The sequence below is a fragment of the Myxococcus sp. CA023 genome, assembly GCF_010998615.1.
In the GTDB taxonomy this organism is placed as follows: domain Bacteria; phylum Myxococcota; class Myxococcia; order Myxococcales; family Myxococcaceae; genus Myxococcus.
The window spans coordinates 1-55,480 of sequence record NZ_JAAEAH010000052.1 but is presented as its reverse complement, the minus strand read 5'-3'; the positions used below and the strand labels follow the sequence as shown (position 1 = coordinate 55,480).

The 55,480-nt window shown below is 69.0% G+C and carries 56 protein-coding genes (1 of these 56 cut by a window edge); 32 read left to right on the top strand and 24 right to left on the bottom strand.

The genetic code is table 11. The features are described 5' to 3' along the window. The 8 genes from F8M74_RS22720 to F8M74_RS22690 form a co-directional block, all read left to right on the top strand. On the top strand, nt 1–1,226 hold the 3' portion of the coding sequence (locus F8M74_RS22720; RefSeq protein WP_216619638.1) for an NAD(P)/FAD-dependent oxidoreductase. 154 nt of this gene lie to the left of the window's left edge; 1,226 of the gene's 1,380 nt are visible here — the last part of the coding sequence; its start codon lies off the left edge, out of view; its stop codon occupies nt 1,224–1,226. 170 nt (nt 1,227–1,396) lie between these two features. Next, nucleotides 1,397–2,383, top strand: coding sequence for a siderophore ABC transporter substrate-binding protein (locus tag F8M74_RS22715; protein WP_141254696.1), 987 nt, complete (start codon nt 1,397–1,399; stop codon nt 2,381–2,383). Between the two features lie 12 nt (nt 2,384–2,395). Next, nucleotides 2,396–3,358, top strand: a complete 963-nt coding sequence (locus F8M74_RS22710; protein ID WP_141254697.1) for an ABC transporter permease — start codon at nt 2,396–2,398, stop codon at nt 3,356–3,358. Continuing rightward, complete coding sequence (locus F8M74_RS22705; RefSeq protein ID WP_141254698.1) at nt 3,348–4,316, top strand: iron chelate uptake ABC transporter family permease subunit; 969 nt, start codon at nt 3,348–3,350, stop codon at nt 4,314–4,316. The genes F8M74_RS22710 and F8M74_RS22705 overlap by 11 nt, the downstream gene beginning before the upstream one ends. Beyond that, a complete protein-coding gene (locus tag F8M74_RS22700; RefSeq protein ID WP_141254699.1) occupies nt 4,313–5,071 on the top strand; it encodes an ABC transporter ATP-binding protein in 759 nt (252 codons plus the stop codon). The genes F8M74_RS22705 and F8M74_RS22700 overlap by 4 nt, the downstream gene beginning before the upstream one ends. Beyond that, a complete protein-coding gene (locus F8M74_RS38665) occupies nt 5,071–5,301 on the top strand; it encodes a cittilin family RiPP precursor (protein WP_368669192.1) in 231 nt (76 codons plus the stop codon). The genes F8M74_RS22700 and F8M74_RS38665 overlap by 1 nt, the downstream gene beginning before the upstream one ends. A gap of 67 nt (nt 5,302–5,368) precedes the next feature. Further along, nucleotides 5,369–5,659 carry a cytochrome P450 gene (locus F8M74_RS22695; protein ID WP_228560209.1) on the top strand — a complete coding sequence of 97 codons (291 nt, stop codon included), beginning with the start codon at nt 5,369–5,371 and terminating at the stop codon, nt 5,657–5,659. After that, nucleotides 5,659–5,838 carry a hypothetical protein gene (locus tag F8M74_RS22690; RefSeq protein ID WP_141254700.1) on the top strand — a complete coding sequence of 60 codons (180 nt, stop codon included), beginning with the start codon at nt 5,659–5,661 and terminating at the stop codon, nt 5,836–5,838. The genes F8M74_RS22695 and F8M74_RS22690 overlap by 1 nt, the downstream gene beginning before the upstream one ends. A 102-nt stretch (nt 5,839–5,940) precedes the next feature. On the opposite strand, the gene F8M74_RS22680 is transcribed toward F8M74_RS22690, so the two are convergent. Further along, a complete protein-coding gene (locus tag F8M74_RS22680; protein ID WP_141254701.1) occupies nt 5,941–7,176 on the bottom strand; it encodes an RNA polymerase sigma factor in 1,236 nt (411 codons plus the stop codon). A gap of 18 nt (nt 7,177–7,194) precedes the next feature. Further along, on the bottom strand, nt 7,195–7,557 hold the full coding sequence (locus F8M74_RS22675; protein WP_163884540.1) for a YciI family protein: 363 nt from the start codon (nt 7,555–7,557) through the stop codon (nt 7,195–7,197). Nucleotides 7,558–7,903: 346 nt separating this feature from the next. Between F8M74_RS22675 and F8M74_RS22670 the strand changes: the two genes are divergently transcribed. From F8M74_RS22670 to F8M74_RS22660, 3 genes are all read left to right on the top strand, one after another. Beyond that, complete coding sequence (locus F8M74_RS22670; protein WP_216619640.1) at nt 7,904–8,713, top strand: M57 family metalloprotease; 810 nt, start codon at nt 7,904–7,906, stop codon at nt 8,711–8,713. Nucleotides 8,714–8,953: 240 nt separating this feature from the next. Next, nucleotides 8,954–9,925, top strand: coding sequence for an aldo/keto reductase (locus F8M74_RS22665; RefSeq protein WP_141254704.1), 972 nt, complete (start codon nt 8,954–8,956; stop codon nt 9,923–9,925). Between the two features lie 144 nt (nt 9,926–10,069). Next, a complete protein-coding gene (locus tag F8M74_RS22660) occupies nt 10,070–10,450 on the top strand; it encodes a hypothetical protein (RefSeq protein WP_141254705.1) in 381 nt (126 codons plus the stop codon). Nucleotides 10,451–10,519: 69 nt separating this feature from the next. Here the strand turns inward: F8M74_RS22660 and F8M74_RS22655 are convergent, their stop codons facing one another. From F8M74_RS22655 to F8M74_RS22640, 4 genes are all read right to left on the bottom strand, one after another. Then, nucleotides 10,520–11,065: an SRPBCC family protein gene (locus tag F8M74_RS22655; protein WP_228560211.1), complete on the bottom strand. Its 546-nt coding sequence runs from the start codon at nt 11,063–11,065 to the stop codon at nt 10,520–10,522. Between the two features lie 42 nt (nt 11,066–11,107). After that, nucleotides 11,108–11,596: an SRPBCC family protein gene (locus F8M74_RS22650; RefSeq protein ID WP_141254707.1), complete on the bottom strand. Its 489-nt coding sequence runs from the start codon at nt 11,594–11,596 to the stop codon at nt 11,108–11,110. A 110-nt stretch (nt 11,597–11,706) separates the two neighbouring features. Further along, nucleotides 11,707–12,027, bottom strand: coding sequence for a transcriptional regulator (locus tag F8M74_RS22645; protein ID WP_011550804.1), 321 nt, complete (start codon nt 12,025–12,027; stop codon nt 11,707–11,709). After that, nucleotides 12,024–12,581 (bottom strand): hypothetical protein, encoded by a 558-nt coding sequence (locus F8M74_RS22640; RefSeq protein ID WP_228560213.1) that lies wholly within the window; start codon nt 12,579–12,581, stop codon nt 12,024–12,026. The genes F8M74_RS22645 and F8M74_RS22640 overlap by 4 nt, the downstream gene beginning before the upstream one ends. A gap of 266 nt (nt 12,582–12,847) precedes the next feature. Between F8M74_RS22640 and F8M74_RS22635 the strand changes: the two genes are divergently transcribed. The 3 genes from F8M74_RS22635 (at nt 12,848) to F8M74_RS22625 (ending at nt 14,336) form a co-directional block, all read left to right on the top strand. After that, a complete protein-coding gene (locus F8M74_RS22635) occupies nt 12,848–13,051 on the top strand; it encodes a cold-shock protein (protein WP_002635980.1) in 204 nt (67 codons plus the stop codon). Nucleotides 13,052–13,144: 93 nt separating this feature from the next. Beyond that, nucleotides 13,145–13,711 (top strand): DUF99 family protein, encoded by a 567-nt coding sequence (locus F8M74_RS22630; protein WP_141254708.1) that lies wholly within the window; start codon nt 13,145–13,147, stop codon nt 13,709–13,711. A gap of 199 nt (nt 13,712–13,910) precedes the next feature. Then, nucleotides 13,911–14,336, top strand: a complete 426-nt coding sequence (locus F8M74_RS22625; RefSeq protein ID WP_171410076.1) for a hypothetical protein — start codon at nt 13,911–13,913, stop codon at nt 14,334–14,336. A 54-nt stretch (nt 14,337–14,390) separates the two neighbouring features. On the opposite strand, the gene F8M74_RS22620 is transcribed toward F8M74_RS22625, so the two are convergent. Next, nucleotides 14,391–14,948 (bottom strand): DUF2378 family protein, encoded by a 558-nt coding sequence (locus F8M74_RS22620; protein WP_141254710.1) that lies wholly within the window; start codon nt 14,946–14,948, stop codon nt 14,391–14,393. Nucleotides 14,949–15,003: 55 nt separating this feature from the next. Between F8M74_RS22620 and F8M74_RS22615 the strand changes: the two genes are divergently transcribed. Next, entirely contained in the window at nt 15,004–15,756 is a 753-nt protein-coding gene (locus tag F8M74_RS22615; RefSeq protein WP_141254711.1) for a hypothetical protein, read from the top strand. 22 nt (nt 15,757–15,778) lie between these two features. Here F8M74_RS22615 and F8M74_RS22610 read toward each other — a convergent pair whose 3' ends face one another. From F8M74_RS22610 to F8M74_RS22595, 4 genes are all read right to left on the bottom strand, one after another. Further along, nucleotides 15,779–18,898 carry an efflux RND transporter permease subunit gene (locus tag F8M74_RS22610; RefSeq protein ID WP_141254712.1) on the bottom strand — a complete coding sequence of 1,040 codons (3,120 nt, stop codon included), beginning with the start codon at nt 18,896–18,898 and terminating at the stop codon, nt 15,779–15,781. Nucleotides 18,899–18,910: 12 nt separating this feature from the next. Then, nucleotides 18,911–20,020 (bottom strand): efflux RND transporter periplasmic adaptor subunit, encoded by a 1,110-nt coding sequence (locus F8M74_RS22605; RefSeq protein WP_141254713.1) that lies wholly within the window; start codon nt 20,018–20,020, stop codon nt 18,911–18,913. Then, nucleotides 20,017–20,748, bottom strand: a complete 732-nt coding sequence (locus F8M74_RS22600; protein WP_171440367.1) for a TetR/AcrR family transcriptional regulator — start codon at nt 20,746–20,748, stop codon at nt 20,017–20,019. Before F8M74_RS22600 ends, F8M74_RS22605 begins: the two co-directional genes overlap by 4 nt. A 98-nt stretch (nt 20,749–20,846) precedes the next feature. Beyond that, nucleotides 20,847–21,524 carry a DUF2293 domain-containing protein gene (locus F8M74_RS22595; RefSeq protein WP_140860415.1) on the bottom strand — a complete coding sequence of 226 codons (678 nt, stop codon included), beginning with the start codon at nt 21,522–21,524 and terminating at the stop codon, nt 20,847–20,849. Between the two features lie 119 nt (nt 21,525–21,643). Between F8M74_RS22595 and rnz the strand changes: the two genes are divergently transcribed. After that, a complete protein-coding gene (gene rnz / locus F8M74_RS22590) occupies nt 21,644–22,567 on the top strand; it encodes a ribonuclease Z (protein ID WP_141254715.1) in 924 nt (307 codons plus the stop codon). 2 nt (nt 22,568–22,569) lie between these two features. Here the strand turns inward: rnz and F8M74_RS22585 are convergent, their stop codons facing one another. Then, nucleotides 22,570–23,094, bottom strand: a complete 525-nt coding sequence (locus tag F8M74_RS22585) for a hypothetical protein (RefSeq protein ID WP_141254716.1) — start codon at nt 23,092–23,094, stop codon at nt 22,570–22,572. Between the two features lie 201 nt (nt 23,095–23,295). On the opposite strand from F8M74_RS22585, the gene F8M74_RS22580 reads away from it, so the two are divergent. The 4 genes from F8M74_RS22580 to F8M74_RS22565 all read left to right on the top strand — a co-directional run bounded on the left by F8M74_RS22580 (nt 23,296) and on the right by F8M74_RS22565 (nt 27,448). Beyond that, the gene (locus F8M74_RS22580) at nt 23,296–24,069 is read left to right on the top strand and encodes a rhomboid family intramembrane serine protease (RefSeq protein WP_141254717.1); all 774 of its coding nucleotides are present in this window, start codon (nt 23,296–23,298) and stop codon (nt 24,067–24,069) included. A 100-nt stretch (nt 24,070–24,169) separates the two neighbouring features. Next, nucleotides 24,170–24,868, top strand: a complete 699-nt coding sequence (locus F8M74_RS22575) for a hypothetical protein (RefSeq protein WP_228560215.1) — start codon at nt 24,170–24,172, stop codon at nt 24,866–24,868. 123 nt (nt 24,869–24,991) lie between these two features. Then, a complete protein-coding gene (locus F8M74_RS22570; RefSeq protein WP_228560217.1) occupies nt 24,992–26,713 on the top strand; it encodes an amidohydrolase in 1,722 nt (573 codons plus the stop codon). 165 nt (nt 26,714–26,878) lie between these two features. Continuing rightward, nucleotides 26,879–27,448: a hypothetical protein gene (locus tag F8M74_RS22565; protein WP_141254720.1), complete on the top strand. Its 570-nt coding sequence runs from the start codon at nt 26,879–26,881 to the stop codon at nt 27,446–27,448. A gap of 39 nt (nt 27,449–27,487) precedes the next feature. On the opposite strand, the gene F8M74_RS22560 is transcribed toward F8M74_RS22565, so the two are convergent. Further along, nucleotides 27,488–29,497: a hypothetical protein gene (locus tag F8M74_RS22560; protein WP_163884538.1), complete on the bottom strand. Its 2,010-nt coding sequence runs from the start codon at nt 29,495–29,497 to the stop codon at nt 27,488–27,490. Between the two features lie 72 nt (nt 29,498–29,569). Between F8M74_RS22560 and F8M74_RS22555 the strand changes: the two genes are divergently transcribed. Then, nucleotides 29,570–30,820, top strand: coding sequence for a DUF6068 family protein (locus F8M74_RS22555; RefSeq protein WP_163884536.1), 1,251 nt, complete (start codon nt 29,570–29,572; stop codon nt 30,818–30,820). A gap of 11 nt (nt 30,821–30,831) precedes the next feature. On the opposite strand, the gene F8M74_RS22550 is transcribed toward F8M74_RS22555, so the two are convergent. From F8M74_RS22550 to F8M74_RS22535, 4 genes are all read right to left on the bottom strand, one after another. Then, nucleotides 30,832–32,670 carry a hypothetical protein gene (locus F8M74_RS22550; RefSeq protein WP_141254723.1) on the bottom strand — a complete coding sequence of 613 codons (1,839 nt, stop codon included), beginning with the start codon at nt 32,668–32,670 and terminating at the stop codon, nt 30,832–30,834. 51 nt (nt 32,671–32,721) lie between these two features. Next, entirely contained in the window at nt 32,722–33,159 is a 438-nt protein-coding gene (locus F8M74_RS22545; protein ID WP_141254724.1) for an organic hydroperoxide resistance protein, read from the bottom strand. 17 nt (nt 33,160–33,176) lie between these two features. Next, complete coding sequence (locus F8M74_RS22540; RefSeq protein ID WP_141254725.1) at nt 33,177–33,632, bottom strand: MarR family winged helix-turn-helix transcriptional regulator; 456 nt, start codon at nt 33,630–33,632, stop codon at nt 33,177–33,179. Nucleotides 33,633–33,739: 107 nt separating this feature from the next. Beyond that, entirely contained in the window at nt 33,740–35,368 is a 1,629-nt protein-coding gene (locus F8M74_RS22535) for a S8 family serine peptidase (protein WP_141254726.1), read from the bottom strand. A 163-nt stretch (nt 35,369–35,531) separates the two neighbouring features. Here F8M74_RS22535 and F8M74_RS22530 point away from each other — a divergent pair, with 163 nt between their 5' ends. Beyond that, nucleotides 35,532–36,317, top strand: a complete 786-nt coding sequence (locus F8M74_RS22530) for a HipA family kinase (protein ID WP_141254727.1) — start codon at nt 35,532–35,534, stop codon at nt 36,315–36,317. Then, nucleotides 36,295–36,711, top strand: a complete 417-nt coding sequence (locus tag F8M74_RS22525) for a DUF3037 domain-containing protein (protein WP_141254728.1) — start codon at nt 36,295–36,297, stop codon at nt 36,709–36,711. The genes F8M74_RS22530 and F8M74_RS22525 overlap by 23 nt, the downstream gene beginning before the upstream one ends. Here the strand turns inward: F8M74_RS22525 and F8M74_RS22520 are convergent. After that, a complete protein-coding gene (locus F8M74_RS22520) occupies nt 36,686–37,243 on the bottom strand; it encodes a hypothetical protein (protein ID WP_141254729.1) in 558 nt (185 codons plus the stop codon). The two genes, F8M74_RS22525 and F8M74_RS22520, sit on opposite strands and share 26 nt — an antisense overlap. Before the next feature lie 56 nt (nt 37,244–37,299). Continuing rightward, a complete protein-coding gene (locus F8M74_RS22515) occupies nt 37,300–37,833 on the bottom strand; it encodes a hypothetical protein (protein WP_228560219.1) in 534 nt (177 codons plus the stop codon). Nucleotides 37,834–38,146: 313 nt separating this feature from the next. Between F8M74_RS22515 and F8M74_RS22510 the strand changes: the two genes are divergently transcribed. After that, nucleotides 38,147–39,139: an endonuclease/exonuclease/phosphatase family protein gene (locus F8M74_RS22510; RefSeq protein WP_141254731.1), complete on the top strand. Its 993-nt coding sequence runs from the start codon at nt 38,147–38,149 to the stop codon at nt 39,137–39,139. A 10-nt stretch (nt 39,140–39,149) separates the two neighbouring features. Here F8M74_RS22510 and F8M74_RS22505 read toward each other — a convergent pair whose 3' ends face one another. Then, entirely contained in the window at nt 39,150–39,941 is a 792-nt protein-coding gene (locus F8M74_RS22505; RefSeq protein WP_141254732.1) for a J domain-containing protein, read from the bottom strand. A gap of 187 nt (nt 39,942–40,128) precedes the next feature. Between F8M74_RS22505 and F8M74_RS22500 the strand changes: the two genes are divergently transcribed. The 3 genes from F8M74_RS22500 to F8M74_RS22490 all read left to right on the top strand — a co-directional run bounded on the left by F8M74_RS22500 (nt 40,129) and on the right by F8M74_RS22490 (nt 44,836). Beyond that, a complete protein-coding gene (locus F8M74_RS22500; protein WP_171410077.1) occupies nt 40,129–42,771 on the top strand; it encodes a M1 family aminopeptidase in 2,643 nt (880 codons plus the stop codon). Nucleotides 42,772–42,918: 147 nt separating this feature from the next. After that, nucleotides 42,919–44,514 carry an ATP-binding protein gene (locus F8M74_RS22495; RefSeq protein WP_141254734.1) on the top strand — a complete coding sequence of 532 codons (1,596 nt, stop codon included), beginning with the start codon at nt 42,919–42,921 and terminating at the stop codon, nt 44,512–44,514. 154 nt (nt 44,515–44,668) lie between these two features. Further along, nucleotides 44,669–44,836, top strand: coding sequence for a hypothetical protein (locus F8M74_RS22490; RefSeq protein ID WP_162295036.1), 168 nt, complete (start codon nt 44,669–44,671; stop codon nt 44,834–44,836). 14 nt (nt 44,837–44,850) lie between these two features. On the opposite strand, the gene F8M74_RS22485 is transcribed toward F8M74_RS22490, so the two are convergent. Continuing rightward, entirely contained in the window at nt 44,851–45,396 is a 546-nt protein-coding gene (locus tag F8M74_RS22485; protein WP_216619641.1) for a TspO/MBR family protein, read from the bottom strand. A 126-nt stretch (nt 45,397–45,522) separates the two neighbouring features. Here F8M74_RS22485 and F8M74_RS22480 point away from each other — a divergent pair, with 126 nt between their 5' ends. The 4 genes from F8M74_RS22480 (at nt 45,523) to F8M74_RS22465 (ending at nt 50,266) form a co-directional block, all read left to right on the top strand. Continuing rightward, nucleotides 45,523–46,077: a DUF924 family protein gene (locus tag F8M74_RS22480; protein ID WP_141254736.1), complete on the top strand. Its 555-nt coding sequence runs from the start codon at nt 45,523–45,525 to the stop codon at nt 46,075–46,077. Nucleotides 46,078–46,323: 246 nt separating this feature from the next. Continuing rightward, nucleotides 46,324–48,678: a CHASE2 domain-containing protein gene (locus F8M74_RS22475; RefSeq protein WP_141254737.1), complete on the top strand. Its 2,355-nt coding sequence runs from the start codon at nt 46,324–46,326 to the stop codon at nt 48,676–48,678. Between the two features lie 26 nt (nt 48,679–48,704). After that, complete coding sequence (locus F8M74_RS22470; RefSeq protein ID WP_171410078.1) at nt 48,705–49,283, top strand: SH3 domain-containing protein; 579 nt, start codon at nt 48,705–48,707, stop codon at nt 49,281–49,283. After that, complete coding sequence (locus F8M74_RS22465; protein ID WP_141254739.1) at nt 49,280–50,266, top strand: M48 family metalloprotease; 987 nt, start codon at nt 49,280–49,282, stop codon at nt 50,264–50,266. The genes F8M74_RS22470 and F8M74_RS22465 overlap by 4 nt, the downstream gene beginning before the upstream one ends. Before the next feature lie 10 nt (nt 50,267–50,276). Here the strand turns inward: F8M74_RS22465 and F8M74_RS22460 are convergent, their stop codons facing one another. The 3 genes from F8M74_RS22460 to F8M74_RS22450 are packed head-to-tail and all read right to left on the bottom strand — an operon-like array spanning nt 50,277 to nt 54,542. Beyond that, nucleotides 50,277–51,491 (bottom strand): extensin-like protein, encoded by a 1,215-nt coding sequence (locus tag F8M74_RS22460; protein WP_141254740.1) that lies wholly within the window; start codon nt 51,489–51,491, stop codon nt 50,277–50,279. Between the two features lie 5 nt (nt 51,492–51,496). Further along, nucleotides 51,497–52,456, bottom strand: coding sequence for a ParA family protein (locus tag F8M74_RS22455; protein WP_011550766.1), 960 nt, complete (start codon nt 52,454–52,456; stop codon nt 51,497–51,499). A gap of 40 nt (nt 52,457–52,496) precedes the next feature. Continuing rightward, a complete protein-coding gene (locus F8M74_RS22450) occupies nt 52,497–54,542 on the bottom strand; it encodes a HEAT repeat domain-containing protein (RefSeq protein ID WP_228560221.1) in 2,046 nt (681 codons plus the stop codon). A gap of 421 nt (nt 54,543–54,963) precedes the next feature. On the opposite strand from F8M74_RS22450, the gene F8M74_RS22445 reads away from it, so the two are divergent. Beyond that, nucleotides 54,964–55,323 carry a helix-turn-helix transcriptional regulator gene (locus F8M74_RS22445; protein WP_026114223.1) on the top strand — a complete coding sequence of 120 codons (360 nt, stop codon included), beginning with the start codon at nt 54,964–54,966 and terminating at the stop codon, nt 55,321–55,323. Nucleotides 55,324–55,480 lie beyond the last annotated feature (157 nt).

Genomic DNA, 55,480 nt, shown 5'->3' with positions numbered 1-55,480 from the left:
GTCACCGCCTCCTGGAGCGCTTCTTCCCCGGCCTCCTTCAAGACCTCCAGGACCAGGGGGCCGCGCTCATCGATTCGAGCCGGGACGTCGCGTGGCACCACTTCGGCGTCTGGAAGTCGCGCGACCCCCAGGGCCTTCCCCTGCTGGTGTGCACGCGTCCCTTCCTGGAATGGCACGTGCTGCGCCGGGTGCTGGCGCTGCCCAACGTCGAATTTCACGGCGGCGTCTCGGTCGAAGGGCTGCTCACGGACGCCTCCCACCAGCGCGTCACCGGCGTGCGATTGAAGAAGGCCGGCGTGGAGGAACCGCTGGAGGCCGCGCTGGTGGTGGATGCCACGGGCCGGGGCTCGCGTGCGCCCCAGTGGCTGGAGGCCCTGGGCCATGCACGTCCCGAAGAGGAACAGGTGCGGGTGGACCTCGCGTACACCACCCGCCTCTACGAACCTCCCGCGCACCGCCAAGAGGACTGGAAGGTGCTCATGCAGTACCCGTGTCCGCCGGTGAACTGGCGCGCCGGCTTCATCTCCCGCGTGGAGCAGGACCGCTGGATTGTCACCCTCAATGGGTACTTCGGTGAGCACGCGCCCGCGGACGACGAAGGCTTCCTCGCGTTCGCCCGCTCACTGCCCCAGCCGGACCTGTATGCCTGCCTGCGGGAAGCCCGGCCATTGGGACCGCTCACGCTGCACAAGGTGAAGGAGAGTCGCTGGCGGCACTATGAACGCCTCGCGCGCTTCCCGGAGAACTGGGTCATCGTCGGTGACGCCGTGTGTGCCTTCAACCCCGTCTTCGGCCAGGGCATGTCGGTGGCGGCCCAGGGCGCTGCGCTGCTTCACGCCTGCATCGAAGAGCAGGCCAGGCGCTTCCCCACGACGCTCGACGGACTCACCCAGCGCTTCCGCAAGCGCCTGTCCGACACCATCCGCCTGCCCTGGTTCATGGGCACGAACATCGACCTGCAGTACCCGCAGGCCGTCGGCCAGCGGAAGCCCGGCGTGGGGGTGCTGCACTGGTACATCCGGCGGATGATGGAGCGCAGTTCCCAGGACGCCGCCGTGCACCGACAGTTCAACCGCCTCCTGCATCTCCAGGCGGGGCTGGGCGCCGTCCTCCAGCCTTCGGTGGCCCTGCCGGTGCTCGCGGATGGCGCCCGCGCGCTCTTCATGCCCCTGCATGCGCGGGCGAACACAGACATCCGCCCGGCCCGGCCCACCTCATCTCCATGACGGACCGGCGCGCGAATGCACGCGGCCGCCGAGCCGTTCCGCGAAGAAGTCGAGCAACTCCAACCTCCTCGCCCCTCAGAAGAAACACCCAGGCTTTGACGGTGCGGACGTAAGCATCTATGATGCGCAACTGATTCGCAGAATCAAAATCACCCTTTCCAGCGACCACCGTGAGTCCATCCAACAGGCGTTCCCTTCCGCTCTTCGCCCTGCTTTCCGTCGTCGTCGTGCTGGCCGTCCTGTGGGTGGGCGTGAGGTTCCAGCGCCCGGACGCCGCCGCGTCCACCCCCGCCGAGGAGGCTGTCGCGCCGGAGGGCCGGACGGTGACGCACGGACAAGGCACCACCGTCGTCCCGTTGAAGCCGCGGCGGGTGGTGGTGTTCGACCTGGTGGCGCTGGACATCCTCCAGGCCCTGGAGGTGGACGTCCACGGCGTGGCGGGAGACATGTTCCCCCAGCACCTGACCCAGTTCCGTGACGCGAAGTACCCGCGCATGGGCACCCTGTTCGAGCCTGACTACGAGGCACTCCAGGCCGCGAAGCCGGACCTCATCATCACCGGGGGCCGCTCCAGCGCGAAGTATTCGAACCTCTCCCGCATCGCGCCCACCATCGACGTGCCGATGAGCGGCAAGGACTACGTCGCCTCGGTGATTGCCAACACGGAGATGCTGGCCAGCGTCTTCGGCAAGGAGGAGAAGGCGCGCGGCCTGATTGAGGACCTGCGCAAGTCGGTGGCGGACCTCCAGCAGGTGACGGCGACCCGCGGCAAGGGCCTGGTCGTGCTCGTCACCGGAGGGCGCATGAGTGCCTATGGCCCGGGCTCGCGCTTTGGCGTCATTCATGGTGACTTCGGCGTGCCCGAGGCCGCCGAGGGTCTGCGCACCTCGCTGCACGGCGAGTCCATCAGCGCGGAGTTCATCCGGGAGAAGAACCCCGACTGGCTGTTCGTCATCGACCGAGACGCCGCCACCGGTCAGAAGGAAGGCAATGCCCGGCAGGTGCTGGACAACGAATTGGTGCGGCAGACGACGGCCTGGCAGAAGAACCAGGTCGTCTACCTGGACCCCGGCGTCACCTACCTGACCGGCGGCGGCATCCAGTCCGTCAAGCAGCTGCGCGACCAGGTCGCGAGCGCCTACGCGCAGGCCCAGTAGTCCATCCCCACCGTGAAGCGCGCATTCGCCGCCGCCGCCGTCCTCGTCACGTTGGCGGTGGTCAGCCTCCTGATTGGCGCCAGTGATGTGTCCTGGCGCGCCCTCTTCGCTCCCGAGCCGGATGAGCGCGCCCTCCAGGTGCTGGTCATCAGCCGGCTGCCGCGCATGTTTGCCGTCATGCTGGCGGGCACGTCCCTGGGCGTCGCGGGCCTCATCATGCAGATGATTGCCCGCAACCGCTTCGTGGAGCCCACGACGGCGGGCACCGCGGAGTCCGCCAGCCTGGGCCTGCTGACCGCCACCCTGCTGGCGCCTGGCCTTCCGGTGCTCGGGAAGATGATGGTGGCCACCGTCTTCGCCCTCGCGGGGACGGCGCTTTTCCTGCTGGTGCTGCGGCGCATTCCCCTGCGCTCGGCCCTCATCGTCCCGGTGGTGGGCCTGATTCTGGGCGGCATCATCGATTCGGCGACGACCTTCTTCGCCTACCGGTACGACCTGCTTCAGACGGTCAACGCGTGGACCACGGGTGACTTCTCCACCGTGCTTCGCGGCCGCTACGAGCTGCTGTGGGTGACGCTGGGCCTCACCTGCGCCGCCTACACCGCCGCGGACCGCTTCACCGTCGCCGGCATGGGCGAGACGTTCACCACCAACCTGGGGCTGAACTACCCGCGCATCGTCGCGCTGGGGCTGGTCATCGTCGCCCTGGTCACCGCGATGGTGGTCGTCACGGTGGGCATGATTCCGTTCCTGGGCCTGATTGTCCCCAACCTGGTCAGCATGGTCATGGGCGACAACGCGCGCAGGTCCATTCCCTGGGTCGCGGTGAGCGGCGCGGCCTTCGTGCTGCTCTGCGACATCGTGGGCCGCGTGGTGCGCCACCCGTATGAGATTCCCGGAGGCACCATCGCCGGCGTCATCGGCAGCGTGCTCTTCCTGTACCTCCTGCTGAAGCGAGGCGCCCGTGTCGGCTAGCGCCCCGCCCGTCAGCCCCCTGCGACCCCTGCTCGTGCTGGGCTGCGTGGCCGTGGCCTTCATGGCCCTGTTCATGCTCGTCGACGTGAGCGGCCCGTGGGACTTCGTGCTGCCCTTCCGCGGGAAGAAGGTCGCCACCGCGTTGCTGGTGGGCTACGCCGTCGCCGTCTCCACGGTGCTCTTCCAGACGGTGACGGGCAACCGCGTGCTGACGCCCGCCATCATGGGGTTCGACTACCTGTACGTGCTCATCCAGACGTGCCTGGTGTTCTTCCTGGGCTCCACCACCGTGGCGGGGCTGGACCCCCGGTTCCTGTTCGGCGCGGAGGTCATCATCATGGTGGCCTTCTCCGCCATGCTGCACGGCTGGCTCTTCGGCATGGCCCGGGGCAACGTCCACCTGCTGCTGCTCACCGGCGTGGTGATGGGCGTGCTGTTCCGGAGCCTGTCGTCGTTCATCCAGCGCGTCATCGAACCCAACGAGTTCATCTTCCTGCAGGACCGCTTCTTCGCCAGCTTCAACGACCCGGAGCACGACCTGCTGCTGCTCTCCGTGGTGCTGACGCTGGGGGTCTCCGTGCTGGGCCTGCGGCTGCTGCGCGCCTGTGACGTCCTGGTACTGGGCCGGGAGGCCGCCATCAACCTGGGCGTGGACTACCAGCGGACAGTGTCATGGGTGCTGGCGTTGGTGGCCATCCTGGTCGCCGTTTCCACCGCGCTGGTGGGGCCCGTGACGTTCCTGGGGTTGCTGGTGGCCAACATCGCCTACGCGGTGATGCGGACGTACAAGCACGCGTTCGTCCTCCCCGCCGCCGCGCTCATCGCCGCCATCGCCCTGGTCGCCGGGCAGTTCATCCTGGAGCGCGTCTTCCGCCTGGACACCAATCCACGGGTCATCATCGAGTTCGTCGGTGGGGCGGTGTTCATCGCGATGCTCATGAGAAAGGCCACGAGATGATCGAGGCGAAGAACGTCAGCAAGCGCTACGGCGAAACGCTGGTGGTGGACGGCGTCACCCTGAGCCTGCCCGTGGGCGGAATCACCTCCATCATCGGTCCCAACGGCGCGGGCAAGTCGACCCTGCTGTCCATGATGAGCCGGGTGATGCCCATGTCGTCGGGCAACGTGCTGGTGGACGGGCTGGACGTCACCACCACGCCCGGGGACATGCTCGCGAAGCGGCTGGCCATCCTCCGGCAGGACAACCACATCACCGCCCGGCTGACGGTGCGTGAGCTGGTGACCTTCGGCCGCTATCCGCACACCAAGGGCCGCCCCACCGTGCAGGACCGCGAACACGTGGAGCGAGCCATCGAGCACATGGGGCTGAGCGCGCTCGCCGACCGCTTCCTGGATGAGATGTCCGGCGGCCAGCGTCAGCGCGCCTTCGTGGCCATGGTGCTCTGCCAGGACACGGACCACGTGCTGCTGGACGAGCCGCTCAACGGCCTGGACCTGAAACACGCGGTGTCCATGATGAAGCGGCTCCGGCACGCCGCGGACACGCTGGGCAAGAGCTTCGTGCTGGTGCTGCACGACATCAACTTCGCCTCCTGCTACTCCGACCACATCGTCGCCATGCGCGACGGCAAGGTCGCGTTCCAGGGCCGCCCGGAGGACATCATGCGCCCTGACGTCCTGCGCGCCATCTACGAGCTGGACATCTCCGTGCAACAGATTGAAGGCGACTGGATTGCCACCCACTACCGGTGATGGCGCGGCGCACCAACCTGGGAAGCAAGGGGTTTCCACTAATCACAGACAACTGTGCCGCTTTCTCGGGCTGTGCCACATTTCACCGCGCTGGCCATGACGTCAGCAGACAGCAAGACGCCACCACCTCAAACCAGGAGTTCGCCATGAAGAAGGCCCTGTACTCTTTGGCTGTGCTGATGCGGTTTGCTCGCGCGGACAAGCTCTCCGCCCCGTATATCTATTACTAGTCAAAAGCCGTCAGGCATTGTGCCCTGACGGTTGGGTCTCAAGAGCTGGTCAACGCGGGTGGAGCGCATGGTTCGCCTGCGCCAGCGGCAGTTCCCCCTCCAGGACCCTTTCATGCCACAGGTGCGCCTTCCGCCGGGGCCCCAGGGCCACTTCATTGCTGGCAACCTGGTGGAGTTCTCCGAGGACCCGCTGGGGTTCCTCACCCGCTGCGCCAGGGAGTACGGCGACGTGGTGCGCCTGGGAAAGCGCAACTTCCTCCTCAATCACCCGGACCTGATTGAACGCGTCCTCGTCAACGGCGACGGCAACTTCGTGAAGCTCGCCGGAGTGGGCCAAGGCAAGCGTCACAAGGGCTGATGGAGACGGTGCTCATCACCGCGTGCGTGGCACGGCGGTTCCGCCTGGAGCTGGCACCGGGCTGCGTGGTGCGGCCCCGGCCGGCGCTCGCGCTCCAGCCGCTCGGGGTCCGGCTGATTCCGCGGCATCGCGCTCACGGAACACAGGAAGGCGAGGTGCGGCATGCGACGGGGGCATGACGGGGCAGCGGTCCGGCGCGAGTTCTTCCGCTCGGCATACCTGCTGGGCGTGCCCTGAAGCTGGCCACGGTCGATACCACCGCGAAGCCAGCGCGGGCCCCTTCACTCCGCCAGCAACTCGCGTAGACGCGCTTCCAGGAAACGCCGCTCGGGCGCGGTGCGGACCATTGCCAGTGCCCGCCGGTAGGCACTCACGGCCTCGTCCTTGCGCCCCAGACGCCGGAGCAGGTCCGCGCGCGCGGCCGGCAGCAGGTGGTAGTCCGCCAGCCGTCCGGAGGCCTCCAGGTCATCCACCAGGGCCAAGCCGTGCTCGGGGCCGCGGGCCATCGCCACGGCGGCGGCATGGTTGAGCGCCACCACGGGCCCCGGCGTCAGCACCACCAGCCGCGCATACAGCGCGGCAATCTGCGCCCAGTCGGTGTCCTCGGCGCGCGGAGCCTGGGCATGCAGCGCCGCGATGGCCGCCTGCACCGTGTACGGCCCCCGAGCGCCCATGGCGAGCGCGGCTCCCAGCTCCGCCAGTCCTTCGTCCCGCTGCGCGCCATCCCAGAGCGAGCGGTCCTGCCGGTCCAGCAGCACCAGCCCACCATCCGCCGCCACGCGTGCCCGGCGGCGGGAGTGGTGAAGCAGCATCAACGCCCGCAGGGACGCCACCTCCGCGTCGCCTGGGAGCAGCGAGCGCGCCAGCCGGGCCAGGCGCAGGGCCTCTTCGCAAAGGTCCACTCGCAGCAACGCCGGCCCGTCCGTGGCCGCGTAGCCCTCCGAGAAGACGAGGTAGAGCGTGTGCAACACGCCCTCGGTGCGCTCCGCCAGCGCCTCGGGCTCCGGGATGATGTAGGGGATGCGCGCGGTGCGTATCTTCCGCTGCGCGCGCACCAGCCGCTGGGCCAGCGTGGCGGGCGACACGAGGAAGGCGCGGGCGATCTGCTCCGTCGTCAACCCACACAGGCAACGAAGCGCGAGCGCCACCTGGGCCTCGGGTGACAAGGCGGGGTGACAGCAGGTGAAGAGCAGCCGCAGCGAGTCGTCCGGCAACGTCTGCCATCCGGCGTCGTCCACGGATGGCGCCACCGCCTCCAACTCGCCCACGCGCGCCTCCAGGCGAGCGGACCGCCGCATGCGGTCCACCGCCTTGTTGCGCGCGACACGCATCAGCCAACCGGCCGGCTCGCGAGGCACACCCTCGCGCGGCCACTGATTCAAGGCAGCGGCGAAGGCGTCCTGCACCACCTCCTCCGCCGCGCTGAAGTCGCCGTCCAGCACGCGGATGAGCGTGGCCACGATGCGCCCGTAATCCTCACGGTGCGCCCGTTCGAGAATGGAGGGGGTGTCCATCATGCCGCGCGGGGCCCGGCGTCAGTCCTGGGGCATGGCGAATTCCCGCACCGGCCGCACCTCGATGGAGCCGCTGCGCGCGCTGGGAATGCGAGACGCGATGCCAATCGCCTCGTCGAGGTCCCTGGCCTCCACGAGAAAGAAGCCGCCCAGTTGCTCCCGCGTCTCCGCGAATGGGCCGTCGGTCGTCAGTCGCTTGCCGTCGCGGATGCGCACCGTGGTGGCCGCCGCCGTGGGCTCCAGTTCCTCGCCCGAGATGAAGTGCCCGCTCTGCCGGATGGCCTCCTCGAAGGTGCCGTACTCCCCCATCACGCGCTGGACGTCCGCCTCCGACAGCGCCTCGGCGGCCTTCTCGTTCTCGTAAATCATCAGCAGGTACTTCATGGGTCCGTGCCTCACGGGTGAGCAGGAGAAGAGCCTCCCTGCTTCCGTGGTCGAACGGAACCCCCGTGAATCGACCGCCTTTTCACGGGGGATTTCTTTTCGATGACCCGCCGCAGTTCGCCGAGGGGACCAGGCCCCGGTGCCCGCCGTCGATGTGGGCCGAGCTGGTGTCCCGCCAATTGTCGAGCTCACACATCCCTGAGTCAGAGCAGACTCTCTCAACGCCGGTGAAACTCGAGCCCCGGTTCAGAATTCGCGTGGACCTGTGTGTCCGATTTTTCGGTGCCGGGGTCTTCTTTTCGCTTTTTGTTTCAATTCCGAGAATTCGCTCCGAGGGTGGTCCACCATGGTCAAGTTTCGCTCCGTTGCTCTTCTGGCAGGCATCTCCATCCTGAGTTCCGCGTGCGGCGCCCCTGAGTCCGAGTCGCAGGACGCGCAGCAGCTCACCTTCGAGGAGTTCCGCGCCGGCGCGTATCAGGAGCCCGAGTCCGGTGGTTTCGTCGTCGACGGTGACATCTTCCTGCCGACGGAGTCGGAGCTGCGCGAGTTCTACGAGCAGTCCGTCAGCGGCATTGGCACCCAGCGGGACGCGCTGGCCGTGTATTACAGCGGTGGACGCGACATCAAATGGAGCGCCAGCCAGGCGCTCAACCTCACGTACTGCGTGAGCACCAAGTTCGGGAGCAACTACACGCGCGTGGTCAACGCGATGAAGAGCGCCGCGGCGGAATGGGAGGCGGCTGCCAACGTCAAGTTCGTCCACGTCAGCGCTGAAGACTCGAAGTGCACCAACCGCAACAACAACGTCGTGTTCGACGTGAACCAGACCAACACGTCGCAGTACCTGGCGCGCGCCTTCTTCCCCAACAGCGCCCGCCGCAGCGCCAACGTCCTCATCTCGACCACGTCCTTCCAGAACATCTCGCCCTGGACGCTGGAGGGCGTGATTCGCCACGAGCTGGGTCACGTGCTGGGCTTCCGCCACGAGCACACCCGCCTCACCAGCACCGGCTGCTACGAGGACAACGCCTGGCGCGCGCTGACGCCGTATGACGCCAGCTCCGTCATGCACTACCCGCAGTGCAGCGGCACCCAGACAGGTGACCTGGTGCTGACCAGCTCCGACCGCAGCGGCGCCCGCGCGCTGTACCCGTAAGCCCTACGGTCGTCCGCCGGCCCCAAGGGCCACCGCCTTCATGGCGGTGGCCCTTTTTCGTTTCACCAACGCCGCCTCGACACGCGCCCGGGTTGGCTGTCCGACACCTGGCGTGGGCGTCACCGCAAACCCCTGGCCCCATGCGCCGCGGATGCCCTGAATGCACGGCACCCGCGGGACGGTGAACGGCCGGGCCGTCCTCGGTGGAGGGAGCCTGCCTCCGGCCATCGAGGAGTCACCATGAAGTACACGCAATTGGGCCGCTCGGGGCTCTCCGTCAGCCGGCTGTGCCTGGGCACCATGAACTTCGGTTGGACGGCCGAGGAGCCGGAGTCCCACGCCATCATGGATTCCGCGCTCGACCACGGCATCAACTTCTTCGACACCGCCAACGTCTACGGCTTCGGGGAGAACAAGGGCCGCACCGAGGAGGTCATCGGCAACTGGTTCGCCAAGGGCGGCCGGCGGCGCGAGCGCACCGTGCTCGCGACCAAGCTCTACGCGCCCATGGGTGACTGGCCCAACGAGGGCAAGCTGTCCGCGCTCAACATCCGCCGCGCGCTGGATGCCAGCTTGAAGCGGCTGCGCACGGACTACGTCGACCTCTATCAGTTCCACCACATCGACCGCGCCACGCCCTGGGAGGAGATCTGGCAGGCCATGGAGGTGGCCGTGGCGCAGGGAAAGGTGCTCTACGTCGGCAGCAGCAACTTCGCGGGCTGGCACATCGCCCAGGCCCAGGCCGTGGCGGCACGGCGCAACTTCACCGGACTGGTCAGCGAACAGTCGCTCTATAACCTGATGGCCCGCACCGTGGAGCTGGAGGTGCTGCCCTCCGCGCAGTTCCATGGCGTGGGCATCCTCCCCTGGTCTCCCCTCCAGGGCGGACTGCTGGGCGGCGTGCTCCGCAAGGAGCGCGAAGGCAAGCGCCGTCTGGAAGGACGCGCCAAGGAATCCCTCCAGAAGCACCGCGACCGCATCGAGCGCTATGAGGCACTCGCCGACGAGCTCGGGCATGAGCCCGGAGACGTCGCGCTGGCGTGGCTGCTGCACCAGCCCGCTGTCACCGCGCCCATCATCGGACCGCGAACGTCCGCCCAGCTCGATGCCGCCGTCCACGCGGCCGGTGTCACACTTGATGCGAAAACACTGTCACGCCTGGATGACATCTTCCCGGGCCACAAGCCCGCCCCGGAGGACTACGCCTGGTGACGCACCGGGCGAGACATAAAAGGCTACAAATCCCTCTCAAACGGTCGGAAAAGACACCCAACCAGCACGGAGCGTCACTATTGACGACAGGAAATTCCTCTCATATTCCCTGTCGCGGTGTCCCCCAACAGAAGAGAGGTTCTCATGAAGTCGATGTCTGGAATCTTCGTCATGGCGCTGGTGATGCTGACCTCCTGCGGGCCCGTGCCCACCGAGGAGCAGCCTCAGGGAGGTAACGACGTCACCGCCGAGGACCACTTCCGCACGCAGGAGGCCGCGCTGACCGGTGACTGTTTCGTGCAGATCGAGTGCCAGGGCGGGGATATCAAGGAGTGCAGTGGCACGGGCTTCGCCTGTTCGGCCAATAGTGCCAACGGCGGCACCGTGACGTGCAACGGCAACTCCCAGACCTGCAGGCCCATCATCCTGGAGCCCACCTGCAGCTGCCGGGCGGATGGCTGCTGCAATCAGCTGTGCGCCATCAACGACCCGGATTGCAGCTTCGTCCCCGAAGGGCCGAAGTAGACACTGACCTCCGGGTGCGGTCCTCCAAGGGCCGCCCCCGGATGCACCGCGGGAGCGCCGGCAACCGCATTACTCAAAGCCCGGGCGCGAGACGTACTCGGCGTGGGCGCGCTCATAGGCTTCCCAGAAGTCCGGCGAGCGCTGTCCATTCAGCCGGTCGACCAGGAGGTCGAGGTGCGTATGCCAGCCGCCCGCCACGCTGCGCAGGGCGTCCCGGCCGTTGAGACGCACGTGGGTGATGGTCAACAGGACACCATCCTCGCGCTCGGACAGCTCGAAGCGGACCTCTGACGGGTCCCCGCGGTTCTCCGCCCATGTATAGGCAAACAGGTGCGGCGGCTCGCACGCCGTCACGCGCCCCACATTGACGTGGCCCTGTTCCATGTCCGCATGGCGCGGCGGTGGGGCGCCGCCTTCCTCTGACAGCTCGGAGTGGCGGAACAGCAGCTCCACCTTGCCACCGACCTTCGTCTCCGTGGGGCCGCTCGCGAGCCACAGCCGGCGCTTCTCCGGATCGGTGAGATAGGCCCAGACGCGCTCGATGGGGCCGGGCAGCAAGCGCTCGATACGGACGGTGTCGGAGGACAACAGGCGGGCGTGCGAGTCTCGTTTCATGGCGCCTTCGGTCATGCGTGGGGGGTGGGGGGAACCGCGGCGTCAGACGAGGTGCCGCGCGTCCTCGGGGACATGGTCCGGAACGAGCGCGAGCGCGATGCCGTGCTCCAGCCAGGCCTTGGCCCCGGCGAGGAGCAGGTTGAAGCCCCCGGTGCTGTCCAGCGCTCGCGCCACGACGGCCTTGTCGTCACCCCGGAAGCCGGACTCGACGACGCGGACAAATGTGCGGTCCGGCGACAGCGCCGTGAAGGTCCACTCGACGAAGGTCATCGCACCCGGGTCACCCCACTCGATGCGCAGGCGGGCGCCGGGCTCGAAGTCCAACACGTTCACGGTGACCGACACGCCGTAGGTGTCCCAGAACCACTGCGCCGTGCCGCCGGGCTGGAGCCGCGCGCTGCCCCGGCTGAACCAGAACTTCGTGGTGATTGCGGGGTCCACGAAGGCCGCGAAGACGTCCGCCACGGGACGGCGAATCATCATCATCGCCGTGGCAACCGGCGCACCCTTGTCATTCCCTGTCGACGCCATGACGCACTCCCGATATTCATCCAATTGGTTTAATATTCCTGCAATCACCGCTCGATTGTCAACCGAATGGTGAAATCTCCACCGCGCCCGGGACGGCGCCCCAGGCGCTTTCAACCGATGACGCGGAAGGCCGGCGGATCAATGCGCGTGGCACGGCACTGAGGACAGGCACCGGGCCGCGTGAAGCGCCTGCGGTCCTTGAAGGTGAAGCCACACGCCAGGCACGAGGCGGGCAACACCTCCAGGCGGGCGCCCTGGACCTTGAGGGATTTCTCCAGGTGCTCCAGGTGTCCGGCCACGTCCTTCTCGGAGATGCCCACCAGGGCGGAGAGGTCCTTCGCGGTGAGGCCGCTCTCCGGGGCGGACGTCAGCGCCGCCTCCAGCGCGCCGCGCACGGTGCTGCCGCGCGCTGGAGGAACAGGGGCACTCACGCGCCAATCGCCCCCGGGTCCGTCGCCAGCTCGCCGCCCAGGTGCATGCCCGTCTGGCACCGGTAGTCCGTCACCAGCGACGCGAGCACGGTCGTCACGCCCACCGCCACGTGGATGGCCGCGGCCAGCGGGCTGCGCTTCGCATAGCCCAGCACGAAGGGCGAGAGGATGGACGCGGCGCCAAAGGCATAGTCGGCGATTTCATGCGCTTCGATGGGGATGAGCTTGGTCAAGCTGATGCGGTAATCCGTCAACAATGACACACCGAGGATGGTGGACCCCAGGGCAATGCCCGCGGACTTCGCCACGGCATCTCCGGACAACACCCCCGCCACCACCGAGGCCGTCCCGCCCTTGTAGTCCATGAGCGAGTGCAGGTCCTGCGGCACCCACCGGCGCAACGGCAGCCGTCCCAGGAGCGGACGGGAGATGATGCCAGCGGCGGCGCTCCGGTCCATGGCGCGGCGCACACCCCGCCGGAAGCGCCCTTCCGGAGGCACCGGGGGCGGGACGAGTCTGGGGGTGGACGGGCTCAGGGTCCGCGGTTCAGCCATGTGGCGCTCCTTCCAGTCTTGCCGTCGTGAAGTCGCCGCTACGGTAGGCACGCGGCCCGTGACGCACGGCGATGCGCCCCTCGCCTGCCCGGGCACCGAGGGTAGGAAGCCTGTCCACCCGCGAATTCCTGGCTGCTGGGCAGCCAGGGGGGCTTCCACTCGGTGGCCCGCCCCGGGCAGACTATGGCTCGCAGCACGGCCCTTCAGTTTCTGAGAGGGCGATATCCGCGGCACCCCAGCCGCTTTGGAACGAAAGAACGCGATTCATGGCAACCGGTACCGTCAAGTGGTTCAACGATGCGAAGGGTTTTGGGTTCATCGTGCAGGACGGCGGCGGTGAGGACGTGTTCGTCCATCACAGCGCCATCAACATGGATGGCTTCCGCACCCTGCAGGAAGGCCAGAAGGTGGAGTTCGAAGTAGGCCGGGGCCCCAAGGGTCTGCAGGCGCAGAACGTTCGCGCGGCCTGAACGGCGGTCCGGCGAAGCCATGAAAGCCCGGTCTCGCGGATGGCGAGTCCGGGCTTTCTCTTTGCGGGCGCTCCCTGAGAGGCTGCGCGGCCCATGCGCCTGCCCCGCTTCCCGCGTGTCATCGGCTTCGACGACGGCCCCTTCGCGCGCCGCCCCGGCGCCGCCGTGCCCCTGGCGGGCGTGGTGTGTGGAGGCACGCGCTTCGAAGGGCTCGTCTGGGGACGGGTGCGCCGCGACGGCTGGAACGCCACGCGAGAGGTGTGCCGGCTGTTGGAAGGCGGGAAGTTCCTCCCGCAGCTCCACCTGGTGCTGCTGGATGGCATTGCGTTCGGCGGCTTCAACGTCGTGGACCTGCCCCTGCTGGCCAGCCGGCTGAAGCGGCCGTGCGTGGCGGTGATGCGGCGGCCACCGGACCTGGGCGCGGTGGAGCGCGCGCTGCGGCGTCTGCCTCGCGCGGACGCGCGCTGGGCGAAGCTGAAGCGCGCGGGTCCCATCCACCAATTGGGAGGCTTCACCTTCCAGGTACAGGGCGCGGAGCCCGCCTGGGTGGCCGAGGCGCTGGCGCGCGTGACGGACCGCGGCCTCGTCCCCGAGGCCCTGCGGCTGGCGCACCTCATCGGCTCCGCTGTCGTCACCGGCCAGAGCAGTCAGCGCGCCTGAGCCTTTCCCAGACGGGTTTCACCTCCTGGCGAGGATTGCGCCACCACCACATGTGGGTGCCAGCACGCGGAAACTTCCACCGGCGCCAGACAACCCAGACACGCTTGCACACCCTTCCAGCCATGAACCTGCCCTGGAGGGCTGCATGGAACCCCGTTTGTCTTCATGTTAATCTTTGCCTCGCGAGGAGGGCGCACGCATGTTCGAAGTCACCAATGACAAGAATCGCCGTACCGTCACCGTGCGGTTGAGTGGGTTCGTCAGGCCGAACGAGATGCGGGACTTCGCGAGCCGGTATCGTCACGAAACAGACGCCTACGGAGGAGGACGACACCTGGTGCTCGCGGACATGCGTGGGCTCAGGACCCTGGAGCCGGAGTCCGCCAGCCTCTTCGGAGAGGTGGTGGCCTACGGCCGGCAGATGGGCTGCGTCATGTGCGCGCACGTCTCGGATTCCACCATCGCCCGGCTGCAGACAGCGCGGGTGGCCTCGGCGGCCGCGGCGGACAACGACATCACGGTGGACTGCGTGTCGCTGGAGGAAGCGCACTCGCAGCTCGCCAAGGCGCGCTCGCGCTACTTCCTGGGCGCGGCGGAAGGCGAGCTAGAGCACGCGGCGCGCTGAGACAGACCTCCAGGCTGGAGCACGACGGCTCCAGCCCATGGAATCCCAGCAGGCTCAGTCCTCGTGGCCGTTGCGCCACGTGAGCCGGTAGGTGACGCCTTCGTCGGTGAAGGCGCGCACCTGCACCTCGGCATGCGGCGCTCCCACGGCGCGCAGGCCCGCGCGCAGCGCGCCTTGCGTGAAGTAGCGGATGGCCCCGGCCTCGTTCATCCACAGGTCCACTTCGGTGGGGGACACGTCGTCCAGGCGTGTCTCCGTGTAGTTGTTCCCGGAGCGGAACATCTGCCGGGCCCGGCTCACGCACCGGCGGGGGCCCAGGAGCTGAATCACACCGAAGGCCGCGCGGCCCAGCACCGTCTCCCGGTAGCCGTCCACCATGCGCTCCCCCAGCAGCGCGTAGCCCACGTCGTCGGGCACGTCCGGGTGCAGCTCGCGCGCGGCCACGCGCACGGCGGAGCACCATGTTTCAAAGGAGTAGGCGGGCTGCAGCTTGCGCTCCAGGTCCACTCCCACCTCCCGCAGCCGCTCGCGGAGCACGGGGGTGACGCGGGCACCCAGTCCTCGCACGAAGAGACCCTCCAAGGTGTGCTCGAAGACGAGCTTCTCCGGCATGTTCAGCAGTGTACCCTTCCTCCGCTAGGATGTACGGCGAGGGGGTAGGAATTCCATGGGTCTGCAACGAGAGCTCGCCATCCTGGCCATGAAAGCCACGCCGCTGCCGGGGAAGAAGAACTTCCTGGCGGAGGCCGGTATCGCCACACCGGTGCCCGCCATCCGCGGGTCGATTGGCGCGGTGGCGCATGAACCCTTCATGGCCTTCGACACCAAGCGGCTGATGGACCTGCTGGTGGCCTTCACCATCGGAGACTTCCCGGAGCGGGCCGGTTGCTCCAACTACTTCAACCCGCACAGCCCCTGGTACAACGTCTTCTACGGCGCCTACGGCATCCGCTCGTACAAGCGGGATGGCAGCCCGTGGGGATTCACCCGCGACGGCCGCCCGGACCTGGACGAGATGCTGGAGATTCCGCGGCTCGACTACAACTTCCTCACGGCCGGGGAGCTGGGCTGCCCCGCGTCGAAGATGTGCTTCGAGGTGCTGGACGTGCGCCAGGGCCGTGAAGGCCCGTGGCACATGGCGGAGGTGAGCTGCATCATCCCCAGCGGACTGCACCGGGTGCAGGACGCGCAGGCGCCGGACTTCACGTACTACGCCGTGTTCGGCGTGCCAGAGGAGGACTACCTCGTGGGCGGCCGGGAGAGCTACGAGCCGGTCCGCATGCGCGGGCGCATGTACTTCCGCCCGGTGGCCGAACGCCTCACGCTCGTCTGGGGCGGACTCTGCCCGGACACGTCCGACGGCCAGCGGCTGATGGGCGCCATCGTGGATGCGATGGCGCCGCTGTACGCGGGGGGATGAACGCCCCCCGAGCCCGTGGACCTCAGGCCGCCTGACCGGGCTTGGGCTCCACCTGGTGCGGCGGCGCGGCGGCGGCATCGTCGCGCGGACGGCGGCGCTTGAAGCCCAGGCGCTCCATGCCGGCGAACACCACCGGCACCACCAGCAGCGTGAGGAAGGTGGAGGTGATGACGCCACCAATCACGGAGATGGCCATGGGTGCGCGGAACTCCGAACCCGTGCCCGTGCCCACCGCCGTGGGCACCATGGCGATGGCCATGGCCGCGCTCGTCATCAGGATGGGCCGCAGCCGGCGCGGGCCCGCCTTGAGCAGCGCTTCGTCCACCGTGTCGCCTTCCCGCAGGTTCTGAAGCGCGCCGTCGATGAGCAGAATGGCGTTCTTCGTCACCAGGCCCATCAGCAGGATGATGCCAATCATGGCGCCCATGGACAGGTGGAAGCCCGTGACCACCAGTCCCAGCAGCGCGCCCACCAGGGCCAGCGGCAGCGACACCATAATGGTGAGCGGGTGCTTGTAGGACTCGAACTGGCTGGCGAGCACCATGTAGATGAAGACGAAGGCCAGACCGAACGCCGCGCCGAAGGCGTCGTTCTGCTCGTCCAGGTTCTTCATCTGCCCGTCGTAGATGAGCGCATAGCCCGGTGGCAGCGGCTGGGCCGCCACGCGCGCCTTCAGCTCCCGGGCGATGTCGCCCAGCGCCGCGCCCGGGCCCAACTGCGAGTACACGGCGATTTGCCGCTCGCGGTTCTCATGCTCGATGAGGCTGGGGCCGTTCTTCATCTCCACCCGGGCCACGTCCGTCAGCGGGCGCAGGCCGCTGGGCGTGTACACCTCCAGTTGGCGCACGCGCTCCGGCGTGGCGCGGTCCTTCTCCGACAGGCGCACGCGGATGTCCGTCTCGGTGATGCCCTCGCGAAGCTTCGCCACCACGTCACCGCCAATGGCCAGCCGCAGCTGCGTGGCCAGCGCGCCCGCGTGCAGGTCCACGTCGCTGGCGCGCGCGCGGTCGATGAGCACCTGCATCTCCGGCTTGGGCGGGTTGGACTCCACGCGCACGTCCGCGGTGCCCGGCAGCTCGCGGAGGATGCCCGCGACGCGCTCGGCCTCCTCGTTGACGCGGTCCAGGTCCGGCCCGGTGATGCGCACCATGATGGGGTAGTAGTCGCCCATGCCCTCCAGGATGGGCGGGTCGCTCAGGTTCACCCGCGTGCCCACCAGCCCAGGCTCCAGCAGCGCGCGCGCATCCTCCTTCAGCACCTGGATGCCCTTGGTGCGCGCGTCCTTGCCCACCGTCAGCACGCGCATGCGGGACTTGTTCACATCGCCGTCCTTGCCGACGATGGAGTAGACGTCCGTCACCTCCGGGAGCTGGCGCAGCAGCACCTCCGCATCGGCGGTGCGGGCCTCCGTCTCCCGGATGCTGGCCGAGTCCGGCAGCGTCAGGTCCACGAAGAACTGCGAGCGGTCCTCCGCGGGCATGAACTCCATGCCCAGACGGCTGGCGCCTCCGAAGGACACCACCAGCAGCACCAGCGTGAGGCCCACCGTCGTCCACTTGTGCGCCAGCACCCAGCGGAGGATGGACTCGTAGACGCGCTCGGTCCCGTCCAGGAAGCGGCGCAGCGCCGCGGCCACCGCGTTCTCCTGGCGGACCTCGCCCGGCACGCGCCGCTTCGCCAGCCGCGCCGACATCATCGGGTCCAGCGTGAAGGAGATGAACAGGGAAATCAGCACCGCCACGGAGATGGTGATGCCGAACTGCCGGAAGAACTGGCCGACGATGCCAGGCATGAAGGCTACCGGCACGAACACCGCCACCAGCGACAGCGTGGTGGCAAGCACCGCCAGGCCCACGTCCTTCGTGCCGTTGGACGCGGCGCTCTCCGGGTCTTCCCCCTTCTCCAGCCGGTGGGTAATCGCCTCGCGAACCACCACCGCGTCGTCGATGAGCAGACCGATGGCCAGCGACAGGCCCAGCAGCGTCATCTGGTTGAGCGTGTAGTCCAGCACGTACATCACGAAGAAGGTGCCCAGCACGGAGGTGGGCAACGCCAGCGCCGAGATGAAGGTGCCGCGCACGTCCAGCAGGAAGATGAGGATGATGAGCACCGCCATCGCGCCACCGAAGATGAGCGCCACCCAGACCTCGTGCGCGTTCTCCTGGATGATGTCCGACTGGTTGATGAGCAGCGTGGCCTGGAAGCCATGCCCCACCACCGAGCCCATCTGCGCCATCACCTGCCGCACCGCCTCGCTCACCGCGACGGTGTTGGAGCCCGGCTGCTTGACGATTTCCAGGATGACGGCGTCCTGCCCGTTGAGGCGCGCCAGGGTGCGCCGCTCCGCCACGCCGTCCGTCACGCTGGCGATTTCGCCCAGCCGCACCTGCGCGCCCGTCGCGCTGCGCGCCACCGGCAGGTCGCGGATTTCATCCACGTTCTGGAACTGCCCCAGCGAGCGCACCGTCATCTCGGAGGCGCCCAGTTGGAGCCGGCCCGCGGGCAGGTCCAGGTTCTCCGACGCCACGCGCTGGGCGATGCCCAGCGGGGACACACCCGCCGCGCGCGCCTTGTCCAAATCGATGTCGATTTGCACCTCGCGCGTGTCTCCCCCCGTGACGCGCACCTCGGCGGCGCCTTCCAACTGCGCGAGCGCGGGCTTCACGCGGTCGTCGATGAGCCGGCGCAGCTCCTGCGAGGGCAGCTCCGCGGAGACGGCGTAGGTGAGGATGGGCGTGGCCCCCAGGTCCACGCGGCCGATGACGGGCGCGTCCGCGTCCTGGGGCAGGCGACTGACGATGCCGGCGACCTTGTCGCGCACGTCCTGCACCGCGCGGTCCAGCGGGGCGGTCATCTTGAACTGCACCACCACGATGCCCACGTTCTCCCGGCTGTAGGAGTGAATCTTGTCCACGCCGCTGATGCCAGCGACGGCGTCCTCCAGGGGCTTGATGACCTGCGTTTCGATTTCGCCCGGACCCGCGCCTTTGTAGACGGTGTTGATGACCACCACCGGGAAGGACACGTCCGGATAGAGGTCGGTGCCCAGGCGGCCCAGGCCCATGAGGCCGAGCACGACGAGGCACAGCGACAACATCGCGGTGAAGACGGGCCTGCGGATGGAGACGTCGCTGAGCAGCATGGGGAGGGCTCCCTACTTCACGGAGACGCGGGCGCCCTGCGACAGGCCCGGAGTGGGGTGGTCAACGACGGAATCGAGCGGCGAGGACGCCAGCACCACCACCTCGCCCTGCTCGCGCCGCTCCAACACCCGCACGTCCACGCGGCGCACCTGACCGGACGCCACCACCCAGACATGGTCCCCGTTGAGGGCCGATAACGCGCTGCCTGGCAGCACCTGGGCGTCCTGCACCTGCCCCAGTGAGAGGACCGCCCGCGCCAGCGTGTGCGCCACGAAGCGGCCATCCGCGTTGGGGACGGCCAGCTCCACCGGAATGCGGCGCGTGGCGGGGTCCGCGGAGGGAAGGATGGTGCGCACCACCGCCTCGTCCGAGGACACGCGCGCGCCCACCGACTCCACGCGCACCTTGGCGCCGGGCTCCAGCTGCGAGCGCAGGGCCTCCGACACCGTCGTCTTCAAGAGCAGCGTGTCCAGGCGCTCCAGGTTGAACAGCGGAGTGCCCGGCGCCACCGTCGCGCCCGTCTGCTCCGGTGCGTCGATGATGGTGCCGTCGAAGGGCGCCCGCAGCTCGTGCCGGCGGCGGGACGCGCGCGCCTGGGCCAGCTGCGCCTTGGCGGCCATCCACTGCGCCTGCGCCTGCGCGGCATTGGCGCTAGCGGTGCGGTGGGCCACCTCGCTCACCCCACCCTGCTGCTGGAGCTTCTCGTTGCGGGCGGCCACGTCGGCGGCCATGGTGGAGGCTGCCTCCGCGGCGGCCACCGCGGCCTCGGCCTGGGCCACCTGCGCGTCGGCGATCTCCGGGTCCAGCTGCGCCAGCACGTCGCCCTTCTTCACCCCCTGCCCCTTCTTCACCCGGACGACCGACAGGCGGCCTCCCACCTCGAAGCCCACCATCAATCCCTGCGCGGGAAACAGCGTCCCCGTCACCGACTCGCTCGGCGCGGCCCGCACCGTCCGCGCGGAGACGACCTTCACCGTGGGCACCACCTCCTGCGCTGGGCCCTTGGCGGGCGGCGACGACGAGGCATCCGCCTTCTGGCATGCGGTCAGCGACAGCACGGCGGTGGCCATGCCCGCCGCGGCGAACACGCGGACAGCGGACGGCTTCAGGTTGGGTTTCACGAGCGTTTCCTCGGGGTCTTTCGGGGTTTCTCGGCGGCGGCTCGGGGCCGGCGCGCAACACGCTTGGACGGGGCGGGCGACGCCGGACGGGTGCCCTCCTGGCACAGCCGCTGGAGCGTGTTCGCCCACGCGTTCAGGTCCGGCTTCTCATCCAGCCGCGCCATCTGCGTGGAGAGCAGCAGGAAGGACCCGACGATGATGGAGGCGAAGATTCGCGCGTCCAACTCCGGATCCATGGCGCCAGCCTCCTGCAGCCGCCGGAAGTCGTGGGAGATGCGCTCCACCTGGGCATCCGTCACACGCCACAGCAGGGATTCGAACTCCGTGCCCTGGCTGCCGCTGGTGAGGACCAGGGACACGTCCCGGAACTCCCACACCCAATCCAGGGCCTCCAGGTCGTGCTCTTTCTCCAGTTGGAGGAACCGCAGATAACGCTCGCTGCGCTCGATGCGGTCCTGCGCTCCCGGGATGCCGTGCGTCTGGAAGAAGCCCTCCATACGCGCCATGCGACGCCCGTTCATCTCCATCAGCCCGGACTCGAACGCGCCCACCACCTCCCCGAACAGTGCCTCCTTGGACGGAAAGTGCAGGTAGAAGGCGCCCTTGGACAGCCCGCACGCGGCGGTGATGTCCTCGATGCGCGCCCCCTTCAGCCCCCGGCGAGCGAACTCCCGCCGGGCCGCGGACACCAGCGCACTCCGAGCGTGAGGGTCGGCGGGACGGGCCATGCTGGCCGGATTCCTAACCCGCTGGTCATTAACCACGCAAGGTTTCTGAACACCGGGTCAGTAATCCAAGGACTGCGACTGTGGGTGCGTTCCGCCGCTCAGGTCCGCGTCAGCGCGGTGCACAGCGGGCACGCGGAGGGCCCGTGGGGGACATCGCGGCGGTGCAGGTCCAGCACGGCGCGGGAAATGTCCGCCAGTTCCCGGCGCACCTCCCGCCGGGCGCCCTTCACCCGGGCGATGCGCATGTCGTCGTAGCTCGTGGTTTGATGTCGCATCCACGCGATGACGGCGGCCTCGGCGCGGCGCTCCAGGGGGATGCGCTCCGTGCGGGCCACGGTGCCGCTGCCCACGGGGGTGGCATGGGTGGCGACGAGCACCGCCATGCGCTTGGCGTGCGGCAGCCACGCCGGGGAGAAGGCGAGGAAGCGCAGCACGGCGTTGGCGAAGTCGACCTCGTAGGCCTCCTGCTCGCGGGCGCGGCGCTCGCGTCCGGCTGCCAGCTTCTTCTCGTAGGCGGGGGTGGCGCGCTCGGCCTCGAGGGCGGCGCGGGCGTGGAGGATGTGCGCTTCCGGCGCCCACACGCCCCGGGAGAAGAGCTTGCGGCCCACCTTCTCCGCCACGGTCCAGGAGGGTCCCGCCGCCTTCACGCGGCGGGTGAGTCCGGCGTCACCGGGGGGAAGCAGGGCCCAGCCGTCCGGCACGGTGAGCACGCGGCCATCCGGCGCGCGCACGCGGCGAGGGTCCGAAGTCGGCGCGAAGGTCAGGGATTCAGGCATGGTGAAGTCCGAGGTCGGGGGCGGCCACATAGCATGGGTGCCTCCAACCCTGGTAAATGGCCCCCTCGCGTCGGCGTTTGCCTGGCGCGGGAGGTCCTCAACGCGTGGGAAGTGCCGGCATGTCCCTCCTCAGGCTCACGTTCCTCGGTACATCCGCCGCGCAGCCCACACTGCACCGGAACCTGTCCGGACTCGCGGTGAAGGCGCACTCGGACCTGCTGCTCTTCGACTGCGGTGAGGGCAGCCAGCGGCAGATGGTGCGCTACGGCACCGGCTTCACCGTGGACGCGGTGTTCTTCACGCATTTCCACGCGGACCACTACCTGGGCATCATCGGCTTCCTGCGCACGCTGGGCATGACGGGGCGCTCCGAGCCCATCCACCTGTACGGCCCGCCCTCCGCGAAGCGCCTGCTCCACCAGGCCGTCCACCTGGGCGTGGAGTCCATGTCCTTCCCAGTGGAGATTCACGAACTGAAGGACGGTGACGTGGTGCCACGCAAGGGCTACGCGGTCCACGCGGTGGGCGTGGACCACCGCATCAACGCCCTGGGCTACGCGCTGGTGGAGGACGACCGGCCCGGGCGCTTCAACCTGGACGTGGCGCGCTCACTGGGCGTGCCGGAGGGCCCCAGCTTCGGAAAGCTCCAGCGGGGCGAGCCGGTGACGCTGGAGGACGGGCGGACGGTGAAGCCGGAGGACGTGCTCGGCGCGCCACGCCCCGGGCGCCGGCTGGTCATCTCCGGGGACACGCGCCCGTGCCCGTCGCTGGTGAAGGCCGCGAAGGACGCGGACCTGCTGGTCCACGAGTCCACCTTCTCCGACGACGAACAGGAGCGGGCCGTGGAGACCCGGCACTCCACCGCGCGGGAAGCGGCGCGGGTGGCGCGAGAGGCGGGAGCACGGCGGCTGGTGCTCACCCACCTCTCCAGCCGGCACGACACCGACCCCTCGAAACTGCTCACGCAGGCGCGCGAGGAGTACCAGGGGCCGGTGGAGGTGGCCTTCGACGGGTTCACCGTCGAATTGCCCCTCCGGGACTGAGGCTACTGAATCTTCTCGGACTCGGCGCGCAGGGCCGACGCGGACTCGGCGTCCACGCGCTGGACCAGCTCCCACTCCAGCGCCTCGTCCCGGGTGATGTTGCCGCCGTCGGCGCGTACGGCGGGCTCGGAGACGTCAGGCGCGCGGCCGGAGGTGTTGGCGGCGCCCGCGGACTGCGTGACGAGCTGCCGGGTGAACTCCACCGAGGACTGGCCCGGGCCCTTCTCGATGCCGCGCACCAGGTAGCGCACCTGGGTGGTGCCCAGCGACGACGGGGCGCCCTGCATCAGCCACTCGGTGGTGGCCTCGAAGCCGCCCTGGCCCGTCTTGAAGGAGTAGCCCTTCTCCTTCAGCAGGGCGAGCGCCTGCGGATACACCTCCGCCACGGGCTTGCGGTAGACGTGGTTGCGCGCCTTCTCCAGCAGGAAGGCTTCGCGGCGGCGGCCGGCGCAACCAGTGGTGGTGAAGGACAGCGCGGCGACCACGAGGAGCGCGGCGGCGCCGCGCGACAGCATCGACAGGTTCATTTCTCAGGACTCCACGGGAGTGTGAGGCGGCTCAACATCCCTCAACCTTCTTCCCGCAGCCAAGTCCCCCCGGGAATGGTTTCCCTGGGCAAGCATCCCACCCGCTCCGTCCGTATGGGTCCCCATGCGTCCAGCGCCGCACATCCAGGCCCCCTCCGCCGCCCCGCCCGGCCAGGGGGACGCACATGATGGGGCCCCCACATGATTCCCATCAGCGACGACAACCCTACCCTCCGCACTCCCGTCGTAACGTACCTGCTGCTCGGCACCATCGGCTTCGTCTGGGTCTTCATCCAGGGCGCCGGCCTGGACGCCTACCGGCTGGCGGCCAGCGTCTGCAACCTGGGCATGGTGCCCGGCGAGCTGACGGGCAAGGCGGCGCTGGGCCTCCTCGTCCCCCTGGGAGATGGGCTGGCGTGCGTGGTGGACAACGAGCCCATCAACCTCCTCACCCCCATCACCTCCATGTTCCTGCACGGCGGCTGGGGACACCTGCTGGGCAACTGCCTCTTCTTCTGGGTCTTCGGCAACAACGTCGAGGACAGCATGGGCCGCCTGCGCTTCGTGGTGTTCTACCTGCTGTGCGGACTGGCCGCGGCGGCGGCGCACCTGCTGGTGGACCCAGGCTCGCCAGTGCCCACGGTGGGCGCGTCCGGCGCCATCTCCGGCGTCATGGGCGCATACCTGCTGCTCTATCCACGGGTGCGGGTGAACATGCTGTTCATCATCGTCATCTTCATCCGCGTCTTCCCCGTGCCCGCGTGGGCGGTGTTGCTGTGGTGGTTCGGCGTGCAGCTCTTCAGCGGCCTGCCCCAGCTCAACACGGTGAGCACGGACGCCTCCGGCGGCGTCGCCTTCTGGGCACACATCGGTGGCTTCGTGGCGGGCATGGCGCTCATCAAGCTGTTCCAGAACCCGCGCTACACGAACCAGCGCACGTCGATCCGCCACCGGCTCCATCCCAACCATCCGTGAGGAGTCCTGACTTTTTCCGCGCCCGCGAATTGCCAGACTTCATCGAGCACTGCGTATCCAGGTTGTTGGGGCCAGACACCTGAAGGAAGCGCAGATGCGGATGAGCAAGACGAAGCGACAGACGCTTGGACTGACGATGGGCGCGGTGCTTGCGCTCACGGCCTGTGGGACGGAGAGCATGGAGCCAGCGCAGCCGCCCGTGGAGACGGACGCGGTGGAGACCGTGGACGCGCAGGCAGCGGACGCGAAGCCGGTGGACATCATCGCCATGGAGAAGCAACTGCGGGAGGCCAGCCTGGCGCCGCCGGCGCAGTGCAATGACCCTTCCTGTGAGGGCGGCGGTGGTGGCGGTGAGCCCGACCCCGACTGGCCCTACTACACGCTGTTCTGGCGGGCGAACCTGCTGTCCCTGAAGTGCATCACCACGTCGGACATCGACGGCAACGACGAGGCCTGGCTGGAGGCGGAAGTCACCGGTGACAATCAGTCCGAGGTCATCTGGAACGACGATTACATGACGCCGAACAAGCGGGTGGAGTGGAGCCCCCTGAATTCCTATCCGCCGCCGCTGCAGTTCACGACGCAAACGGTGGGCGCGGGCGGCAAGCTGGTGGCGCTCTGGGACAAGAGCATGCACATCTTCGATGTGCAGGAGCAGATTGGCTGGACCACGCTGCGTGGCCAGACGGGCACCTTCACCGCGATTCTCGAAGGCCACGGTGGCAAGTACGAGCTGACCTACCAGGTCGCATCCACGGGCTGCTCGCCGCGCACGCAGCCGTGCCCCACCAACCTGTAGTCCTGTAACGACGTCAACGCGCCTGTTGGGGGACGCCAATGCTTGGCCTCCCCTTCCAGGTGCGCCAGAGTGTCGCGCCGGACGCGCCAGGAATTGGCGCGGGCTTCCAGACAGGTGCCAGACATGACGCTACGACGACTCGGTGGTGGACTCCTCGGGGCGGTACTCCTTCTGACAAGCCTTTCGGGCTGCACCCGGCGCGTGCCGCCCGTGGATGACAACCCGGCCCCCGTGCCGGAGCCCACCGCCACCACGACGGTGTACGTGGCCCAGCGCATCCGGACGCTGGACCCGGCGAAGCCCCAGGTGCAGGCGTTCGCGGTGAAGGACGGCAAGGTGCTGGCCACCGGCACCAAGGATGAGGTGCTCGCCGCCGCCGGCAAGGACGCGCGCGTGGTGGACCTGGGCAGCGCCACGGTGGTGCCGGGGCTCACCGACGCGCACGGGCACCTGGCCGGCCTGGGCCGCGGCCTGGTGACGGTGGACCTGCAGGGCGTGGACTCCAAGGCGGAGGCCCTGGAGCGGCTCGCATTGGCGCCCTCCTCCGCGTTCCAGGGCGAGTGGCTGCTGGGCCGCGGCTGGGACCAGAACGACTGGCCGGAGAAGACCTTCCCGTCGCGCGCCGACCTGGACAAGCGCTTTCCCCTGCGTCCGGTGGCGCTGAGCCGCGTGGACGGCCACGCGCTGTGGGTCAACGGCGAGGCGCTGCGCCGCGCGGGCATCACCCGTGACACGAAGGACCCGGCGGGCGGGCGCATCCTCCGGGGTGAGGGCGGAGAGCCCACCGGCATCCTGGTGGACAACGCCATGGAGCTGGTGGAGGCCGTGCTGCCGCCCGCCACGGACGCGCAGCACGCGGCGCAGTTGACCGCGGCGCTCCAGCGCGGCGCTCAGGTGGGCCTCACCGGTGTCCACGACGCGGGCATGGACTTGCGCACCTTCCGCCTGCTCCAGCGCTGGGACAAGGAAGGCAAGCTGCCGCTGCGCGTCTACGCCATGGCGGATGGACAGACGGGCGACCGTGAGACGTACCTGAAGGACGGCCCCTATGAGGGGCGCATGCTCACGATGCGCGCGGTGAAGCTCACCCTGGATGGCGCGCTGGGCAGCCGGGGCGCGGCGCTGCACCAGGACTACAGCGACGAACCCGGCCACCGCGGCCTGCTGCTGCTGTCCCCCGAGGAGTACGAAGCGCGCGTGCGCGCCTTCATGGCGCGAGGCTTCCAGGTGTGCACGCATGCGATTGGAGACCGGGCCAACACGGTGGTGCTGGACGTGCTCGCGCGCGCGGCCGAGGCCACCGGCACGCTCCAGTCCGGCCGGCACCGCGTGGAGCACGCACAAATCATGCGCCCCGAGGATATCGAACGGCTGGGCCGCAGCGGCTTCATCGCAAGCGTGCAGCCCACGCACGCCACCAGCGACATGCCGTGGGCGGAGGCCCGTGTGGGAGCGGAGCGCATCCGCGGGGCCTACGCGTGGCAGCGGCTGAAGGCGTCCGGCGCGGTGCTGGCGTTGGGCAGCGACTTCCCCGTGGAGCGGCCCAACGTGCTGGCGGGCCTGTACGCGGCGCGCACGCGTCAGGACGTCCGGGGCCTGCCGGAAGGCGGCTGGTACGGGGAGCAGCGGCTGAGCGGGCAGGAGGCGCTGGAGGGCTTCACCGTGGGCGCGGCGCACGCGTCCTTCGCCGAAGCCCGGCGCGGCCGGCTCCAGCCCGGCATGGACGCGGACTTCGTGGCTCTGTCGGTGGACCCGGTGGACGGGCCCATCACCGCGCTGCCCGGCGCCGAGGTGCGGCTGACGGTGGTGGCCGGCGTGGAGGTCTACCGCGCCTTCCAGCGCTGAGCGCTCAGGACAGGCGGGGAATCCAGGGCGCAACGTGGCTGTCGCGGGGAATTGGCGTGCACCGCTATTTCCGCCGTGTCGTGGAGTGCTCTAGCATACGGCTTTGCCGCAACCCTCCTGTGAGCCAAGGCCGGCTCACAGGTTCGAGCGGGGGGTATCGCAAGCGTGACAGCCTCATTGTCCGGAGTGAACTACAAGGGCTTCACCGTCCAGAACCTGCTGGCCTACGTGCACGAGCGCTTCGGCGAGGACACCGCGCGTACGGCCGTGGAGTCGCTGCTTCCCGAGCTGCAACCCCACGCGGACCCGCGCACGACGCTGGCGGTGGGCTGGGTGCCGGTGGAGACATACTTCGGCATCATCCAGCACGTGGTGGACCGGCACTTCGACGGGAAGCCGGAGGGGGCCCACACGGTGGGCTACGAAGTCACCCTGCGAGACATCCACTCCATCTTCAAGATGGTGCTGCGCTTCACCACGCCCAACATGGTGCTGGGGATGGCGCGGCGCATGTGGCGCTCCTACTGCGACCAGGGGGAGCTGCTGCACCAGGAGGAGAACGGCACGGGCATGCTGCTGCTGCGCCAGTTCACCTACCAGACGCCGGTGGCCCTCCATGAGATGGCGGGGGGCTTCAAGGCGTACCTGGAATGCTCCAGCGCCAAGAATCCGCGCGTGGAAATCATCGCGCCGGACAAGGACGGGACGCTGCGCTGGCGCATCGTCTCCGGGTAGCAAAGGCTGCCCGGTGCGGTCCGGGCAGCCCACCGCGGGTTACAGGTCCGCCGTGTAGCTGAGCGCCTGGATGCGGCGGTTGAGCGCTTTCTGCGCCTCCTGCCGCTGCTTCGCCAGCTTCTCCAACTCGCTGGCAATGGCCTCCAGGCGGTCCTCCTGCTCGTTGAGCTTGGACACGAAGCGGTCCGCCAGCTCACGCTGCGACGCCCCGCTCTTCAGCGACTCGATGTTGGAGCGGATGCGCTCCTGGTCCCGGAAGAGCTGATTGCGCTCCTCCTGCAGACGCTGCTCGTCCTTTGCCAGCGCATCCACCTGCTCGCGCTGCGCGACGACCTCCTTCAACGCACCCGCCATCTTCTCGTCAACGAAGCGCTGCGACACGAAGTAGGAGACCTGGTCCAGCCCCATGCTGGAGATGAGGTACTGGCGCTGCCCCCGTGTGCGCTCGGTGACGGTGAGCGAGTCCTGCGCCCCCGCGGCCAGCTCCCGCTTGAAGCGCCAGAAGCCGTCCGTCGTCTCCGCGGGCTCCGGAGCATCCTTGGCCAGCTCCCAGCCCGCGCGCGGGTGCTCCACGAACAGCACCTGCGCCCGCTGCCCCTTGTTGCGCGACAGGTACGTCGTGCGCCGCACGTGGAAGTACTCCGCCACCAGCATCCCGGAGTTCACCGCCACGCGGAACACCGGCCCGTCCTCCGTGCGGTCCTCAATCGACACCACGCAGCCCAGCTCCACCGCGTAGGGCACGAAGCGCCGGTCATTCGGCTTCATCGTGTCGAGCATCGCCTCGCCCACGTAGCGCTCGTCCTCCGACACCGTCACCGGGCCGCCTTCCAGCGTGAGCCCCGTGGTGTTCTTCAGCTCGATGCACGCCATGGGGTTCTTCTCACGCGTGGCCCGGTTGTAGAGGAGCACCCGCTTGCCCTCGAAGGGCTTGTGCAGGATGGGCACCAGCGCGCTCTGGTTGCGGTGCACCGTCACGGGACGGTCCACGCCGTACTCGAAGAGGTCCCCCACCTCCTTCGTGAGGGTCGTCACCGCGGCGCTCGTCTCCATGGCCTCGCGCCGGCTCGGGCCTCCACGGCCAGGGCCGCCCACCGACATGGCCTTCTCCGCCCGGGAACGGCGCGGCGCGGCCATGGGGGCCGCGGCGGGCATGGCGGACATCATCGGCTCGGCAATCTCCTGCTCCATCATCATGTCCGCGGCGCTGCCGAAGCTCTCCTCCGGAATCACCGGCGCGGCGGCGGCCTCCGTCATCACCTCCACCACCGGCCGCTTCATGTAGCGGGGGTTGTACAGGTCATGCACGAAGGACACCGGCAGCCCGGCGATGAGCGACAGCTTCACGTCCACCCAGTCCTCGTCCCCGGTGTTGTCCACCAGCGCCCAGCCCTGGAGCAGCGGCGGCTCACCTTCATCCAGGAGGATGCGGTAGCTCGTCTTCCACACCGGTGACTCCACCACGTAGCTGACGAACATCTCGCGCTCGCCCTGGCCCGAGGTGAGGATGGCCATCCGCTTGGAGTCCTTCTTGTACGAGGACAACACCGTGGCCAGGTAGAACTCCAAATCCTTGCGCACCGCCTCGTCCAGGAACTCCAGCTCCGACACGTCCAGGATGTCGAAGGTCCGCAGCGAGGCGCCCACCAGCAGCGACAGGAACGGGCGCATCAGGCTCGTCTCGCCAGCCGCCACCGCCAGCGAGTCCAGGCCAATGATGGAGCCCTCCACCTGCGCGCCGCCCACGCGCACCCGAACGCGCGCGCCCTTGATCTGCCCCAGCAGCGCCGTGAGGCTGCCGTCCTCCGGAATGCGGATGGTCGCCTCCGCCAGGAGCTGCTCCAGTGGCTTCGTGGAGTCGTAGCTCACCGCCGACACCGAGCCACCCGACAAGTCGAGCACCGTCAGCGACTTCAGCACGTCGTTCATGTCACGCGCCTTGAAGTCCAGGTGGAGCGTGTCGTTGCCACTCACCTTTCCCCGGCGCTCGAAGTAGCCAACGCCATGCTTGTAAAGGACGACACGACGAATGCGCAGGTTCGTGGTCATGGGACGCGGAACTCCAGAAAGTTGAGGGCGGGCCAGCACCCCGGTGTATCAAGGTCGGACAGGGGTGACGCAATGCCCCTCACCGCCGAGGTTGCCCGAATGCGAAAGCCTGTCGCCTCCTCCCTGCCCCGCTCCGCGATGCTGTGCGCGGCTCTGGCCCTTGGCACGAGCTGCAAGAGCGTGGAGCCCCACACCATGCCCTCCAACGGAACCACCGCGCCGTCGGAAGTTTCCACCCAGGAGCCCGTGACGGAGACGGCGACCGAGACGGAGACGCCAACGCGGCGCGGCAATTCGCCCTGGCTGCGGGCTCGCGTGGGCGACCGCGTGGCGTACTCCTTCTCCGCCAACCGCAAGGCCATGGGTCGGCAGCAGCCCGGCACCGTACCCGAGGCCGCGGTGGCCGGCGTGGTGACGCTGGAGGTCGTCGCCGTGGAGCTGCCCTGGGTCTGGGTGACGCTCTACTTCACCGAGGATGGCGGCGCGCCGTCGCGACAGCCGATGCTGGCGCGGCCGCTGGTGGTGCCCATGCGAGCGGATGAGTCGCGTGTGCTGGAGGCCCCCCGCGAGGGCAAGCAGAGCACCGAGCAGCTCACCGCCGCGGGCCGCCAGTGGGAGGCGAAGCGTTACCTCAATGACAAGCGGGCGTTCGACGGCCCCCTGGAGAACCGCCTCTACGCGGCGACGCCGGGTCCGCTGTACCTCACCAATGGCCTGCTCGACGCGAGCATCACGCTGTCGGGATTCGGCATGGGCGGCGGCTCACAGCTCACCCTGGTGGAGGCGCGCCAGGGACAGGAGGGTGGCACCGGCCTGCCTCCGACGCTCGCCCGTCCTTGGGGCCCAGGCACCTGGTTCGACGTGCGGATGGAGACGGAAGGCACCACGTCCACGCAACGCACCTGCCAGGCCGCGGAGCGAGGCTTCATCCTGCGTCAGCAGGTGACACCGCCCACGACAGGCTCGGCGTGCCCGGACTTCGCCCAGGCGGAAGCCGTGCCCCTGGAGGAGGCAGTGCTAGCGCGCATCTGGGAATCCCTGGACGCACGCCAGTGGCCACCGCCCCCTGAAGGCATCGCACCGGCGAAGCGCGAGACGGTGACGGTGGGCTCGCACCGCGTTCCGGCGCTCCAGTTCGAGACCGCGCAGCCCCAGGCGAACAACGTCCGCGTCCAGGTCTACGCCGCCGACCCCTGGGAGGAGGCACTCTCCGGGCTGGCCCACGAAGCCCGCTTCCAGCCGCTGATTGACCGCATCACACCCAGCGGTGGAGGCACGCAGCTCACGGACTGGGGCGTGTGGGTGCCGGGCGTCACACCGTAGGCGCCTGGTGTCTAGGCTCGCGCGCGCTCGTCGAACAGGATGCGCAAGCCGTCCACGAGCGCGTTCGTTCCGTACGGTTCGCCGAGCGTGTCGAGCGCGTCCCGGAGCGCACCGAACAGCGCACGTGCGTGCTCCGGATTTCTTTCGCTCCGGTCGATGACATGGCCCACCCGGTCAATCTGATGCTTCCAGGTGGCCAGCACGCCTTCGTATGACGCGGGGACAGGAACGGCGCTCTCCAGCAGGAGGCCGACCAGCGCGACGACGTCGGTGAAGTCGTATCGCCGAGCCGCCGCATCATAGAAATCCTCGAGGTGGACGGTGTCGTGCGCGAACCAGAAGCTCACGAAGTCAGCGGCCGTCTGCTTCGCGTGCTCCAGGTCGACCTCGACCAACGGGTGCAGCGCCGTGTCGACGTCGGTGATGAGCGAGTCCTTGATGCTCACCCGCTGCAAGGCCTTGCTGTCGAAGGCGCGCGTCGGAAGTCCGCGCAAGAAGGTGCCCTTGAACTCCAATACCTCCAGCTTCGGCAGACGCGTGAGGACTTCGGGGAAGTCCCGAAGCACCTTCACCTTGCTCCACCCTCCGAACGAGGCGCGGAGATACGAGTAGGGGTTGTTGATGAGGTTGATGGTGCGCAGCTCGGTGCAGCGCGCCAGGGAGTCCGGAAGCCGCCAAAGGCAGTTGGCCTCCAGGTCGAGGTGGACGAGCTTCTCGAGGTTACCAATCGAGTCCGGCAGCTCCTGCAAGCCGTTGCCGCGTAGTCGAAGCTCTCGCAGCTCAGTGAGCTGCCCCAGCTCCTCGGGAAGCTTGCGCAGCTTGTTCCCCGTCAGGTCGAGCTTCTCCAGCCGGCGAAAGTGAAACAACTCCGCGGGCAGGGTGCCGAGATTCTTGTGGGTCAGCGCCAGACTCTTGAGCTTGTCGGGCGCCTCCAGCTTCTTGGCCATCTGCTTACGGAACTCCGCGCGGACGCTCACTGGCGCATCGAGCAGGATGGGCTTGCGCTCCGCCAGACGCTTGCGCGCGAGCGAAAGGTCCACCTGGCCTTCGGCCTTCTTGAGGACACCGGAGACGAAGACGCCCTTGGCATCGTGCGGGTCGCTCGCGTCTTCCACGCCATCTGTCACCGGGAAGATGCTCGCGCCCCATCCGAGGTAGCGCAACGCGTTCGTCTTTCCGGCGACGGTCACCGCGTGCTCGGTGGCCACAATGCGAGCATCGAGGTCGCCACCCACGTCGAGGTGACCGTGGTTGTAGACACCGACGAGTTCGCCCGTGCGAACGCTCCCATTGACTCGAAGCTGAGAGCCGCCGACACCCACTCCGCTGGCAACGAGCGCACCTTCCACCTGGAGAAAGGGCCCTGTGTCGTCCTCGAAGTTGAGCAGACAGCCCTCGACGGTGAGCGTTCCCCGCACCAGGAGCCCCACGTAAGGCGGTGACTCCTTCTCGGGTGCGAGAAGGCCGAACCCGTCATCGAGGATGAGGTCGTGCGGAATGACGAGGTCACCGTCATGCACGAGGACGCGAGCGGTGTCGTTCTCGCCGTTCCCAGCGACCTTCAGCTCGGCATGCAGCTCCGAGAAAGGAACCGCACGGAGCCCCAACCCGGCGGAGAAGAACCCCTTCTCCACTTTCGCGCGGAGGCTCTTGTCGCAGAAGGCGAGCGCCTCGGCTTCGGTCTCAAACGCCTTCTCGGTCTGCTTCGGCTTCCCACCGAGCGGACCTTCGCGCAGCGTCACGACCGCGCCGCTGCGCTCGAAGGACCAGCTTCGTTCCGTTCCCTTTTCCCGGGCAATGAGCGTGAGAGACGCACGAGGCGCGGGAGCGGGCAGTGACGTGTTCGACATCGCGGCACGGTATCAACTCCCGCGCGTCCCCCGTGAACACATCCCGTGCGGCTACCCGGCGACGGAGACCTTCACGTCGATGTTGCCGCGCGTGGCCTTCGAGTACGGGCACACCTCGTGAGCCGCCGCCATCAGCTTCTGAGCCTCGTCGTTGGGGACTCCCGGCAGGATTCCCTGGAGTTCCACCGCGAGCCCGAAGCCTCCGTCCGGCGTCTTGCCGATAGTGACGGTGGCGCGCACGCCCGCATCGTTGCTCAGGTTCTTCCCCTGCATGCGCGCCACCAGCCGCAGCGCGCTCTCGAAGCAGGCGGAGTAGCCCGCCGCGAAGAGCTGCTCCGGGTTGGTGACGGTGCCGCCCGCGCCCCCCAGCTCCTTGGGCATGGCCAGGGGCAGGTCCAGGACGCCGTCCTCCGACTTCACGCGGCCGTTGCGGCCACCGTGGGTGGTGGCGGAGGTGCTGTACAGCGGGCTGATAGCGACGGGAGCCATGGTGTTCTCCTTGAGCGTTACTTCGCGGAATCAACGTGGGACTGCGAAAGCACTTCGAAAAGACGTTGGACGTCGCGGCGCAAGCGGGTCGCTTCCTCCAGCGTCAGCCCCAACTTGCAGGCCATCGCTTCGGGGATGGACGTGGCCTTGCGGCGCAGGGCCCGCCCTTCGGACGTCAGGTAGATGCGCACCGAGCGCGCGTCCTCCGCGCTCCGCTCCCGCCGGACCAGTCCCTGAGACTCCATCCGCTTGAGCAGCGGCGTGAGCGTCCCCGAGTCCAGGTACAGCCGCTCCCCCATCCCCTTCACCGTCTCCCCGTCCGTCTCCCACAGCACCAGCAACACCAGGTACTGCGGGTACGTCAGGCCCAGCCGCGACAGCAGCGGCGCATACGCCTGCGTCATCGCCCGAGCCGCCGCGTAGAGCGGGAAGCAGATCTGCCGGTCCAGGCTGAGCGGATCATCCTTCGACATGGGAAATAAATAGTGCGCAATTCAATTTTTCACAACCAATTCGGACACGAAAAAGCTCCCGGCACCTGAGCACCGGGAGCTCTTCGCTGCGTCATCTCAGGACCGGCTCAGCGCCCGGCGACCGTGGTGTCGTCCTCGAGCGTGGCCTTGGCGGCGGCGACGGCGGCCGCGATGTCCAGCTTGCCGCTGGTGCTCACCTTGCCCTTGAGGTCGGAGTCCACCTCGACCGTCTGGACCAGCAGGTCACGCACCTGCGCGGCCGTCAGGTTGGGGTTTTCGGCGAACATCAGCGCCGCGGCGCCCGCCACCGTCGGGGTGGCCATGGAAGTGCCGCTCATCTCCTCCCAGCCGCCGCCCGGAACGGTGCTCAGCACGTCCTCGCCCACCGCGGCCAGCTCCACGACCTTGTCCCCGTAAGAGGAGAAGTCCGCGAGCTTGTCGTTCTTCTTGTCCATGGACGCCACGGTGATGACGTTGGGCAGGTCGATGTTGGCGGGCATGTCCGCCACGTCATTCAGGTTGCTGCCGTAGCCGTTCGCCGTGGCCGCGACCAGGAGGATGTCCGCGTCGGCCAGCTTCTGCACCGCGTCCGTCCAGCGCTTCACGGAGGCCGCGTCACGGTACTCATTGCCGAAGCTGGCGTTGACGGCGCGGATGTTCACGCCGTGCTCGGTCTTCATCTTCACCATGTAGTCGACGCCGCGCTCGAAGTTCGTGAGCAGGTCCGCGCCGTTGTACAGGCCGCCCAGGCTCATGATCTTCGCCTTGCCCGCGGCGACGCCGGTGTTGCCCTCGCCGTTGTCCTCGGCGGCGATGATGCCGGCCACGTGCGTGCCGTGGTCCGTGCCGCTGCCGCGCATCACGTCGCCGCTGTTGTAGCCGACGTTGTAGCCGTAGATGTCGTCCTTGACGCCGTTGCCGTCGTTGTCGATGCCGTCACCCGCGACTTCGTTCGGGTTGACCCACATCGCGTCATCCAGGTCGGAGTGCTTGAAGTCCACGCCACCGTCGAACACGGCGATGACCGGCGGGCCGGAGAGCTGGGGCTTCGGCTCCTCGATGGGGCCCGTGCCCGTCGTCTGGCCGGCGGCGTCCAGGCTCCAGCTCTTCAGGGTGCCCGTGTCGCGGCGTGCCTTGTCCTCGACGGAGAGCGTCCAGGTGCCCTTGGTGGACTCGCCCTTGAAGGCGGCCAGGTCGAAGGTGCCCTTGATGTTGTCCGCGCTGCCGCCCTTGCGGTTGTGGAGGGTCTCCGTCTTGCCGGAGGGGCTGGTCAGCTTGACGACCAGGTCACCCTTGAAGGTGTGCGCCAGGTCCAGGTTCAGCTTCAGCGAGTCCAGCTTCACGTCCTGGTCGAAGGACACGGTGGACGTCGTCGTCTGGAGGTCGTTCACCTTCGCGTTGGGCGTGGCGGACGCCGTCAGCGTCACGGGCGCACGGGCCGCGCTCGCCGCGAAGGGACGGACGGCGACGTGGCCGGAGCCGAAGGTGAAGGCCGAGGCCGGCAGCGCAGACGGGGTGCCCTGGGGCAGGCCCGTGGGGCGGTCCACGAAGTTGCCCTTCGGGCGGTCCACGAAGTTGGAGCCCCGCGCGCCACCCGTGGGCGCCGAGTCGAAGCCGTCCTTCGCCGTCTGGACCGGCGCCTTCTCCACGGCCTTGCCCGCGGCGGCCGGCTTGGCCGTGTCACCAGCGCGGGTGGACTGCGGCACGGGCGACTTCGGCTTGCGAGAGATTTCCATGGTGGGGGTGCTCCGTGGGGGGCAGAGAAAAACGCCGATAAATGATTGTCGCACCGTGTCGGAGAAAGTTTCCAGTACACGGTATCCAGGGCTTCGGACGCCTTGCGACATGCTACATGCCGGCGCAGGTCCCGGCCTCTCGCGGCCGGGACGGGAGATCAGGATGCCGAGGACAGTCACCGCCACGCGCTACGTGACGCCACTGCGGGAGGGGGGCTCGCTGCCCGCCATCATCGAAGCGGACGACGCGGGGCTCTACGTCGTGAAGTTCCGGGGCGCGGGACAGGGCGCCAAGGCGCTCATCGCCGAGCTCATCGCCGGGGAGATGGCCCGGGAGCTGGGACTCCGGGTACCGGAGCTCGTACTGGTGGAGTTGGACCCGGCGCTGGGGCGCAACGAGCCGGACTCCGAGATTCGCGAGCTGCTCAAGGCCAGCGCGGGCCTGAACCTGGCGCTGGACTACCTTCCGGCGTCGGTGACCTTCGACCCGGTGGCGGACCCGGCGCCCAGTGCCGCGGAGGCGTCCGGCATCGTCGCGTTCGACGCGTACATCACCAACGTGGACCGCACGCCGCGCAACCCGAACATGCTGACCTGGCACCGGAAGCTGTGGCTCATCGACCACGGGGCTTCGCTGTACTTCCACCATTCGTGGGACGACTGGGAGGCGCGCAGCCAGGGCCGCTTCGCGCCCATCAAGGACCACGTGCTGCTGCCGTGGGCCACGGCGCTGACGGAGGCCGGCAAGCACCTGGGCGCGCGCATCACCCGGGAGGTGGTGGAGCGAATCGTCGGGGCCATTCCGGAGGAGTGGCTCACGAGCACCGAGTCCCCCTTCCCCACCGCCGAGGCCCACCGCGCAGCCTACGCCACCTGGCTGCTGCGCCGGCTGGAAGCCGTGCCCGCGTTCATCGAGGAGGCGGACCGTGCCCGCGCCCAGCTCGTTTGATTACGCCATCATCCGCGTCGTCCCGCGCGTGGAGCGCGAGGAGTTCATCAACGCGGGCGTCGTCCTCTTCTGCGCCACCCAGCGATTCCTGGGCGTGCGCGTGGAACCGGACGAAGCGCGGCTGAAGGCGCTGTGGCCCGACGTGGACGTGGACATGATTCGCAGCCACCTGGAGAGCTTCCGCCGCGTGTGCGAGGGCGGGAAGGGCTCGGGGCCCATTGGCCAGCTATCCCAGAAGGAGCGCTGGCATTGGGTGGTGGCGCCTCGCAGCACCATCATCCAGACGGGGCCGGTGCACTCCGGCCTGTGCACCGAGCCCCAGGCGACGCTGGAGCACCTGCTGGACACGGTGGTGCGGATGAAGCGTGCTACTCCGTCACCCGGCGGCCGGTGAAGCGGACGGCGGAGGCGCAGCCGGAGGCTATCGTGGAGCCGTTGACGGGGTCCCGCTCGACGTGCTCGTTGCGGACCCAGACAGTGCCCTGGATGGCGTCATCCAGGTCCTTGTTGTTGATGGCGATGCGGAAGGCGTGCTCGTTGCCCAGGGCGGACAGCTTGTGCTCCTCATCCAGGCGCGTCTGGATGTGGATGAACTGATAGCCGCCGTCCGCGCCCACCGAGCCCATGAGCACGTCCGGCTCGCCGTCGCCGTTGATGACGTAGGCGTTGTTCGGCGTCTGGAAGTCGATGTCGGGGACCTCGAGGAACATCGAGTCCATCTCCCCGCGGCGAATCGTCCAGCGCTGCTGCGCGTCCAGGCCGACCGCGGGCCCCTGGGCAGGTTCAACCAACTCGCTGCACTCCGTCGGCACCTGGGCAAGCGTCTCCGCGTCCAGCGTCACGTCGTAGGTGTACGTGTCGTCCTCGCCGCATCCCGTGAGCGCCATCACCACGGCAGCCATGGCGCCCCACTGGTCTCCACGCATCGGTCTCCGCTCCTTCCGTCACAGGGCTCGCGCCGCTGCGGCGCGAGCGGCGGAGCCTACTCCTTCACGCGCTTGCCCGTGAAAGGGATGGTCACGACGCATTCCGCCTCATCCCAATCGGCTTCCGGAGGCGCGACCAGGTGCTCACTTCGGAACCACAGATGGCCGTGGATGGTGTCGTCCAAGTGCTTGTTCGTGATGACAATGCTGAACGCTTGGTAGGCCCCCCACTCGAACCCGAAGTTCGTCACCTTGGTTTGCACGAACTGAAAACCACCGTCCGCGCCGACTGAGCCGTGGAAGATGTCCGGCTCGTCGTCCGCGTCCACGTTGTACCCAGCGATACCCGGAGCCCGGATGTTGAGATCGGGCATCTCGAGCGTCATCGAATCCATCTCCCCGCGCTGAAGGCGCCACTGTTGCTGGGCCTCGATTCCAGTCGCCGGGCCGTCTCCTTCAAATTGTGCTTTGAGTTGGCCCGAGCACTCGTTCGGGACGTTGCTCAGGGCCGCCGCATCCAGCGTCACGTCATACACATACGTGTCGTCCTCGCCGCATCCCATGAGCCCCATCATGGATGCGATTGCCACACCCCACGTGTATCCCCGCATGAACAGCCCTCCCTCGGTTACACCGCTGATGACCCGTCACCGGTCGCCGGGCCTCGTCCCCCCTCGCGAGCCCGGAACCTTCAGCAGAAAACCACAGGGTGGCTGGAACCCGGATCCAGTCGTTGCCAGGTGAAGAGCATCTTGGCGCGGTGTCCTCGTCTCCCCGCACGAGCAGTACGGCCGGGCAGGCAGGCCCGAGGAGTGTCAGGTGCCTGACGCCATCCCAAGCCGGAGCGCCTGGCGGTTAGTAATTTCCTCCCGAGGCCCACTGGAGGGGGCCAGCGCGCTGCCCATGAGCCCATCCCCGCTGCGAATCGTCACCTACAACGTCCGCTACTTCGGCCACATGCTCCGCGGCCTGGCGAGCACCGTGGGCCCCAAGCGGCGCGTCGCCGCGGCGTTGGCGTCGCTGGACCCACTGCCGGATGTCGTCTGCCTGCAAGAGGTGGAGACGTCCTCGCTGCGCAGCAACATCGCCGACCGGCCCAAGCAACCGGGCGAGACGCAGCTCACCGCCTTCATGGGCCGGATGGTGGAGACGTTTGACAGGCTGGGCCGGGAGATGCCCTACGAGGCCTTCTACTTCCGCGCCCACCACTACAAGCTCCGCGAGGTGTCCCTCTACACCACCGGGCTGGCGGTGCTGGTGAACACGCGCAAGCTGGAGGTGGCCACGCACAACGTGGGCGCACCCCAGGCCATCACCCACCACCACGTCCAACGGCTCAAGGACCGGAAGCAGAGCCGCATCTGCGCGCACATGCGCCTGCTGCGCCGCGAGGACAGGCACCCCTTCCACATCTTCAACACCCACCTCAGCCTGCCCACGCCCTTCGCCCGTGAGTTCTGGGCCACGCGCGACAAGATGGGCGGCGGCGTCAACCAGCTCCACGAGGCGCGCAAGCTGACGGAGTTCATGCAAGGGCTGACCGGTGACGAGCCCTACATCGTGTGCGGAGATTTCAACTCACCGCCCGCGTCGCCCGTGTACCGCTACCTCACCACCGATGGCCGGCTCACCTGCGCACAGGCCGCCGTGGGACAGATTGACCCGAACCTGCCGCGCGGCTTTCCCACCGCCGGCTTCATGCACATGCGGATGCACCTGGACCACGTGTTCTCCGGCGCGGGCGTGCGCTGGCTCGACACGCAGGAGACGTCGCCTTTCGGGGACCTCCGCAGCCGCTTCCACGGGCTGTCTGACCACATGCCCATCGTCGCGCGCTTCGCCCTGGAAAGCGGCAAGACGCTCATCACGCCTCCGCCGACATCGCTACTGCTGTAGCCACGCGGGCTCACGTCCCTCCGGACAGCGCTCGCTCCACCTCTTCCCACGCGTCCAGAATCTCCCGCGTGCGCAGTTCGGCGAGCGCGTGGAACTCCGGCGCCAGGTGCGCCACCTTGTCCGGGTGGTACTGCACCACCAGCGCCCGGAAGGCCTTGCGTGCCTCATCCAGGGGCGTCCCGGGCGCGATGCCCAGCACCGTCCACGGGTCCTTCCTCGGCGGCGCGGGCGGCGGCACGCGCGTACCCCGGGGCGGCGTGGCCTCATCGTCCCAGCCGGTCCGCTCTCGCGTGCCCGTGGCGCGGGCGTTCGTGCCACCGCTCGCGGGCCGTGGGGGGGAGCGGGGCGCGGGCTCCGCGCGGCGACGTCCTGGCCGCTGGGCCGGGTCCGGCGGGGGCACGCGAGGGGTGAGCTTGCTCAGGGCTTCTTGCAGGAACCAGAGGTCCTCGAACGGCGTGCCCCGCTTGCGCACCACCGCCGCGGGCCGGCCGTCCCGCAGCAGCAGGTAGCCCGTGGACGCCGCGTAGGCGTCATCCCGGCTGCCGGGGTGAAGCCGGTCGCCCAGGTCCCCCAGCGGGTCTCTCCACATGCCATCCGAGGTGCCCTCATCGGCCACCAGCACCTGTGACAACACGTCGCCGTGGAGCCTCTCCAGCGTGGCGAAGGGCTCGCGCGACTCCGGAGGACGCATGGCCGCGCCGTGCCGGACCCCAGTCACCAGCAACAACCCACGGGTCGAATCCACCCGGGCGAAGAGCTGCTCACGCACCTGTCTGTCGGAGAAGAAGAGGACCCACTGCACGGTGGTCAGAGACTACCCGGTCGACGCCGTTCCGCGTGTGTTCAGGTGAATGTCATGACCACCCCAGTGGGGAGGGGCGCGACCCTGGCGTCATCTTCATGACTTCGTCGATACACGACGCTCATCGGCCCCAGGGTGCACTCCTCCTCGACGGTGGCGCGGGCTTGCGGAAGAGTCCCCAGTGCCCATGCGCTGCTGCCACCGTCACGCCTCCGAATCCATCCCCTCCGGCCCCCGTCCCTTCTCCCTTCCTGGCGCCACCGAGCACTACGCCGCCGAGCGGCCGGTCCGCGCCGAGCACGTCCGCATCGAGGTCGACCTCGATTTCGACACCCACCGCATCACCGGCCTGTGCACCACGCGCGTCTCCGCCGTCCGTCCCGTCCACACCCTCACCTTCGACGCGGTGGACCTCGACGTGTCCGACGTCCAGGTCGACGGCCGCGCCTCGCGCTTCTCCAACTCCGGCGCCCACGTCCGCGTGGAGCTGTCCACGCCGCTCGCCGCCGGGCAGGCCTGTGAGGTGGCCATCCGCTATACGGCCCGGCCTCGCCGTGGCCTCTACTTCTGGGCTCCCGACGCCGCCTATCCCCACCGTCCCCGCCAGGCCTGGACGCAGGGCCAGGACATCGACGCGCGCGCCTGGTTCCCCTGCCTGGACACGCCCGCCCAGAAGGCCACGTCCGAGGTCATCGCCACCTTCCCCGAGGCGATGACGTCCCTGTCCAACGGCACACTGGAAAGCGACCGCGTCCACGACGGCCGCCGCACCCAGCACTACCGGATGGAGCAGCCGCACGCGCCGTACCTCGTCACGCTCGTGGTGGGTGAATTTGAAGAGGCCACCGACACGGCTGGCACGGTTCCCCTGCGCTACCTCTTCCCCAAGGGCCGCAAGGAGGACGCACTGCGCTGCGTGCGCCGTACCCCGGAGATGGTGCGCGTCTTCCAGGAAGTCACCGGCGAGCCCTACCCTTGGAGCAGCTACGCCCAGGTCTTCGTCACCGAGTTCATCCTGGGCGGCATGGAGAACACCTCCGCCACCAGCCTCACCGACACCGTCCTCCACGACGCGCGCGCCCAGCCGGACTACAACGCAGAGCCGCTCGTCTCGCACGAACTGGCCCACCAGTGGTTCGGTGACTTGCTCACCTGCCGTGATTGGCCCCACGGCTGGCTCAACGAGGGCTTCGCCACCTGGTTCGAGATGCTCTGGAAGGAGCGCGCCGATGGGCAGGACGAGGCCGACCAGCACCGGCTCGTGGACCTGGAGGCCTACCTGGGCGAGGCGCGTGAGCGCTACGCCCGCCCCATTGTCGCGCGGCGCTTCCACGCGCCCATGGATGTCTTCGACCGGCACCTCTACGAGAAGGGCGGCTTGGTCCTCCACGAGCTGCGCCGCCGGCTGGGCGATGACCTGTTCTTCAAGGGCCTGCGTCACTACGTCGCGCGGCACCGCCACGGCTCCGTGGAGACGGTGGACCTGGCCCGCGCGTTCGAGGACGCCACGGGCCACAACCTGGACGCCTTCTTCGACCAGTACGTCTTCGCGCCCGGCCACCCCGAGCTGAAGGTCGACGTCCGCTACGACGCCGAGGAAGCACGGCTGCGCCTCCAGGTCCGCCAGACGCAGTCCACGGCAGACGGCGTGCCCCTCTTCCGGCTGCCGCTGGAGGTGGCGCTCACCGTGGACGGCCGCGACACCGTCCACCGGCTGGAGGTGACGGACGCGGAGCACGCGTTCCACCTGCCCTGCCCCAGCGCGCCCTCGCAAGTGCGAGTGGACCCTCGGCGCGGAGTGCTCGGCACGCTGACGGTGGACAAGTCCGCGGGCCTTTGGATGGAGGAGCTGCGTGCCGCTCCGGAGATGCGCGCGCGCACCGAAGCCGCCGTGGCCCTGGGACGCGACGGCAGCCCCCGCGCCGTGGACGCGCTGGGGACGGCGCTGGCGGACGCGCGTTTGTTCTGGGGCACTCGCGCCGCGTGCGCGAAGTCCCTGGGCCGCATCCGCAGCCCCGATTCCCGCGCGCACCTCCTGGACGCGCTGTCCACCGAACATCCCCGCGTGCGCCGCGCCGTGGTGGCTTCGCTGGGCGAGTTCCGTCGCGACGCGGAGGTGACAGCCCGCCTGCGCGCCCTGGTGAACGGCGGGGACACCAGCTACTTCGTGGAGGCGGAGGCCGCCCGCAGCTATGGCCGCGTGCGCGCGCCGGACGCGTTGGGCGTCCTGGAGGCCGCAAGCACCCGACCCTCGTACCAGGACGTCATCGCCGTGGGCGCGGTGGATGGGCTCGCCGAGTCTCAGGACCCCGCTGCCTTCTCGGTGGTGCTGGCGCGCACCGCCTACGGCCACGCGGCTCCGCTGCGCCGCGCCGCCACGCTCGCGGTGGCGAAGCTGGCGGAGGTCGCGATTCGCAAGCGCGAGGCCGTGGACCTGCTCGCGGAGTTGCTCCGCGACCCGCTCTTCCGCGTGCGCATGGGCGTCTTCGAGGCGGCGCGTACGCTGGGGGATTCACGCCTGGTGCCCGCGCTGGAGGAGACGCCACTGCTGGATGCCGTCGCCCGGCGCGCGGCGCGCGAGACGGTGCGCTTCCTGCGCGAAGGTGAACCGCAGGCCCGCGAGGTGGCATCGCTGCGCGAAGAAATGGACCGCCTCAAGGAGGAGACGCGGGCCTTGCGCGAGCGGCTGGAAGGGCTCGCGCTGAAGCCACCCGAACCGCCGCGTCCACCGCGCGGAGGCGCGAAGCCCGCGCGAAAGCAGGCCACGGCGCGCACGAAGACAGCCGCGCGCAAGGCCGGTGGCCGGACACGCAAGGCCACGCGTCGCTAGACAGGGGCCCGCCCGCTCGCCTGCCCGTCGAACCTGGCGTCCGCACGCCGACCATCGACGTGGGAGGCGCGGGCTGTGCCTCCAATGCCTACTTGTATGGAAAGGGACACGCCCTCCGCATTTCGCGTCGAGGCGTTTCGAGCTCCCATGTCCCGGGACGCTGGCAACGACGGCCGGCGGATTTCCGAGGAGAGCATGGCCTCAGGCATCGACGAGCTCAGCGCGTGGCTGGATGCCGCCGTGGACCCTTTCGTGGCCTGCGACGCCGGTGAGAACATCTGCTTCCTCAACGCCGCAGCCGAGCGCCTGCTGGGATGGACACAGGAGGAGCTCATCGGCCAGCCGGCGTCCCGGCTCTTTCCCCAGCGGCTGCACCGCCATGAAGGCGAGAGCCTGCTGCGCCACCTGCTCTCCCGGCGGACCGCGCTCGGAGGGCGCGCGACCCGGGTGCTCGCGCGTCGCAAGGACGGCGCTGAAATCATGGTAGAGCTGACGGTGGGCGCCTCCGGCAAGGGCCGCGACGAGCGCATCGTCCTCAACTTCCGCCGCCTGCACGAGGTCGTCGACATCCTGGCCGAGCCCGTGGAGCGCACGTTGCACGGACGCGAGTCGGAGAGCGTTCCTGGCGACGCGCTCTTCCGCATCGTCGTGGAGCACGCGCCCCTGGGCATCATCTACTTCGACCGGAGCGCCATCGTCATCGCGTGCAACGAGCTGTTCGTGAGCATCATCGGCTCGCCCAAGCGCTTGTTGGTGGGCCTCAACCTCCTGTCGCTCCGGGATGAGAACATCCTCCACTGTGTCCGGGAGACGCTGGCGGGACATACCTGCGACTCCGAAGGCGAGTACCGCGCCATCACCTCTGGCAAGAAGACGCCGGTCCACGTCCGCTTCGCCCCCTCCTTCAACGCGGCCGGACAGGTCGAGGGCGGCATTGGCATCTTCGAGGACATCTCCGAGCGCCGCCGCGCGGAGAGCGAGCGCGAGCGCCTGTACCGTGAAGCCCAGGAGGCCATCCGCGTGCGCGACGACTTCCTGTCCATCGCCTCACACGAGCTGAAGACACCCCTCACCCCGCTGAGCCTCCGGCTGGCCACGCTGGAGCGCCGGCTGGCGCGTGGCGAGCGCGTGGAGTCCTCCACCTTGCGTCAGACGCGCCTGTACCTCTTGCGCATCACCAGCCTCATCAACGACTTGCTGGATTCCTCACGCATCGAGGCGGGACGACTGGCCCTTCACCGGGAGGCCACCCGGCTGGAAGGACTGGTGGAGCACGTCCTCCACGAGCTCGAGCCCCAGCGCGGCAACCACACCGTGCGGTTCGACGCGCCCGAGCAGCCCGTGCAGGTGAACGTGGACCCCTTCCGGATGGAGCAGGTGCTCGCCAATCTGGTGGAGAACGCGTTCAAGTACAGCCCGAATGGAGGCACCGTGCGCGTGACCTTGCGCCAGCGCGGCGGGCTGGCGCTCCTGTCTGTCTCCGACGAAGGCATCGGCATCCCTCCGGACCAGCAGAAGCTGCTCTTCGACCGGTACTTCCGTGCGCGCAACGCCTCCGCCCATTCCTTCGGTGGACTGGGGCTGGGGCTCTACATCAGCCGGGACATCGTCGAGCGCCACGGCGGGCGCATCTGGGTGGAGAGCGAGCCAGGCCATGGCTCCACCTTCCACGTCGCCCTGCCGTTGATGGCGGGCGCTCCCGCGCAGCCGAACGTCGAGGAACCCGGACAGCTCATCCACTGAAACTCCGCCACCCCGCCTTCCGCAAAAATGACAGGTGTGGGTGTCTTCCATTGGTCAAGAGGTCGGGGGAAGCGCCTGGATTCGCACGCTTCCAGCACTGGCATGGCGGCTGCTCTATCGAAAGGCGGAGGATGCACCTTGAGGGAGGATGACCATGACGACCGACACGCCTGCTTGGACTCGTGACAATGAAGGCTGGCTCGTCCGCGTGAAGGTGGGCGGACGCATCCAGGAGGTGCGCTGCACCACGGAGAGCCAGGCCCGCTACTTCGCCACCGTGCTTGCGATGAACCCGCCCAAGCCGTCGAAGCTGCGCAACTAGGGCCGGGAGGTGGCTCAGGGGTTGAGGCGGACGATTTCGGCGTTGAGCACGTTGGCGAAGCCCACCCAGCCCAGGTACGGCATCGCCATCCAGGCCGCGGGGCGGTCCACGTCCTTGGTGACGGCGACATACGCCGTCACGCTGCCCAGCAGCGCCAGGTTGTCCGCCAGGGCGCGGCGAGGCTGGTGTCTGCCGAAGAAGAGCCAGGACCAGGCGGCATTGCATCCCATCTGGATGCCCCACCAGGCCAGGGCCTGGGAGCGGGCCGCGCCCGCGGGCGCCGTCCATACACGCCAACCCGAAAGGGCGATGAGGCCATACAGCACCGTCCACACCGGGCCGAAGACCTTCGCTGGCGGCTGGAACGAGGGCTTGCGCAGACGCCGGTACCAGCGCGTGTCCACCGAACTGACGCGAGCGCCCAGGGCCGCCGCGCCGAACGTCAGGGCGCCGAAGATGCCCAGCGCCACCACGGACTCCGTGCGCAGCGTGGGGTTGAGCGCCGTGCGCCGCACCGGGTCAGGGATGCTTCGTGTCGTCGGCTCCAGCGTCCAGTCCATCCGCGTCCTCCCTTGGCGGAGCACCCGCCAGTGTCGGGTGGAAGGTGGTACCGGAGCCTCCCAGCCGCCACCCCGGCTGGCGCCGGTGTACAAGGTGGCTTCCCCTCGTTGACGAAGAGGCGTCTCATGGTGAGCGCAGAGGAAATCCTGGGCTTCTGGTTCGGACAGCCACGCGAGCGGTGGTTCCTGCGGGACGAAGCCTTCGATGATGAATGCCGGCGCCGCTTCCTGCCCGCCGTCGAGCGCGCCGCCGAGGGCGAGCTGGACGACTGGCGGGACGAGCCTCGCAGCTGTGTGGCCCTGCTCCTGCTGTTGGACCAGTTCCCGCGCAATCTCTTCCGCGGCACGCCCCAGGCCTTCGCCTCGGACGCGCGGGCGCGCGAGGTGGCCCGGCACGGATTGGCGCGAGGCCTGGACATGACCCTGCCGCCGCTGTGGCGGTGGTTCATGTACCTGCCCTTCGAGCACAGCGAGTCCGTCAACGACCAGCGGCTGTCAGTGGCCCTCTTCGAGGTGCTCGCGCTGTATCACGCGGACAGCCGGGGAGCGCTCGACTACGCCCGGCAACACCGGGACGTCATCCAGCGCTTCGGCCGCTTCCCGCATCGCAACGTGACGCTGGGCCGCCCGACGACTCCGGAGGAATCTGTCTTCCTCCAGGAGCCGGGCTCGTCGTTCTGAGCGTTACACCCGCGGCCAGCCAGCCCCCCAGAGGAGGTGCTGCGCCTCCGAATCCAGCGCGAGTTGGAAGCGGGCCGCCAGCGTGTCAAGGCGCGGGTTGGCTCGCGGGCCCGAGATGAGCAGCGGGAGCCGGGTTTTCTCCGTGAGTACACGGCCGACGCACCCAGACATGCGAGGTGACTGCCCACGCCCCTGCCGCTGGAGTAGTGTCCACTCCAGCACGCTTCTCAAGAGGGGGACGGGGACGTGGCAGGCGAGCGCTGGAAGACGGTCCGTTCACGGTGGCAGAACCACTGGCGGCTGATGCTGGGCGTGGCGGTGCTGGCCACCACGCTGGCCGCCGTCTGCCTTCACTTCGACGCGAAGCTGGGCGGCCTGCTGGAGGATGCGGAGCGCTCCGCGTACGACACCGTCGTCACGCGATTCACCGCGCGGCGCGAGGTGTCATCCCAGGTGGTGCTGGTCACCATCGACCAGCCGAGCCTGGAGCGCATCCGCGCCAACGAGCAGTACGCGCTCAACTTCGGAAGCTGGCCCTACAGCCGCAACCTCTGGGCGCGCGTGGTGGAACAGCTGGAAGCCGAGGGTGCTCGGGCCATCGTGTTCGACGCCGTCATGGACGAGCGCGGCACGGACGAATCCATGGACCTGGCCTTCGCGCAGGTGCTCCACGAGACGTCCACCCCCTTCTACCTGGGGGTCTCCACCCACGCGAACGCGCCGCTGCTGCCCCCCGCTGACTTCGGCGCGGCGGTGGTGGTGGACAGCCCCGTTCAGGAGGAGGACACCTTCCCGGAGGATGCCAGCGCGGAGACGTTCGAGGACGGCGCCCCGGAGGCGGTCCTTCCCTCCGCTTCTCCCGAGCAGCTTGCCCGGGCCATCGCGTTTCCGGTGCGCGCGAACGGCCGGATGCTGCCCGCGCTGGATTACGCGACGTCCTCGGGGGAGCGGCTGCCCAGCCACCCGGTGCCGCCCATTCCCGTACTGGTGGGCGCGGTGGATGGCTTCGGGCTGGTGGAGCCGGAGTCGGACGCCGACGGCTTCATGCGCCGCACGCGCTTCGTCTATTCGGATGGTCCCAATGCCTTCGCGACGCTGCCGGTGCGCGTGGCCGCGGGCCTGCTGGGCGCCAGCGCCATCGAGTTCTCCGGGCGCACGCTGCGCCTGGGCTCGCGCACCTACGCCGTGGATGCGGATGGCAGCGCTGGCATCGACTTCGGCGGGCAGTTGCATGACCGCTTCACGAGCGTTCCGCTCATCTCGGTGCTCGACGCGTGGGTGCACCGGGGACAGGGCCAACCCACGGGGCTGACGCCGGACGTCTTCCGCGACAAGGTGGTCATCATTGGCGGCAACGCGGTGGGCCTCAACGACGTCAAGGCCACGTCCTTCTCGTCGCATGAGCCCGGCGTGGTGAAACAGGCGGCGGTGCTGGACACGCTCCTGGGCAACGGCCGCTTCATCACCCGCGCGCCGCTGGGGGTGAGTCTGGCGCTCGTCTTCGCGGTGGCCTTCGTGTCGGTGGTGCTGCTGATGACGATGCGTTGGACGCCGCTGGAGATTGCGTGGCCGCTGGGGCTCTACGCCGGCATGAGCTGGGTGACGGGCCCCGTCCTTGGACTGACGAACACCTACGTGCTCACCGCCCTGCCCGCGCTGGCGGGCGTGCTGGCCAGCGTCAGCGCGGTGGCCTTCAACCACCTGGTGGCCAACGAGGAGACGGCTTTCATCCGGCAGGCCTTCAGCCGCTTCATGGAGCCCAAGCTGGTGGAGCAGATGATTGCCCAGCGCGAGCTGCCTCGGCTGGATGGGGAGAATGTCGAAATCACCGCCTTCTTCAGCGACATCCGAGGCTTCTCCACCTTCAGCGAGCGCTTCAAGGACGACCCGCGCAACCTGGTGCGCCTGCTCAATACGTATCTGACGCGGGTGAGCGCGGCGCTGCTGAAGGAAGGTGGGTGCCTGGACAAGTACATCGGTGACGCCGTGGTGTGTCTCTTTGGCGCGCCGATGCGACAGGCGGACCACGCGCTGCGCGGCTGCAAGGGCGCGCTCGCGGCGAAGGCGGCGGTGGACCGGCTGCGCGACGAGTTCCGCGCCCAGGGGCTGCCGGACATGTACACACGCATCGGCGTCAACACCGCGGTCAACTTCGTGGGCAACTTCGGCAGCGAGCAGCTCTTCAGCTACACCGCGATTGGCGATGGGATGAACCTGGCCGCGCGCCTGGAGGGCGCGAACAAGGCCTATGGCTCCGTCATCATGATTGGCCCGCGCACGTACGAACTGGCGCGCGAGCACATCGAGGTGCGGGAGCTGGACCGGGTGCGCGTGGCAGGCAAGACGGAGGCCGTCACCGTGTACGAATTGCTCGCGCTCAAGGGCGGGCTGGACGCGCGCACGCGGGAGACGGTGGAGCGATATCACGCGGCGCTGGCGCTCTACCGCGCGGCGCGGTTCGAGGAAGCAGCAGCGGTGCTGAATGCGCGCCGCGCGGAGGACCCGGAGGACGGGCCCACGCAGGCGTTGCTGGAGCGCTGTCAACGATATGTGAAGGCGCCGCCGCAGGACTTCGACGGCGTGGCGAACCTGGACAAGTGAGCGGTTCGGAAAGGAGCCGGGGAGACATGGGGATGAAGACGCGGGTGGCGTGGACCACAGCCCTGCTGGCGCTGGCGATTCCGGCGGGGGCGTCGGCCGTGAAGGTCGGCGAGCCGCTGTACGTGAAGGCGAAGAACACGCGCGTGCAGGCGAGTCCGTCTGGCTCAGACAACGCCGTGGCGGTGCTCCAGCCCGGAGAGCGGGTGACGTGGGGCGGCGCGGATGCGAAGCACAAGCAGTGGCACCGGGTGACCACGGCCACCGGGAAGACGGGCTTCGTGTTCCAGACGAACCTGTCCACCACGCCGCCCAACATGGAGCTGGTGACGCAAGGGAATGGCACCCAGCAGGTGGATCCGAAGAAGTTCGTCGCCAGTGGCGCCGCGGTGAAGGCGCTCAGCCCCGGCGCGGAGCAGTACGGCAAGGACAAGGGCGGCGACCACGGCAAGGCCGTGCGGGACATCAAGGCGCTGGAGACGCTGGCGAAGTCCGTGTCCACGGCGGACATCGCCGCGCACGTGACGGCGGCGGGGCTCTTCCCGGTGGTGGGCGCCAGCGACACGGTCGCGAAGGCCGGGACGAACAAGCGGAGCGGCAACCGATGATGCGAACGGGCTGGAAGGTGCTGGCGTTGGTGGGCATGGGCGCGCTGACGGCGTCCTGCAAGGGCTTCAATGCGTCCTCGCTCACCCGGGGTGAGAACATCCTGGGGAAGCTGAGCGCCGCGTCCGAGGAAGCCAAGACGTGCAAGAAGCTGCGCGCCGCCCCCAGCGTGCAGGAGGAGTACGCCCTGGGCGGCGCGCTGGCCATCAACTTCGTGCGGCGGGGTGGCGGGCTGCTGCTGGACGGCCCCAACGACGCGCTCCACCGCTACGTCAACGTCGTGGGGAAGAACCTGGCGGCGCAATCCGCGCGGCCCACGCTCGAGTGGACCTTCGGCGTGCTCCAGGACACGTCCCAGTTCAACGCGATGTCCGCGCCCGGTGGCTACGTCTTCGTCACCCGGAAGCTGCTCCAGGGACTGGAGAACGAAGGACAACTGGCCGGCGTGCTGGCGCACGAAATCGCCCACGTCACGCTCAAGCACGCCATCCACCAGTACGGCGACGCGAAGGTGAAGACGTGCGAGCTGGTCACCTACGGCGAGGCCGTGCTCTCCCCCACCGCGGTGAAAGTGCTCTCCACGGGCCGCAATGGCGACGGGACGCTGGATTTGGACAAGGACCCGGGCCTGCTGGGCCACCTGAGCGAGAAGACCATCGACCTCATCGACAAGGGGAACGCCAAGGAGCAGGAGCTGGAGGCAGACCGGATCGCCGTCGAGCTGATGCTCTCCGCGGGCTACACGCCGGACGACTACCTCGCCCTGCTGGCCAAGACGAAGGACGGGGGCAGCACCTTCGCCAACCACCCGGGAAAGGACGAGCGCCGGCGCAACATCCTCTCGCACGTCCAGGCGCTGAAGCAGCCCGCCGGGGCCTTCAGTGGACTGGCCACCGAAGGGCTCCGCTCGCCGCCGCTCAGCCCCGCCTTCGCCGCCGTGCGCGGTGGAAACAACGCACGCGGCGTGGCGAAGGACGGGAAGTAGCCGGGCGGCTTCAGCGCACCGTGGCCTGACTCAGGGCCCGGTGCACAGACTCCAGGGCCTTGCGCGCCTCGAGCAGTTCGGCGCGCTCGGCGGTGAGCGAGGCCACCTGCTGGGCCAGCACGTCACGCTCTCCCTGGAGCGCTTCCACCGCGCGGTGCAGCGACGTGGACTCGTCCTTGGCGGACTCCAGCTCACCGGCGAGCCGCTCCTCCTCGGCCAGGCTGTCCACCAGGGACTGCTTGCCGCGGGCGACCTCTTCTTCCAGGGCCTCGCGCTCCTTGGCGGCGGCCTGGAGCGCCTGCCGCGTCTCCTGGAGCGACAGCAGCGCCTCGTCGCGCTCGCCCTCCAGCGCGGACAGTTCGCGCTCCAGGTCGGCCAGCAGCTTCACCCGGCCCTCCATCTCCGAGGACAGGCGGCGCGCCTCGTCCATGCGCAGGCGGGCCTCTTCCGTGGCCTTCTCCGCCTGACGGCGCGACACCTCCAGGTCCTGCGTGAGGGAGAGGTTGAGCGCCTTCACCTTCACCAGCTCCGCCTGGAGGTGGGTGATGCGCTCCACGGCGCGCTGACCCGCCTCCGCCACGGTGGCGGGCAGCGGCTCCGGGCGCGGATTCTCCCGCACCGCCTTGAGCCGGGCCTTCAGTCGCTCACGGCGGGCCGAGGAGTCCTGTCCGTCCTCGCGCGGCGGGGCCGGCCGCTGCACCTCCACCTCGGTGGGCGGCGCTTCGACACGGGCCACCGGCTCCGCGACGGTGGCGGTGACGTGCGACATGGACACGGGAGCCGAGGCCTGCGTCATGGGGTGCGCCTCCGGAGGAGGACTGACGGCGTCGAAGTGCAGCGCCGGAGGCGGCGCGGCGAAGGTGACGGGCCCGGCGTGCGGCTCGGTGTCGAGCAGCGCCTCCGCCTCCGGCGGAGCCCCGTACGTCACGGGCACGTCGGCGACCGCTTCGGGCTCCGGCGGGGGCTCCTCGTAGACGGGCGCGTCGTCCGGCTCGCGCAGGGCGGCGTCCATGGCCTGGGCGGCGCTGGGGCGCGGGGTGCGGGCGCGCTCGATGCGGGCGCGCACCTCGGCGGAGAGGTCGGGGGCCTCGGCCACGGGCTCAGGGGCCGCTTCGGCCTCGGGCTCGGGAGGCGTGGGCTCGACGGGGTCGACGAGGCCCGTCAGCGCGCCCAGGCGGAGGCGCGGCTTGGCGCGGGACACGTTCTGTTCAAAGGCTTTCTTCATGGTTCTCAGCCGGCCTGCTGGGTGCCCTTCGTCTGGGCGACGGCTGCCGCGGCCACCAGCCGGGGCAGGATGTTGTCAATCATGGCCTGGATGTCGTTGGCCCCCTTGGACGAGGGGTCAGCGACGAACACCGGCCGACCCTCGCTGGAGGCCTGCGCGAACTTGGTGCACTGCCGGATGATGGTGGGCAGCAGGAACTCCGGATAGTGCGTCTGGAGCGCCTCCAGCGCCTCCTTCGCCAGCTTGAAGGTGGCGTTGAAGGAGTTGACCACGATGAAGACATGGTCGAGCACGTGGTTCAGGTCCTCCTCCAGGCTCTGCACCGTTTCGAACAGCAGCTTGAGGCCGTGGAAGGACAGGAAGTCCGCGAGCACGGGGACGAACAAGTCGTTCGCCGCCATCAGCGCGTTGAGGTTGAGCAGGCCGAAGGACGGCGGCGCGTCGAAGACGACGACGTCGTACTGGGCCTCCACGTCCTTGAGGGCGTTGCGCAGCTTGAACTCGCGGCCGGCCATGGGCATCAGCGCGAGGTCCACCGTGGACATGGTCAGGTTGGACGGGACGAAGTCCAGGTTGGGCAGCGAAGACTTCTGGATGACCTTGGCCAGGGGCGTCTTGCGGACGAGGACGTCCAGGAGCGTCTTCTCGAAGTCCTCGCCCTCGTAGCCCAGGCACTTGGTGGCGTGGCCCTGGCTGTCGAGGTCGATGAGGAGCACCGCGTAGCCCAGCTCCGCCAGGCGCCAGGCGTAGGACGTGGACAGCGACGTCTTGCCGGTGCCGCCCTTGAAGTTCAGGAAGAGCTGGCGGCGGTGGCCGAGGCGCGCCGGGAAACGGTCGAGCGTGGTGCGCAGTTCCCAGATGTCGTCCGGCGTGTAGGCGTCCTTCCGCGATTCCTCCGGAATCTGCTTCGGGGACACGCCGAGCATCTCGGCGACCTGCTTGGAGCTGTACGTCGGCGCTTCCATGGACGACCCTTCGAAAGACGTGCGGGACGGCTACCTTGCCTCAAGCGGCGAAGTATTTGTGCCCCCTTCGAATCACCGCTCCCCGGGCGGATAACAGGGTGAGCGCCTCCTGGGCGAGCTCCGAGGGCGCCGAGAGCGCGACCGCCAGCTCGACGAGCGAGCGGCCTCGGACGGCGACGCGGACTTCGGCCAGCATCTGCGTGCAGAGGGCTTCCACCGGTGACGCACTGGGGCGCGCGGGGGCCGCCGGGCGGGCCGGCTCCGCGGCGGCAGCGGGAACACGCGGCGCGGGGGCGGCCTGCCCGGGCACCGCGCCCATGGCCACCAAGGCCGCTTGGACGGGGGACAGGCGAGCGGCGGCCGGGGCGCGCGGAGCCTGCGCGGGACTGGAATGGCTTGGGGTGGCCTGCGGAACTGGCGCGGGCGGACGCTGCACGGGGGCGGCGGTCTGTTGCGCTGGCGGACGCTGCGCGGAGGCGGCGGTCTGCGGAGCTGGCGTGGGCGGACGCTGCACGGGAGCGGCGGCCTGTGGCGTCGGCGCGGGCGTCGGAGCCACCGGCGCTCCCGCGGGGCCCACTCGCCCCTGCACAGGCCCCACCGGACCAGCGCCCTGCGCGAGGCCGACGGTGACGGCCTGCCGATTCGCAGCCCCCACGGCGGCGACCACATGAGCGGGCTGCTCGACCGCCGCCACCGGCGCCTGAACCACCGCGGCAACAACCACTGCCGGCGCGACCGCCTGCACCGAAGCCACCACCGGCCGAGGCTGCTCCAGCCGCGCCTGCACGGGCTTCACGGGCAACGTCGCCAGCCGGCGAATCTCCCGGCGGCGGTGCGTCTCGTCCAGGTCCACCACCGACGACACGTCCTGCCCCAGGATGCGTGACAGACTCTGCGCGGCGGCCTTGCGAACGCGCTGCTCACGGTCACCCAAGGCGCCCAGCAGCAGCGTGCGCGCGTTCGCCCCAGCGCCAGCTCCGAGCGCCAGCGCGGCCAGCGCGCGCGCCTCCGGATCCGCATCGTGGATGGCTTCCTCGCCCAGCCGCCGCGCCGTCTCCCCTTCCAGGCCCAGCGCCAGCAGCGACGCGCGGCGGCGCACCGAGCGGTCCGGGTCCTTCATCGCCTGCGCCAGATGCGGCGCCGCGTCCTTCGGCGCCAGCGTCAGGAGCGCCTTGAGCGCCGCGATGCGCACTTCCGGCACCGGCGACGCGAGCAGCGGCGACACCACCGACGCGCCCTCTTCCTGGCACAGCGACGCGAACGCCTGGAGCAGCGCCACTTGCGCCGTCGGATCCGTCTCCGCATGCAGCGCCGACGCCAGCGCGGGCGCGGCGGCCGGCTGTGACAGCGCCTTCAATCGCTCCGCGGCACGCACCCGGGCCGCGCCGTCCTGCGCGGACAACTCGCGGATGGAGAACCCGAACAACGTCTCATCCGTCGTCCCGCCGAAACCCGCGTGCGAGGACAGCTCCGCGTGCTGCGCCGCGCTCACGCCCAACCGTCCCGCCTGCAGGAAGCGCTGCGCCTCACGCGCCACCGGCGACAGGCCGTCGTCCTCGACGACAGCGGCCACGGGCGGCTCGCTCACCGGCGCCGGCGTCACGCGGACACTGGCAGCCGTCTCACGCAGCGGCACCGGCGAGCGCCGCGTGGGGACCACCAGCCCGCGGGCCACCGGACCCGCCTCACCGCGCAGCAGCACCTCGCTGCGAAGCTGGGAGATGAACGACGCCAGGTCGAGCCCCAGGTCATCGTCCTCGTCGTCGCGCTCCTGGGCGGTGGCGCGGATGCGCCCCACGTCCAGCAGCTTGTCCATCATCTGGTTCCGCTCGCCGCGCAGGGCCTGGTTGAGCCGGGCCAGCTCCTCGCGTTCGGCCTGAAGCCGACCCACGCGGACCTCCAGCTCGGCGACTTCACGGCGCAGGCCCAGCTCGCGCTGATGCGTCTCCGCGACCTCGCGCTTGAGGTGCTCCATCTCATCGCGCGTCGAAGCCAGCTCGCTGTGGAGCTGTTGGGCACGCGCCTCGAAGTAGACGATCTTTTCGAGTGCGCTCTTGAGCAGCGCGTCCGGACGCTCGTCGCTCACGACCTCAACAGCCTCCCCGCGAGGCACGCGGCGCGGCCTGCGGATCCGAGTCACCGGGGGTTTGCACCGGATTCCCGGCACCTACCGGGGGGCCTACCCTACGTCAGACGTCCTCGCTTCGTAAACCACGGAAACACCAGGGCTTTTTTCAACGCGTCCCGGGCCGTCATTGACAACGCCGCGCAGGCCGAATTTTCGGCTTCCGCGCGCTCGGGGGGGCGCGACAGACGCATCCGTCTCAAGGGGTTGAAGCGCTCGCTTCCGGACGCTCCAGCAGGCCCTCCCGGAAGCCCTGGAATGTCAGACCCCACTCGTAATCTGTGTTCCACGAGGCAACCAACGGCCGTCACTTCTCCCCGGTGCCTCTCCGCCTTTGATGCGGGGGGACGAAGCCCTCTTTTCGACAGGTTTTCCGCACGCCATGGAACAACGACTGGCAACCCTCATTGGAAACGCGGTCCGCGCGGCGCGACAGCGGCTGGAGCTGACCCAGGCCGACGTGGCCGAGCGCGTTGGCATCGCTACCGAGGTGTATGGCCGCCTGGAACGCGGCCACATGCTCCCCAGCGTCCGCACGTTGCGCAAGCTGTGCCTGGTGCTCAACTGCTCGTCGGACGTGCTCTTGGGAATGGCGGGCGTGGAAGGCGCGCCCACGCTGGCGGAGGATCCGCCGGAATACCGTGAGCGCCCGGAAGTCCGCCGGCTGCTGCGCACGGTGCGCAAGTTGGACGCACCGCGTCTGCGCCTGCTCGGGCAGGTGGCGAACGCGCTCGAGACGTAGCGATACAGCGAAGACCCAGCCGGGGCGGTGAAGACCCTGGCTGGGACCTGAAGGGTGGTGAGGGGCCGGACGGATTGCGCCCTGGCGCAAGCGCTTGGCGCGTGGAGTGAAGCAGCCGCTGCTGGGGGGGCGTACTGAATGCTTCATGACCCCCGCC

Coding starts and splice junctions, on each gene's coding strand:
- F8M74_RS22700 (WP_141254699.1), top strand. CDS start 4,313: ATGATCGAGGCGAAGAACGTCAGCAAGCGCTACGGCGAAACGCTGGTG.
- F8M74_RS38665 (WP_368669192.1), top strand. CDS start 5,071: ATGGCGCGGCGCACCAACCTGGGAAGCAAGGGGTTTCCACTAATCACA.
- F8M74_RS22695 (WP_228560209.1), top strand. CDS start 5,369: ATGGTTCGCCTGCGCCAGCGGCAGTTCCCCCTCCAGGACCCTTTCATG.
- F8M74_RS22690 (WP_141254700.1), top strand. CDS start 5,659: ATGGAGACGGTGCTCATCACCGCGTGCGTGGCACGGCGGTTCCGCCTG.
- F8M74_RS22680 (WP_141254701.1), bottom strand. CDS start 7,176: ATGATGGACACCCCCTCCATTCTCGAACGGGCGCACCGTGAGGATTAC.
- F8M74_RS22675 (WP_163884540.1), bottom strand. CDS start 7,557: ATGAAGTACCTGCTGATGATTTACGAGAACGAGAAGGCCGCCGAGGCG.
- F8M74_RS22670 (WP_216619640.1), top strand. CDS start 7,904: ATGGTCAAGTTTCGCTCCGTTGCTCTTCTGGCAGGCATCTCCATCCTG.
- F8M74_RS22665 (WP_141254704.1), top strand. CDS start 8,954: ATGAAGTACACGCAATTGGGCCGCTCGGGGCTCTCCGTCAGCCGGCTG.
- F8M74_RS22660 (WP_141254705.1), top strand. CDS start 10,070: ATGAAGTCGATGTCTGGAATCTTCGTCATGGCGCTGGTGATGCTGACC.
- F8M74_RS22655 (WP_228560211.1), bottom strand. CDS start 11,065: ATGAAACGAGACTCGCACGCCCGCCTGTTGTCCTCCGACACCGTCCGT.
- F8M74_RS22650 (WP_141254707.1), bottom strand. CDS start 11,596: ATGGCGTCGACAGGGAATGACAAGGGTGCGCCGGTTGCCACGGCGATG.
- F8M74_RS22640 (WP_228560213.1), bottom strand. CDS start 12,581: ATGGCTGAACCGCGGACCCTGAGCCCGTCCACCCCCAGACTCGTCCCG.
- F8M74_RS22635 (WP_002635980.1), top strand. CDS start 12,848: ATGGCAACCGGTACCGTCAAGTGGTTCAACGATGCGAAGGGTTTTGGG.
- F8M74_RS22630 (WP_141254708.1), top strand. CDS start 13,145: ATGCGCCTGCCCCGCTTCCCGCGTGTCATCGGCTTCGACGACGGCCCC.
- F8M74_RS22625 (WP_171410076.1), top strand. CDS start 13,911: ATGTTCGAAGTCACCAATGACAAGAATCGCCGTACCGTCACCGTGCGG.
- F8M74_RS22620 (WP_141254710.1), bottom strand. CDS start 14,948: ATGCCGGAGAAGCTCGTCTTCGAGCACACCTTGGAGGGTCTCTTCGTG.
- F8M74_RS22615 (WP_141254711.1), top strand. CDS start 15,004: ATGGGTCTGCAACGAGAGCTCGCCATCCTGGCCATGAAAGCCACGCCG.
- F8M74_RS22610 (WP_141254712.1), bottom strand. CDS start 18,898: ATGCTGCTCAGCGACGTCTCCATCCGCAGGCCCGTCTTCACCGCGATG.
- F8M74_RS22600 (WP_171440367.1), bottom strand. CDS start 20,748: ATGGCCCGTCCCGCCGACCCTCACGCTCGGAGTGCGCTGGTGTCCGCG.
- F8M74_RS22595 (WP_140860415.1), bottom strand. CDS start 21,524: ATGCCTGAATCCCTGACCTTCGCGCCGACTTCGGACCCTCGCCGCGTG.
- rnz (WP_141254715.1), top strand. CDS start 21,644: ATGTCCCTCCTCAGGCTCACGTTCCTCGGTACATCCGCCGCGCAGCCC.
- F8M74_RS22585 (WP_141254716.1), bottom strand. CDS start 23,094: ATGAACCTGTCGATGCTGTCGCGCGGCGCCGCCGCGCTCCTCGTGGTC.
- F8M74_RS22580 (WP_141254717.1), top strand. CDS start 23,296: ATGATTCCCATCAGCGACGACAACCCTACCCTCCGCACTCCCGTCGTA.
- F8M74_RS22575 (WP_228560215.1), top strand. CDS start 24,170: ATGAGCAAGACGAAGCGACAGACGCTTGGACTGACGATGGGCGCGGTG.
- F8M74_RS22570 (WP_228560217.1), top strand. CDS start 24,992: ATGACGCTACGACGACTCGGTGGTGGACTCCTCGGGGCGGTACTCCTT.
- F8M74_RS22560 (WP_163884538.1), bottom strand. CDS start 29,497: ATGACCACGAACCTGCGCATTCGTCGTGTCGTCCTTTACAAGCATGGC.
- F8M74_RS22555 (WP_163884536.1), top strand. CDS start 29,570: ATGCCCCTCACCGCCGAGGTTGCCCGAATGCGAAAGCCTGTCGCCTCC.
- F8M74_RS22550 (WP_141254723.1), bottom strand. CDS start 32,670: ATGTCGAACACGTCACTGCCCGCTCCCGCGCCTCGTGCGTCTCTCACG.
- F8M74_RS22545 (WP_141254724.1), bottom strand. CDS start 33,159: ATGGCTCCCGTCGCTATCAGCCCGCTGTACAGCACCTCCGCCACCACC.
- F8M74_RS22540 (WP_141254725.1), bottom strand. CDS start 33,632: ATGTCGAAGGATGATCCGCTCAGCCTGGACCGGCAGATCTGCTTCCCG.
- F8M74_RS22535 (WP_141254726.1), bottom strand. CDS start 35,368: ATGGAAATCTCTCGCAAGCCGAAGTCGCCCGTGCCGCAGTCCACCCGC.
- F8M74_RS22530 (WP_141254727.1), top strand. CDS start 35,532: ATGCCGAGGACAGTCACCGCCACGCGCTACGTGACGCCACTGCGGGAG.
- F8M74_RS22520 (WP_141254729.1), bottom strand. CDS start 37,243: ATGCGTGGAGACCAGTGGGGCGCCATGGCTGCCGTGGTGATGGCGCTC.
- F8M74_RS22510 (WP_141254731.1), top strand. CDS start 38,147: ATGAGCCCATCCCCGCTGCGAATCGTCACCTACAACGTCCGCTACTTC.
- F8M74_RS22500 (WP_171410077.1), top strand. CDS start 40,129: ATGCGCTGCTGCCACCGTCACGCCTCCGAATCCATCCCCTCCGGCCCC.
- F8M74_RS22495 (WP_141254734.1), top strand. CDS start 42,919: ATGTCCCGGGACGCTGGCAACGACGGCCGGCGGATTTCCGAGGAGAGC.
- F8M74_RS22490 (WP_162295036.1), top strand. CDS start 44,669: ATGACGACCGACACGCCTGCTTGGACTCGTGACAATGAAGGCTGGCTC.
- F8M74_RS22485 (WP_216619641.1), bottom strand. CDS start 45,396: ATGGACTGGACGCTGGAGCCGACGACACGAAGCATCCCTGACCCGGTG.
- F8M74_RS22480 (WP_141254736.1), top strand. CDS start 45,523: ATGGTGAGCGCAGAGGAAATCCTGGGCTTCTGGTTCGGACAGCCACGC.
- F8M74_RS22470 (WP_171410078.1), top strand. CDS start 48,705: ATGGGGATGAAGACGCGGGTGGCGTGGACCACAGCCCTGCTGGCGCTG.
- F8M74_RS22465 (WP_141254739.1), top strand. CDS start 49,280: ATGATGCGAACGGGCTGGAAGGTGCTGGCGTTGGTGGGCATGGGCGCG.
- F8M74_RS22460 (WP_141254740.1), bottom strand. CDS start 51,491: ATGAAGAAAGCCTTTGAACAGAACGTGTCCCGCGCCAAGCCGCGCCTC.
- F8M74_RS22455 (WP_011550766.1), bottom strand. CDS start 52,456: ATGGAAGCGCCGACGTACAGCTCCAAGCAGGTCGCCGAGATGCTCGGC.
- F8M74_RS22445 (WP_026114223.1), top strand. CDS start 54,964: ATGGAACAACGACTGGCAACCCTCATTGGAAACGCGGTCCGCGCGGCG.